Origin of the sequence: Methylobacterium oryzae (assembly GCF_036441375.1) — a bacterium.
Taxonomy (GTDB): domain Bacteria; phylum Pseudomonadota; class Alphaproteobacteria; order Rhizobiales; family Beijerinckiaceae; genus Methylobacterium; species Methylobacterium oryzae_A.
This window is the reverse complement of sequence record NZ_MLCA01000012.1, coordinates 1-57382: the sequence shown is the minus strand read 5'-3', so window position 1 is coordinate 57382 and position 57382 is coordinate 1. Positions and strand designations below refer to the sequence as shown.

Below are 57382 nucleotides of genomic sequence, written 5' to 3'. Positions count from 1 at the left end.
GCGGGTCGCCTCCCGGCCGAAGGCCGCGATGGCGCGGGGATGGGCCACGAAGAAGGCGGGCTTCTTCCAGACCAGGGTCAGCAGCTCGTCGAGGTCGTCCGGGGTGGGCGGGCCGCCGCGGGTCGGGATGCGCTGGCGCGGGCCGACCTCGTGGAGCAGGCCGAACTGCGCGTTGTTCAGGAGCTCCCACTCCTCGCGCTCCTTCACGGCGTCGACCGTGAGGCGGATCTGCTCGCGGAGCTGGTCGATCTCGTTGGAGTAGAGATCGGTGACGCGGGTATGGGTGTTGAGGATCGTCTGGATGGTCGAGAGGTGGTACTCGCGCGGATCGACCTCGTAATCCACGAAGGTCGTGGGCAGGCGCGGCTCGCCGGTATGGACCGCCAGGAGCTCGATGCCCTGCTCGCCGTACGAGTTGGTGTGCCCTTTGAGGCGGTCGCGCTCCTCGCGGTACTGGGCGATCTTGGCGCGGATCTCCTCGTTCTCGACCGCGGCGGCGTCGAGGGTCAGGAGGGTCACGGCCGACAGGGCCTTCACGGCCGGGGCCGGGGCGCTCTCGCCGGCGAGGCCGGCGTCGCCGAAATAGTCGCCCTTCGTGGCGAGCCCCTGGCGCAGGCGGCCCTTGTAGGGGCCCGACAGGGTCAGCTCGACGGTGCCGTCGGCCACCACCGTGAGGCTGCGGCCCGCGGACCCCTCCTCGTGGATCACCGCGCCGGCCTTGTGCCGGCTCTCGGTGAACTTGGCCGCCAGCGCCGCCAGCTCGGCATCGCCCAGCCGGCTGAACAGCGGCACGGCCCGCAGGGAGGCGGGGCGAACCGCCCGGCCCTTGCCGTCACCCTTGTCGTCGGTAACGACATCGATCCGACCCGGGCGGGCCAGCACGACGGCGCGGCGGTTGACGCGGTAGACCCCGCCCGCCACGTCCACGAAGGGCAGGAGCCGGAGCAGCCAGCGCGGCGTGTTCGCCGCGTTCTGGACCGAGGTGACGGTCGCCGTCGCAAGATTGCGTGCCGCCGTGGCGCTCACGCTCAGACCCGGTCCGCTCATGGTTCGTCCTCACTCCATCCAGGATTGCAGGCGCGCCGCATCGATCCGCGCGGCGGCGGCGCGCCCCGCAGGCCGTGCGGGGCGGGCGCAAGTCGTTCCGATCAGAACCTGACGACGATCACGGTCCGGCCGACCTTTACGTCGATCAAATCAGGTCGTTTCCAGCAGACAGACGGCCATCGTCGACCGATTGTCCGGCCTCACGCCGTCGTCGATGCGGCCAAGTCTTGATAAAGCTTGATTCGTCCGAGGGTCAACGAAAGGATGTCCCCATTTTTCACCGATCCATGGAAATGGATCCTCTGGCATACACGTTGCCCAGCATAGGATCGCCCTCGGATCGGAAGATCAGAGAACGTAATTCTACAGATCCGCGCCTGGCAGCGGCGGACGGACGACTTTGTTGTCAGAAAAAATCTTTCGCGCGTCTCAGATGCCGTCCCCGTAGCCGAAGGACTGGTCCATGCTGAGCGCCGGCTCCTCGTCGACGGGCAGGCGCGAGACGACCCGGGCCGGCACGCCCGCCACGGTCGTGTGGGGCGGCACGTCCTGCAGCACCACCGCGGCGGCCGCGACCTTGGCGCCCGCCCCGACGCGGATGTTGCCCAGCACCTTGGCGCCGACGCTGAGCAGCACCCCGCGCTCGATCTTGGGGTGCCGGTCGCCGCTCTCCTTGCCGTTGCCGCCGAGCGTCACCGACTGGAGGATCGAGACGTCGTCGGCGATCACCGTGGTCTCGCCGATCACCACGCCGGTGGCGTGGTCGATGAACACCCCCGAGCCGATCCGGGCCGCCGGGTGGATGTCGCAGCCGAACACCTCGGAGATCCGGCTCTGGACGTGCAGCGCCAGGGTCGCCCGGCCCCGGTGCCAGAGCCAGTGGCCGACCCGGTAGGCCTCGAGCGCCGCCAGCCCCTTGTAGAACAGGAACGGGTCGAGGTAGCGGCGGCAGGTCGGGTCGCGCTCGCGGATCGCCACGAGGTCGCGCACCGCGTGGGCGCCGGCCTGCGGGTCGGTCTCGAAGGCCGAGAGGCAGAGGTCGCGCATCGACAGGCGGGCGAGGTCGCCGTCCCCGAGACGGTGGGCGAGGCGGTAGGCGAGGGCCTGGGCCAGCGAGCGCTGGTCGAGGATCGTCGCCTGGATGATCCCGGCATAGAGCGGCTCCTCGATCAGGGCCGCCTCGGCCTCGGCGCGCAGGGCCGCCCAGACCTCGGACTCCCCCGTGCTGCGGCTCGTGACGCGCAGGGGCGGCTGGACCAGGGCCATCGTGGCACCCGCGGCGGGCAGAGGGGCGTGATGCATCGGTCGCCGCCGATCACGCCACGGGGCGGAACAGGTCGGGCAGGTAGCGCTCCAGGGTGTCGTGCCCCTGGAACTTCACGTCCACGGTCGCCGGGGCGTCGCCCGCGCGGTGGACGCCCACCACCCGGCCCCGGGCGTGCCGCCAGATCCCCAGGATCTCGGCGAGGTCGGGCCGCGCGAACACGACCGCGTCGCCCTGCATCATCGTGGCTGAGCCCATGGTGTCGTTTCCCCCTGGATCGGCCGGTGGCGGCCTGATTCTGCCGCCGGCACCGGGGCCCGCGCCGCCGGCGAGAAGTCTTTTCCGGATGCCCCGGTCCGGCAGAGAAGGTTTCGACCGCGCTGGCCCGAAACCGGAGCATCGTCTTCGCTAAGTGCCTGTTGTAGAACGATATTTAAGCATCGCCGCGCCGTTGGCAAGCCCGGTCTTCGGCCCGTCCCGGGCGCGGCCAGCCCCCGGCCGGCACGCGTCATCGAGCGCGGCCGCGACGCCGGCGCGGCCCCGTGCTTCTGCTCCGCGCCGCGCCTTCGACGAACAACCTGCGCTGCAAGTCCTCGCCAATTTGGCAGCACATTCTCGCGCCCGGCCTCTACATTGACAGTGTCGACCCACAGTCGTGGCCCAGTCGACAGGCAGTCGACACAGAGCCGTACGGAGGTTTGCCGTGATCGCCAGCAAGGAACGGATCGCCCGGATGACTGCGCCGTGTCTGCCGTGTTGCCGCGTCCAGGAGGAGGCGAGCGCACGACATCAGACACGCGAGGCGATTACCGATGCGGACCTATGACACGACCCGGAACACCCGTCCCGACCTGAGCCCCGAACCGGCCGCCGCCCTCGGCCGAGCCCTGTCCCGGAGCGTCCGCTCCCATCCCTCCCACGAACGCGCCGCCCTCGCGAGCGCCCTCGACGACGGCCTGATGCCCGACGAGGTCGCCCGGATCCTCGCCGGCCGCCGAGTGGCCGAGGCCTTCCCGATCCGCTGGGGCGAGAGCCCGGAAGCCTACGCGTCCCGGGCCGTGTCCGAGATGTTCGTCGCCTACCTCCAGTAGGCGCGCCGCTGCCGGCCGCGCCGGCCTCTCCGACCACGAACGATGGAAACCTGCCATGTCGGTCTTCCCCCGCGGGTGGAGGCGCCGGACGGGGACGGCCGCCTGCGCGCTCGCCCTGGCGCTCGGTGCCGCCGGCCCGGCCGCGGCCGGACACCCGCCGAAGGGCCGCGGCGCGGNGCGGCCCGGACGGCGGGCAGCAGCGCCCGGCCGTACTGGAGCGCGTCCTCCAGCGGGTCGAAGCCGCGGATCAGGAAGGTCCGCACGCCCAGGTCGTGATAGTCGAGCAGGGCGTCGGCGACCTGCTCGGGGGTGCCGACCAGGGCGGTCGAGTTGCCCGCCGCGCCGGTCTCGGCCGCGATGGCGGTGAACAGGCGCTTGTCGTGGCGCGGCCCCGCGGCCGCCGCCGCGAGGAGCCGCCGGGAGCCCTCGTTCTGCGGCGTCGCCGCCGGGCCGATGCCCCTGGCCGCCCGGACGGCCCGGGTCCGGGCCAGGATGTCCTCGGCGCGCTCCCAGGCCCGCGCCTCGGTCTCGGCCAGGATCGGCCGGACCGACAGGCTGAAGCGCGGCGCCCGCCCGTGGGCCGCGGCCGCCGCCCGCACCCGGCCGATCAGCTCGGCGACCTGCGCGTGGGTCTCGCCCCAGAGGGCGTAGGTGTCGGCGTGGCGGCCGGCCACCGCCAGCGCCGCCGGCGAGGCGCCGCCGAAATAGACCGGGATCGCGTTGACCGGCTTCACCTCGGAGAAGCCGCGCTCCACCCGGTAGTGATCGCCCGCGTAGTCGAACGGCTCCGCGGCGGTCCAGCTCTGCCGGACGATGTCGAGGAACTCCCGGGTGCGGGCGTAGCGCGCGTCCTTGGTGAGGTGGTCGCCGTCCTGGGCGAGTTCCCGGTCGTCGCCGCCGCTGATCACGTGGATCGCGACCCGGCCGCCGGTGAGCTGGTCGAGGGTCGCGAATTGCCGCGCCGCCACGGTGGGCGCCGTGAATCCGGTGCGGTGGGCGATCATCAGTCCCAGCCGCTCGGTCACGGCGGCGACCTGCCCGGCGAGCAGGAGGGCGTCCGGCGTGGTCGCGTGGAAGGCCACCAGCACCCGGTCGAACCCGCCCCATTCGTGCGCCTGCGCCAGGAGCTTCAGGTAGTCGCGGTCGATGGACGGCCCCGCCGCCGGGTGGATCTCGGAGGTGTGCCGGGGGGCGACGAAGCCGATGAACTCGACGGCATCGGGGGGAAGCAGGCTCATGGTGCGATCTCCGGGTCGAGGGCGGATTCAGGCGCCGAGGGCGGCCCTGCCGGCGGCGACGCGGACGGCGTCCCCTTGCGGCCAGTGGATGCGCGCGCACAGGACGTCGCGCAGGTGCCGCTCCAGCGGGTTCGCCCGGGACAGGCCGGCGTTGCCGGACAGCTCCGCGGCGCGCTGGACCGCCGCGACGGCGTTCTCCGTGGCGGTGAGCTTCACGAAGCCGGACTCGCGCGGCGGCGGGGGATGTCCCGCATCGACCTCGGCGGCGAGCCCGGCGACGAGGCGCGCATTGACGGCGAGCAGCCGCTCGTTCTCGCCGACCGCCTCGTGGAAGCGCGGCAGGCTCGCCAGCGGCGCCCCGAGGCTGCCGGGCCGGCGCGCCCGCAGGAAGCCGGTGAACCAGTCCTGCGCCGCCCGGGCCACGCCGTCGTAGAGGGCGGCGAGCAGGGTGCAGCTCCAAGCCTGCTGCCAGGGATCGGGCCCCGACCAGCCGCCCGGCGGCCGCAGGTCGACGGCGTGGTCCCCGGGGATCGGCACGTCCGTGAAGTGGACGTCGTGGCTGCCGGAGGCGCGCAGGCCGAGATGGTCCCAGGTCTCCGCGATGCGGATGCCCGGCGCGTCGAACGGCACCAGGACGGTGCCGGTGCGCGGCTCCGCCTCGTCGGTGCGGACGAAGACGAGGCCGTAGGCGAGCCCCGGCGCCCCGGTCGCATAGATCTTGTGCCCGGAGATCCGCCAACCCGCGCCGTCGCGGCGGGCCACCGTGGCCGGCAGGCCGCCCCGCGAGGGCGTCCCGAGTTCGGGCTCGACCCGCAGGGCGTTGATCAGCGCCCCGCGCGCCACCGCCGCCGCGCCGACCGCGTCGGCGGAGACCCGCACCGCCGCCGCCGAGACGCCGCGGCACGGTGAGGGCCAGGAGCCCGGCCTCCCGGAGCGCCGCGAGGGAGTCGTGCGGGAAGGTCCCCGCGCGGTCGTGGTCGGCCGCGCAGGCGGCGAGCCGTCTGGCGAGGCTGCGGACGATGTCGGGGGGCGGGACGGCGACGGTCATGGGGTGTTCGGCGACGTGATCGGCGGGCGGCCGCGCGGCGCCATCCCGGGAGCCGCGATGGTCCGCCGGGACCCGGGTCGCGTCAACGGAATGCCGTTCCGAATATTCATGGATCGGCAGGAGGATGTTGCCGCGTCGTCGGACGGCGAAGAAGAACGTGTTTCCGCCCGCCGAGGACCGGAATCGATCGTTCTCCCGGTCGTCATTCGGGGTCCTGCCATCGAGAGACAGACGAACGACGCCCCTCGCTGATGAGTCGAGGCCTCTGAGCGCCGCGCGACGGCGCCGATCCGTGAATGATCTTACCCTATCGCGCTAAAATAGAGGAAACGCTTTGGTTGACTCGGTCCAGCAGCGATCGAATACTCGGCACCCTGATCCCTCGACGGATCATTCCCGAAGACGAGGACGCCAGATCCGCCCGGTCGCGCCACCGGTGCGGTGACGCGCGCCGTTCCCGCCGCGCGGTCGCGCGGCCCGGAGACCTGAGATGACCGAAGCGCCCTCCCGACCGGGCAGCCCCTCCTCCGATCCATCGCCTTCCCGGCGGCGCCTGCTGCAGGTCGGCGCCGCGGCCGCCGCCCTGCCGCTCGGCCTCGGCATGGGCACCGGCCGCGCCTGGGCACCCGGACCGGGGGCGCCGTTCGACCCCGGCCCGCTCTGCCGACCTGCCGCCGCGGAGGCGCCCGCGGGCCCGCTCCGGACGGTCAAGCTGGCCTGGAACGCCACGGCCATCTGCACGGCGGCCGCGCCGCTCGCCAAGGAGCAGGGGATCTTCGCCCGGCACGGCCTCGACGTGGAGTTCGTCAATTTCGGCGGCTCGACCGAGGCCCTGCTGGAGGCGATCGCCACGGGCAAGGCCGATGCCGGGATCGGCATGGCCCTGCGCTGGCTCAAGCCCCTGGAACAGGGCTTCGACGTGAAGATCACCGCGGGGCTGCACGGCGGCTGCCTGCGGCTGCTCAGCGCCAAATCCTCCGGCATCGCCGACATCGCCGGGCTGAAGGGCAAGACGATCGCGATCAGCGACCAGGCGAGCCCGGCCAAGAACTTCTTCGGCCTGCTGCTCGCCAAGGCGGGGATCGACCCGGAGAGCGGGGTCGAGTGGCGGCAGTACCCGGCCGACCTGCTCAACCTCGCGGTGGAGAAGGGCGAGGCGCAGGCGCTGGCCGATTCCGACCCGCGGACCTGGATCTGGCTGAAGGACCCGCGCTTCACCGAGGTCGCCACCAACCTGTCGGGCGAGTTCGCCACCCGCACCTGCTGCGTCGTGGCCGCCCGCGGCAGCCTGATCCGGAACGACCGCGCGGTGGCGCGCGCGCTGACCCGGGCGATCCTGGAGGGCGGCCACGCCGTCCACCGGGATCCCGAGGCCGCGGCCCGGGCCTTCTCCGGCTACGGCGGCAAGGGCTCGATCGCGGACCTCGCCGCGATGCTGCGCAGCCAGCAGCACGGCGACAGCCCGGTCGGCGGCGATCTCAAGCAGCAGCTCGCGCTCTACGGGGACGAGCTGAAGCAGGTGAACGTCCTGCGGCGGTCCACCGACACGGCGAAGTTCGCCGAGCGGATCTACGCCGACGTGCTGAGCTGAGGCGCGCCATGTCCGGAAGCATCGCCGCCGGCGTCGCCCCGCGGGCCGCCGCCCCGTCCCGAAGGCTGCCGCGGCCGCCCTGGCGGATCGTCCTCGCGGGCGGCGCCTGGCTCGCCCTGGCCGGCGTGACCCTCGGCCTGCCCGAGGCGGACGACCTGCCCGAGACCGCGGCCCTCGGGTCCGGCGCGGCGTCACTCGGCCTCGCCCTCCTGACGCTCGCGCCCGTGGCGACCCGCCTCGGCCCTCTCGGGTCGCGGCTACGGTACTGGAGCCCCTGGCTCGCGGCGCTGGCCCTGGCGCTGATCGCCTGGGAGGCGGTCACGGCGAAGCTCGCCCTGCTGCCGATGCCGTTCTTTCCCTCGCCCCAGGCGATCCTGGAGGTCTTCCTCGACGACTGGCCGAAGCTCGGCGGCAGCATCCTCAACTCCCTGATCCTCCTCTCCGGCGGCTACGCCATCGGGGCGGCGACCGGCTTCGTCCTGGGCGTCGCCATCGGCACCTTCCGGGCGGTGGGCTACTGGGCCCACCCGGTGCTGCGCTTCGTCGGGCCGCTGCCGGCCACGGCGTGGCTGCCCCTCGCCTTCTTCGTCTTCCCGTCCTCGTGGTCGGCCAGCACCTTCCTGGTGGCGCTGGCGACCGGCTTCCCGGTCACGGTGCTGACTTGGTCGGGGGTGGCGGGCGTCAACAAGGCCTATTTCGACGTGGCGCGGACGCTCGGCGCCTCGCGCGGCTTCCTGATCCTGCGCGTGGCGATCCCGGCGGCGCTGCCGCACGTCTTCGTCGGGCTGTTCATGGGGCTCGGCGGCTCCTTCGCGGTGCTGGTCGTGGCCGAGATGCTCGGCGTGAAGTCCGGCCTCGGCTGGTACCTCCAGTGGGCGCAGGGCTGGGCCGCCTACGCCAACATGTACGCGGCGCTGATCGTGATGGCGCTGATGTGCTCCTCCCTGATCACGCTGCTGTTCCGCCTGCGCGACCGCCTGCTCGCGTGGCAGAAGGGGCTGGTGCAATGGTAGCCGCCGCGACCCTCGAACGCCCCGCCGCCCAGAGCGCCGGGGCCCGCCTGGCGGTCGAGGCCGTCAGCCACGCCTTCGCGATCCGCGGGGCGCCCCTGCCGGTCCTCGACCGGGTGAGCCTCGACGTGGCGCCCGGCGGCTTCGTGGCGCTGCTCGGCCCCTCGGGCTGCGGCAAGTCCACCCTGCTGCGGCTCGTCGCCGGCCTCGAGCCGCCCGACCAGGGCGCGATCCGGGTCGACGGCGACCTGGTGGAGGGCCCGGATCCGTCCCGGCTCCTCGTCTTCCAGGACCCGACGCTCTATCCGTGGCGGACCGTGCGCGGCAACGTCGCCCTGGGGCTGGAGGCGCGCGGCGTCGGGCGGTCGCGGGCGGCCCTCGTCGACCAGGCGCTGGGGCTCGTCGGCCTGACCGGCTTCGCCGACGTCTATCCGCACCAGCTCTCCGGCGGCATGGCGCAGCGGGCGGCCCTCGCCCGGGCGCTCGTCAACGCGCCGCGGCTGCTGCTCCTCGACGAGCCGCTGGGCAAGCTCGACGCCCTGACGCGGCTCGCCATGCAGGCCGAGATCCTGCGGCTCTGGCAGGAGAAGCGCTTCACCGCGCTCCTCGTCACCCACGACGTCGAGGAGGCGCTGGTGCTGGCCGAGCGCGTGATCGTGCTCTCCGACCGCCCGGCCGCGATCCGGGCCGAGCTGCCCGTCGCTGCGCCCTATCCGCGCCACCGCGACGATGCCGAGATCGTGCGGCTGCGCCGGGAGATCCTGGGGATCCTCGGCCAGCCGACCTGACGGACCGCCGCCTCAGCCCCGGGCGATCGACGGGGTCGCCCCGACGGTCGCCGCCCGCGGCTGGTGCCGTCCGATCCAGAAGACCAGGGCGCAGCCGACGCCCGTGAGCGCACAGAGCGGCAGCAGGGCGACTGGGAAGCTGCCGGTCTGCTCGCGCAGCACCCCGATCAGCGAGGTAATCGCCCCGGTGCCGAGATGCGCCAGGGTGTTGATCGCCGCGATGCCGGCGGCCGTCTGGGCCGGCGGCAGCGTCTCCGTGGCGAGGGCGAAGAACGGGCCCTTGATCGCGTAGTTGCCGAGCAGGACCAGCGAGAGCAGGACCAGCGTCATCCAGAGCGAGCCCGTCAGGAGCGTCAGGGCGAAGCTCGCCGAGGTCAGCGCCAGCGGCAGGGCCGTGCTCCAGATCCGCTCGCCGCTGCGGTCCGCCCGCAGGCCCCAGACGATCATGAAGACCGAGGCGATGCCGAACGGAATCATGTTCAGCAGGCCGGTCTGCAGGTTGCTGAGGCCGAACCCCTTGAGGATCTGCGGCATCCACAGCGACAGCGTGTTGCTGGTGGCCGAGCTGCCCGCGTAGATCACGGCGAGCAGCCAAACTTGCCGGCTCGCGAGCACCGCCCAGACCGCCGCGAGGCCGTGGGCGTGGTGCGCGGCGCTCGCCTCGGCGGCGCGCCGCTCGGTCTCCAGCCGGTCCGTCAGCCAGCCGCGCTCCGCCGGGCTCAGGAAGGTCGCCTCGGCCGGCCGGCTCGGCAGCAGCGCGAGGGCGGCGACGCCGAGCAGGACGGCCGGGACCGCCTCCATAATCAGCAGCCACTGCCAGCCGCGCAGGGACGCGGCGCCGTCGAGGGTGAGCAGCGCCGCCGAGAGCGGCGAGCCGAAGAAGCTGGAGAGGGGGATCGCGACCATGAACATCGCCACGATCCGCGCCCGGTAGGCCTTGGGGAACCAGTAGGTCAGGTACAGGATCACGCCGGGGAAGAACCCGGCCTCGGCCGCGCCGAGCAGGAAGCGGGCGGTGGCGAAGCTCAGCGGACCGGTGACGAAGGCCGAGCCGATGCCGACGAGCCCCCAGGTGATCATGATCCGCGCGATCCAGATCCGCGCGCCGACGCGCTCCATGGCGAGGTTGCTCGGCACCTCGAACAGGACGTAGGCCACGAAGAACAGGCCGCCGCCCAGGCCGAAGGCCGCGGCGGAGAGGCCGAGATCGTGGTTCATGGTCAGCGCCGCGAAGCCGACATTCACCCGGTCGACGTAGGCGATGAAGTAGCAGAGCACGAGGAAGGGGATCAGGCGCAGGCCGACCTTCCGCATCGTTCGGCTCTCGAAGGCGGCCGCGTCCGCCGCGTGTGGCGTGGTCGGTGTTGCCATGGTCCTGTCCTCGCTGGAATTCGGGCGGGGCCGCCTCGGCCTAGCGGTCGAAGCGGAAGAGTTCGGCGGGCGTCTCGGCCAGGACGATCCGGCGCTCGGCCGGGTCCGGCACCCAGGCGTCGAGGTCGCGCCGGGCCTCGGCCGGGCTGGCCTGGGTCTCGAACTGCGTGTGCGGCCAGTCGCTGCCCCAGAGCAGGCGCCGCGCCCCGAAGGCGCCGCGCAGGCGCTCGGCGGCCTGCAGCGCCGTCTGCCGGCCGGCCTCGCCGCTGCCGATGCGGTAGGCGCCCGAGAGCTTGACCCAGACGCGGCCGCCGCGGCCGAAGCCGAGCAGGTCGGCGAAGCCCGGATCGGCGATGCCGAGGGCGGGGTCGATCCGGCCGAAATGGTCGACCACCACGGGGACGCCCGCCGCGACCAGCGGCGGCAGCAGCCGCGCGAGGCGCCGCGCCTCGGCCTGGACCTCGATCTGCCAGCCGAGATCCGCCACGCGCGCGAGGTGGGCGCGCCAGACCGGGCCGGCGAAGTCCGGGTCCGGCCGGCCGATCAGGTTGAGGCGCAGGCCGACGACGCCCTGCCCGGCGAGGTCGCGCAGGGTCGCGGTCTCGGCCTCCGGGGGCAGCACGGCGATGCCGCGCAGCCGCTCCGGCGCGGAGCGCAGGGCCGAGACCATGTAGCCGTTGTCGGTGCCGAGGAAGCTCGGCTGGATCAGCACGCCGCGGGCCATGCCGTTCCGGTCCAGCATGGCGCGGTAATCGGCGATGCTGGCGTCGTAGTCGGGGGCGTAGCGCCGGTCGCCCGTGAGGGTCAGGGCCCGGGTGAAGACGTGGGCGTGGGTATCGACTGCCGCCACGCCGTCTTCGGCGGCGGAGCCAGTCCCGGCCGCGCCGCGGGCGGGGAGTGCGAGCGTGACGCCGCCCGCGAGCAGGGTGCGGCAGAACAGGCGCCGGTTCATCGGGTTCATCTCACGGTCCGGGGGATCAGCGCGCCGCCGGACTGCCGATCCGGCAGGAGCGCGACGGCGAGGAGGACGAGCCCGTAGGCGCCGAGGGCCGACAGGCCGATCGCCGGGCCGAGGCCGCAGATCTCGCTGAGCAGGCCGACGCCGAGGGGCAGCAGGCCGGAGGCGAGGCGGCCGGCATTGTAGCAGAAGCCCATCCCGGTCCCGCGCAGGCCGTCCGGGAAGAGCTCGCTGAACAGCGCCGCGAGGCTCGCGGGGATGCCGGCCGTGCAGAAGCCGAGGGGCGCCCCGAGGAGGAGCAGGCCCGCGTCGCCGACCGGCAGCAGCAGGTAGAGGACGACCAGGGCCATACATCCGGCGGCGTAGAGCGCCACCGTCCGGCGGCGCCCGAGCCGGTCCACCAGCCCGCCGGCGACGAGGCAGCCCAGGCCGAAGGCCGCGATGATGATGGCGAGGTAGAGCCCGGTGCCCAGGACCGAGGCGCCGCGCTCGACGCTCAGGTAGGTGGGCAGCCACGTGAACAGGGCGTGGAAGCCCCCGTGGGCGCCCAGGCCGAGCAGCGTCCCGATCACCGTGATCCGGCGCAGGCCGGGCGCGAAGATCGCCAGTCCTCCGGCGGGCGGCCGGGCCGGGCCGTTCACCGGCCGGGCCGGCTCGGGCACGGAGCGGCGGAGATAGAGGAGGAGGAGCGCGGGCGCGAGGCCGCAGGCGAACAGGACCCGCCACGCGGTCCGCGGATCCAGGACCGAGAAGGTCGCGGTGGACAGGAGCACGGCCGCGCCCCAGCCGAGCGCCCAGCCGCCCTGGACTGCGCCCAGCGCCTTGCCGCGGTGCTCGGGCCGGATCACCTCCGCCATCAGCACGGCGCCGGCCGCCCACTCGGCGCCGAAACCGATCCCCTGCAGCGCCTTCAAGGTCAGCAGTTGGGCAAAGTTCTGCGCGAAGGCCGCCAGAAAGGTCGCGACCGCGAACCACAGTACGGTGATCTGAAGCGCCCGGACGCGGCCCAGCCGATCCGCCGCGAGCCCCCCGAGCCAACCACCGAGCGCCGCCGCGACGAGCGTGACCGCGCCGATCAGGCCGGCCTCCGAGCGGCTGAGCCCGAAGCTCGCGACCAGCGCGGGGATGGCGAGGCTGAACATCTGCACGTCCAGGGCGTCGAGCGACCACCCGCCCAGACAGGCCCAGAAGGTGCGACGCTCGGCCGGACCGACCTCTCGGTACCAGCGGAACACAGGCTTTCCTCCGTCCCCCGAAGAGGACTAGTCATTTATATGAATAAATGAGCACGCCACTGTCGGTCCGTCAAGGCACCGGCTCCTCAGCGGATGTCGACGTGATACCGGAAGTCCTTGGCCGCGCCGCGCGTCACGCGCCACTCGATCGGGCGGGCATCGAAGCCGAAGGCGAGGCGCTCGATGACGACGACCGGGTCTCCGTCGGCGATCGCGAGGCGTTCGGCATCGGTCGCGTCGGCGATGCCGACGGTCAGGGTCTCCTCGGCGCGGGCGACGATCTCGCCGCAGAGGCGTTCGTAGGCGGGGTAGAGGAGGTCGCCGATCTCCGCCAGCGGGGCCTCGAGGATCGGTGCGAACCGCGCGGCAGGCAGCCAGATCGCCTCGGACAGGATCGGGTGGCCCTGCAGGTGGCGTGTCCGGATCAGGCGGATCGCGTCGCCGCGCACGTCCAGGCCGAGGGCTTGGCGGGCGGCCGCGGGCGCCGGACGAGCCTCGCGCGACAGGATCCGCCCCTCCGGCACCGCCTGGGTGCCGTCCGGCCCCAGATGCCGGAAGAACCGGAACAGGGAGCGGTCGAATCGCGGCCGTCGCACGAAGGTGCCGCGGCCCTGCTGTCGCTCCACGAGGCCGTCGGCGACCAGAACGTCGATCGCCTTGCGCACGGTGCCGATGGCGACGCGATGGGTCGCCGCCAGTTCCGCCTCCGTGGGGATCGGCTCGCCCGACCGCCAGACGTTGCGGGCGATCTGGAAGGCGATCTCGTCGCGCAGGCGCTGGTAGAGCGGCAAACGGAGATCGGGCTGCGGCGCAGACGTGGCGGTCATGTGTATGACTGTATGACCATCGCCGCCGGCCGCCAATGGTCTTCGTCGCGTGGGCCGGGGGCCGCCGACGCGGCTCACGCCGCCGCGCGCCAAGGATCGGGGAAGTTGTCTTCCTGTGCTGCTGGGCGACGGCGGCGCTGGGATCGTCGATCGCCAGATCCGGGCGCGTCACGGCCGAATCCTCCGGTCGTGCCGCCACACTCCGGATCACAACGACGTCATCGGCTCGATTGCGGGACATCCGGTCACAGCCTCGGGTGAGACTTCGAGGCACTCCGAACTTGATCCCGCGGGGGGCTGCCTCATTTCGTCATCAGCTTCGAACGCGACGGGATTCCCCGAGGGTTCGGACCACTGCACCGTGCCGTCCCCGTCGCCCTGCATGCGCGAGGCCGTCGACGGCGGCGCAACGTCAAGGGGGACCACCGGTTGAGCGAGACGATCGACAAGACGGACACGACGTCGTTTCACATGGAAGGCAAGTGTCCGTTCGGCGGCGACCGGATCGGCGGCGCCCTCGGCAACCGGCCGACTCTGGAGAACTGGTATCCCCACCGCCTGCGCGTGGAGGTGCTCCACCAGAACGGGCCGGCGGCCGACCCCCTCGGCCCGGATTTCGACTACGCGGCCGAGTTCGCCAAGATCGACTTCGAGGCCCTCAAGCGCGACATCAAGCAGTTCCTGACCTCGTCGGTGGACTGGTGGCCGTCCGACTACGGCAATTACGGCCCGCAGATGATCCGCATGGCCTGGCACTCGGCCGGCACCTATCGGATCGCCGACGGGCGCGGCGGCGCCGGCACCGGCCTGCAGCGCTTCGCCCCGATCTCGAGCTGGTGGGACAACGGCAACACCGACAAGTCGCGCCGCCTCCTGCAGCCGATCAAGCACAAGTACGGCAACGCCCTGTCGTGGGCCGACCTGATGGTCCTGACCGGCAACTGCGCCCTCGAGATCATGGGCCTGCCGACCTACGGCTTCGCCGCCGGACGCCTCGACGCCTGGGAGGCGGACAACGCCACCTACTGGGGCCCGGAGGTGGTGGAGATGGGATCGGTCTCAAGCTTCGACGACATGGTGAACCGCGACAAGCGCTGGCGCGGCAAGAACGGCGACGCCGATTACGACCTGGAGAACCCGCTGGCCGCCTCCCACCAGGCGCTGATCTACGTGAACCCGGAGGGCCCCTACGCCAGCGGCGATCCCCTGGCCTCCGCGCGCGACATCCGGATCACCTTCACCCGCATGGCGATGAACAACGAGGAGACGGTGGCGCTGATCGCGGGCGGCCACGCCTTCGGCAAGAGCCACGGCATGGTCCCGGCGAAGGAGATCGGGCCGCCGCCCGAGATGGCGCCGATGGAGGCGATGGGCCTGGGCTGGCACAACCCGAAGGGCACGGGTGCCGGCAAGGACACGATGACCAACGGCATCGAGGGCAGTTGGACCCCCGATCCCACGCAGTGGGACAACGCCTACCTGGAGAATCTCTTCAAGTTCGAGTGGGAGCAGACCAAGAGCCCGGCCGGCGCTCTCCAGTGGACGCCGAAGGATCCGGACGCGCCGAGGACTCCGGACGCCCATGTCGCCGGCCAGATGCACCCGCTGATGATGATGACGTCCGACATCGCCCTGAAGGTCGACCCGGACTACCGCAAGGTCTGCGAGAAGTTCCTCAACGACTTCGACGCCTTCACCCACGCCTTCTCCAAGGCCTGGTACAAGCTCACTCACCGCGACATGGGCCCGAAGCACCGCTACCTCGGCCCGGAGGTGGTGATCGAGGACGGGCTGCTGTGGCAGGACCCGCTGCCCGAGCGCGACTACGGGCTCGTCGGCGCGGCCGAGATCGCCGCGCTGAAGCAGGCGATCGCCGCGACCGGCCTGTCGGTCTCGGATCTGGCCTTCACGGCCTTCTCGGCGGCCTCGACCTACCGCGACAGCGACAAGCGCGGCGGGGCCAACGGCGGCCGCCTCGCGCTCGCGCCGCAGAAGGACTGGGCCGTCAACCGGCGGGCCACACCCGTGGTCGAGGCCCTGCGCGGCGTGATGGCGACCTTCAACGGCGGGCGCAGCGACGGGAAGAAGATCTCGCTGGCGGACCTGATCGTGCTGGGCGGCTGCGTCGCCGTCGAGAAGGCGGCCCGCGACGCCGGGGTCGAGACGCCGGTCCCGTTCACGCCGGGCCGGGTGGACACGACGCAGGCGCTCACGGACGTCGAGATGTTCGAGTGGCTGAGGCCGGTGGTGGACGGGTTCCGAAACTACGTCGACGACGGCTTCGGGCAGATGACGCGCAGCGTCTCGCCGGAGGAGATGTTCCTCGACAAGGCGAACCTGCTGACGCTGACGGCCCCGGAATGGACCGTCCTGACCGGCGGCCTGCGCGCGCTCAACGCCAATCACGACGGGTCGAACCGGGGCGTCCTGACCGATCGGGTCGGGGTGCTGACGACCGACTTCTTCCGCAACCTGACCGACGTCGACCTGGTCTGGGAGAAGGCGGATTCGGACGGGATGACCTTCGCGCTCAAGGACCGCGCGAGCGGGCAGACGAAGTTCGAGGCGACCCGCAGCGACCTCGTCTTCGGCTCGAACGCGCAGCTCCGGTCGATCGCCGACGCCTACGCGGGCAGCGACGGCCAGCGGCGCTTCGTGGCGGACTTCGTCAAGGCCTGGGACAAGATCATGATGCTCGACCGCTTCGACGTGAAGGGTCACCGACGCTACGGGCCGATGGCGGCCTGAAACCCGAGATCGAAACCGCCCGCGCCGGAGGCGCGGGCGGCCTCTCAGGGTGCCCGCCGTGTCACGGCCTGAGGCTGTGCGCCGCCAGCGCGGCCCAGTAGGCGGCGCCGACCGGGAGGGCCTCGTCGTTGAAGTCGTAGCCGGGATTGTGGAGCGGCAGGCTCTTGCGCGTCCCGTCGGTCCCGATCCAGGCGTAGGCGCCGGGGCAGGCCTCGAGCATGTAGGCGAAGTCCTCCGACGCCATGGAGGGTCCGACCTCGCCGCGGCGCGCGGTGATGTCCGTGACGGTCCCGGCCGCCTCCAGGGCGGTGCCGACGGCGTCGGCGGTGTTGACGGTGGCGGGGTATCCGAACCGGTAGTCCACCTCCGCGCGGGCGCCGTGCGTGCCGGCCGTTCCGCCCGCGATCGCCTCGACGAGTTCCGCGACCCGCTTGCGCACGGTCTCGTCCAGGCAGCGGACCGTGCCGCGGATGACCGCGCGCTCGGGAATGACGTTGTAGGCGTCGCCGCCGTGGATCTGCGTGACGCTGAGGACGACCGGGTCGGTGGGGGCGATCCGGCGGCTCACGATGGTCTGAAGGGCGAGGACGATCTCGGAGGCGACCACCAGCGTGTCGGTGCCGCGCTCCGGCATGGCCGCGTGGGTGCCGAACCCGGCGACCGCGATCTCGAACGTGTCGAGGGAGGCCATGATGGCGCCGACCCGGGTCGCGAAGGTCCCCAGCGGCAGGCCGGGCCAATTATGCAGGCCGTAGACGGAATTGCACGGGAACAGGCGGAACAGGCCGTCCTCGACCATGGCGCGCCCGCCGCCTTCGCACTCCTCCGCCGGCTGGAAGATGAAGTGCACTGTCCCCGAGAGGTCGGTGCGCGACGCGAGGTGGCGCGCCGCGCCGAGCAGCATCGCCACGTGGCCGTCGTGGCCGCAGGCATGCATCACGCCGGGCGTCCGGGAGGCGTAACTGGCGCCCGTCGCCTCCTGGATGGGCAGGGCGTCCATGTCGGCGCGCAGGCCGACGGTCGGGCCGTCGCCCCGGCTCAGGGTCCCGACCACGCCGGTGCGCCCGAGCCCGGTCTTCACCGCCAGGCCGCAGGCGGCCAGTTCCCGGGCGACGAGATCCGCCGTGCGGACCTCCTGGAAGGCCAGCTCGGGATGGGCGTGCAGGTCGCGCCGCCACGCGACCATCCGCTCCACGGTCTCCGCCTCGATACGCATGCGATCTCTCTCAAATGCCGGAGGCCGCCGGAGCGCCTCGATCCCCCGTTCGGACCCTACGCCGATCGGCGCGGCGGTTCACCCCAGCGGCGCGTGCATGAAGAACTGCGCGATGAGAACCGCGCCGAGGAACGTCCCGGCATTGGCCATGAACGAGACCACGACGATCCGCCAGCCGAGGCGGCGGAACGCCGGCACGTCCTTGGCGACCGATAGCCCCGCGAAGGTCAGGATCGGCGTGGCCAGGGCCAGGAAGTTGAGCTTGCCGGTCAGGGCGGCGATCTCGGCGGCGTAGGGCGTGCCGGGATAGGTCAGGGCCATGCCGATGATCGAGACCCAGAGGACGGCGGGCAGGCGCCGGCCGAGGAGCAGGTACAGGCCCCAGCCGGCCAGGACGGTGCCGATGATGATCGCCATCCCGGCCACGACGCTCGCGACGGGGACGACACCGTAGGTCAGCCAGTTGCCGATCAGCCCGTAGGCGCCGATCAGGATCCACGCGAGCACGGTCTCGCCGAGGCCGATCCGCACCTCCTGATGGGCCGGCGCGGCGCCTCGCGGCTCGGCGGCTGCCGGACGGGCGGCATCCGGCCGGTTGCGGCCGAGGATCGGCTCCAGCTTGCCGTAGGCCCAGATCGTGAAGGGCAGCGACAGGAACAGGGTGAAGTACGTGCCGATCGTCGTGGTGACGAGGTTGCTGGCCGCCGCGAAGGTGGCGACGTCCTTGGCGATTTCGGGCGTCTGCTGCGCGGCGATCGCCCCCGAGGCGGCGGCCATCATGCTGCCGGAGCCGACACCGGCGCCCATCGCCAGGGCCAGCGGGTTGAAGATCTTCAGGCTGGCGATCAGCCCGGCCAGCAGGGCGATGAACACCGCGCCGAACACCGTGCCGGTCAGGTACTCGGCCAGCACGCCGCGCCCCTCCGGCGAGTCCATGCCGTAGCGCTCGCCGATGATGGCGAGGCTCGGCTCGCGGCCGACCGAGAAGGTCGCGCCGATCGCCTCGCGCTTGATGCCGAGCAGGAGCGCCACCGGCAGGCCGAACACCATCGTGCCGAAGAAGTGGCCGAATTCCTGGAAGGCCAGGGCCCAGCCCGAGGCCAGGATCTTCGGCAGCGACCCGCCGACCAGCAGGCCGAGCTTGGCGATGAAGATCAGGAGCGCCGGCTGCAGGTAGGCGCCGGCCGCGCTCTGCAGGGCGCCCGACAGCCGCAGCGGCGCGGGCAAGTGCGGGCTCATCAGCCCCAGCGCGCCGCCGAGGAGCAGGGCCCAGAGCAGCGGAAGCAGCACGATCTTGCCCGAACCCACCGGGATGCTGACGTTGCCGATCGCCTCCGCGATGACGACGATGACGAGGGCGAGCAGGAACAGCGTCAGCTTCCCGCCGCCCGAGACGGCGGGCGCGACCGGTCTCGCCTCCGCCGCATAGAGTTCGCCCGCCATCGTCATTCTCCCCTGCCCTGCTCGGGCCTGCCTGTTGCTCCGCCTGCCGGTCTTGATCGCCGGTCTTGTCGCTTGATCCTGTCGAACGGTCCGCCCGGCGTCGGGCTCAGCCCACGTAGCCGAAGGTGACGGCCGGCTCGGCGGCGGTCTCGACCCAGACGCTCTTGGTCTGGGTGTAGGCCATCAGCGCCTCGCGGCCCGAGGAGCGGCCGAAGCCCGAGCGGCCGAAGCCGCCGAACGGCGAGGCCACGTTGATGGTCTTGTAGCCGTTGACCCAGACGGTGCCGGCCCGCAGAGCCGCCGCGACCCGGTGGCCGCGCCCGCCGTCGCCGGTCCAGACCGCGCCGGCGAGGCCGTAGGGCGTGCCGTTGGCCAGCGCGATCGCCTCGTCCTCGCCGTCGAACGGCAGGACCGCCAGGACCGGGCCGAACACCTCCTCCCGGGCGATCGCCGCGTCCGGCGCGACGCCGTCCACGATGGTCGGGCCGTAGTAGAAGCCGCCCGTGTCGCGTAAGGCGGCGGGGCAGGCCCCGCCGGTCGCGATCGTGGCGCCCGCCCCCGCGGCGGCCTCGACCATGTCGGCGATCTTGTCCCGCTGGCGCCGGTTGTTGATCGGGCCGATCTGCGTCTCCGGGTCGGTCGGCGCGCCCACGGGGATGCGCGCGGCGGCGCGGGACAGGCGCTCGACGAAGGACGCGTGGATCGAGCGGTGCACGAGGAGCCGGGAGCCGGCCACGCAGCTCTGGCCGGCGCCGCCGAAGATCGCGGCCTGCGCGCCGATCAGCGCCCGGTCGAGGTCGGCGTCGGCGAACACGATGTTGGCCGACTTGCCGCCGAGCTCCAGCACGCTCGGCACGATGGCGCGGGCCGCCGCGGCGGCGATCTGCGCGCCCGCCTCGGCCGAGCCGACGAACACGACGAGCCGCGTCTCGGGATGGGCCACCGCGGCGGCGCCGGTGGTCGGGCCGGCGCCCGCCAGCACCGAGACGAGGCCGCGGGGCATCCCCTTGGCGCGGTCGCAGAGCAGGCCCAGCGCCAGCGAGGTTAGCGGCGTCAGCTCGGAGGGCTTCAGCACCACGGCGTTGCCGGCGCAGATCGCCGGCGCGATCTGCCAGCCCGCGGTGAAGATCGGCGCGTTCCAGGGCGTGATCTGCACCACGGTGCCGAAGGGCTCGTGGCTTGTGTAGTTCAGGTGCGAGGTCGGGACCGGGATGACGTCGCCGTGCAGCTTGTCGCACCAGCCGGCGTAGTACTCGAACATCTCGGCGACCTTGGCGACCTCGCCGCGGGTGTCGCGGATCGGCTTGCCGGCCGAGAGGGTCTCCAGCTCGGCGAGCGCGCCAGCATGCTGCCGGACCAGGGCGGCGACCGCCCACATCGCGCGGCCGCGGGCGGCGGCGCTCATCCCCCACCACGCGCGCTGGGCGTCGCGGGCCGCCGCCATGGCGGCCTCGACGACCGACGGGCCGGCATCGGCGAAGGTCGCGAGCACGCCGCCGTCGGCGGGGTTGGTGAGATCGAGGGCGGCGCCGGTCCCGGCGAGGATCTCGCCGGCCACGACGCTGCCGATGCGGCCACCCGGCAGCAGGTCGGCCAGGAGGGCGGCGACCCGGTCGGCGGCGGGCGAGTGCGGCGTGCCGGACATCAGTGGGCTCCCTTGGGATCGCGGTAATCGGCCATGCGGGTGAAGTCGGCCGTGTCGGGGATGGCGGGTTGCGTCGCCTGCCAGATCCGCTTCACCTCGGCGGAGAGCGGCAGGTCGATCCCGCATTCGGCGGCGAGTTCGAGGGCGAGGCGCACGTCCTTGCGCATCAGGCCGGCCGAGAAGCCGCTGTCGAAGGTGCCGGACTGGACCCAGCGCGGGACCATGACCTCGCTGATCGCGCTGCGGCCGGTGGCGGTGTTCACGACCTTGACGGCCTCCTCGGCCGAGAGGCCGGCCGCCTCGGAGAGGCGCAGGGCCTCGCCGGTGGTCACGAGATGGGCCGCCACAAGCAGGTTGTTGACGAGCTTGACGATGTTGCCGGCGCCCGACGGCCCGACATGCGGCGCGCGGGCCGACATGGCCTCCAGGACCGGCCGGGCCAGCTCGTAATCCGCCGCGGCGCCGCCGATCATCATGGTCAGGGTGCCCTCGGCGGCGCCGGACGGGCCGCCGCTCACCGGGGCGTCGAGGAGCGCGTGACCGGCCACGGCGAGGCGCTCGGCGAGGCGCCGGGTCGTGCCGGGATCCGAGGTCGAGGTATCGATCACCACGACCTTCCGGTCGGTCCGGGACAGGAGGCCGCCCGCCGCGGTGACGACCGCCTCCACGTCCCGCGCCAGCGGCAGAGAGAAGACCAGGGCGTCGGCCCGGCCGAGCACGTCGTTGAGGGCGTCGAGGACGGTGACGCCGGCCGCCTCGGCGGCGGGGCGCCGGGCCGGACTGAGGTCGTAGCCCAGGACCGCGAAGCCCTTGCGGGCCAGGGTCGCGGCCATGCCCAGACCCATGTTGCCGAGCCCGACGACGCCTACCGTTGCGATGGTCATGCCGATCCGTCCTCACGAAGCGGCACGATAGTTCCGGCAAACGAGCGTTGCGACAACAACCGATTTCTGCACGAAGCGTGCGGAAATTCCGCACGCTCGCGTCACGCTGGCGGCGGCCGGAACGCCACCATGTGGTCGGCCAGCCAGCCGAGCAGCCGCGCCGCGCCCTCCGGCAGGCGCCGCCCCGCGCGGACGACGAGGTGGGCGCTCGCCTCCGACAGGATGGCGTCGCGCAGGGGAACCGCCGCGAGGAAACCGTCGCGCAGCTCGGCCGCGATCACGAAGCGGGGCAGGAACGCGACGCCCATGGCGGCCATCACGAAGCGGCGGTGCAGCTCGAAGGACGCCGTCTCCAGCCGCGGCACCAGCCGGAATCCGCCGTCAGCCTCGACGCGGCCGATCAGCTGCCGGACCCCGTGGTCGGGGGGCAGGAGGGCGGCGGGTTCGGTGGCGAAGCTGCGCAGCGGGACGGGGGCCGCCCCGTCGGCGAGGGGATGCCCCATCGGCAGGACGGCGAGCAGCGGCTGCCGGGCGGAGACGATCCCGCGGACGTCCGGGTGCGCGGGCGGGTTGTAGACGAGGCCGATATCCGCGTCCCCCCGGGCGATCGCCGCCAGGATCCCGTCGGTCGTGCCGATCTCGACCTGATAGGCGATGCCGGGGTGGTCGTGGGCGAAGCCGGCCAGCGCATTGTCGAGGAGGTCGATCAGGAAGCCGGCGCCGCAGCGCAGGCCGATCGTGCCCCGCTGCACCCCGCGCAGGCGCTTCAGCTGGTCCTCCAGCAGGGCCGCCTCGTCGGCTTGCCGCTGCGCGTGCTCGGCGACGAGGCGGCCGGCCTCGGTGGGGACCACGCCCCGGGGCAGGCGCTCGAGCAGGGTCTCGCCGACCTGCGCCTCCAGCTCGATGATCTGCCGGCTCACCGCCGAGGCGGCGACGTTCAGGACATCGGCGGCCGCCCGGACCGAGCCCGCGCGCACGACGGCCAGCAGGTAGCGCAGCGCGCGGTCGTTCACGGCGGCGGGTCCCCGGCGGCCGCGCCGCGCCGGTCGNCCGCGCCACGACCAGCACGGGCTCCTGGCGCTCCACGATCACCTGCGGCACGCCGCCGGCCGCGAAGGCGATCAGGTCGGCCCGCGCGCCGGGCGCCACCGCGCCCGGACCGAGGCCCAGCACCCGAGCCGGGACGGCGGTGATCGGCGCCAGCAACGCCGCGAGGTCCGCGTCGGTGCGCAGGTCGAACCGGTAGGCGGCGAGCTGGGCGCGGGCGATCATGCCGGTGACCGTGGCGGGGTTCCAGCAGTCGCGGACGTTGTCGGTGCCGAGGCAGACCGGGACGCCGAGGTCCCGCAGCCGCGGGATCGGCGGGCATCGGCGCCCGCCCGGCACGCTGCTGAGGATCGCGACGCCGGCCCGGTTCAGGGCCTCGGCGATCCGGCCGAGCTCCAGGTCGTCGGCCTCCGCGAGGGCGAAGGCGTGGCTGATCGTGACCTGCCCGCCGAGCCCCGACGCCTCCGTGCGGGCCGCGATCGCCGCGATCGTATCGAGGCCGGCCGCGCCGCCGTCGTGGAGATGGATGTCGATGCCCCGCCCGTGCCGCTCGGCCAGGGCGAAGACGACGTCCAGGTGACCGTCGCGGTCGCCGTCGATGCCGACGGGGTCGAGGCCGCCGACGAGGTCGGCCCCCATCCGCAGGGCCTCTCCCAGGTCGGCCGCGACCGGCGGGCAGCCCAGGATCCCGCTCTGCGGGAAGGCGACGATCTGGATCTGCAGCCGGTCGGACCAGCGGGCCCGGAGGTCGAGGATCTGGGCGAGGTGGTCGAGCCGCGTGACGTCGTCGATATCGACATGGGTCCGCAGGCTCGTCGTGCCACCGCGGAGCACGCGTTCGAGCAGCGCCTCGGCGCCCTGCTCGGCGAGCGGGATCCGCGTGGCCCGGCGGAACGCCTTCTCGTCGTCGATGATCGCGCGGACGGACCCCGCCGCCGCGTGCGGGCGCCACGGCAGGCCGAGCAGGCACTTGTCGAGATGGATGTGCCCGTCCGTCAGGCCCGGCAGCACCAGGGCGCCGCCGAGATCGATCGTGCGGCCGGCGGGCGGCAGCGGCGCGCCGGGATCCCGCAGCGCCGCCACGCGGTCGCCCAGGATGTCGATCGTCGCCCGGCGGCCGTCGGCGAGCGCGGCGTCGCTGAGGCGCAGGTCGCAGGGGGCGTCCGCGCGCGGTTCGGTGATCGACGTCATGGCGGGGCTCCCTTCAGAGCGGCCGGCCGGCGGCCACGACGGTCCGGATGGCGAAGCTCGATTGCAGCCGGGCGACCCCCGGCAGGCGCGACAGGACATCCTTGTGCAGCCGCTCGTAATCGGCCGCGTCGATCACCTTGAGCTTCACGAGGTAATCGGCCGTCCCGGTCATCAGATAGCAATCCTGCACCTCGGGACAGCGCCGGACGGCCGCCTCGAACCGGTTGAGATAATCCTCAGTCTGGCGGTCGAGGGTGAACTGGGTGAGGACCACGAGACCCGGCCCGTCGACCGCGCCGCCGATCAGCGCCGTGTAGCCCCGGATGATCCCGGATTCCTCGAGGAGCCGCACGCGCCGATGGCAGGCCGAGGCGGACAGGCCGACCGCCGCGGCGAGATCCGCGTTGCTGATCCGGCCGTCGCCGCGCAGGGCCTGGATGATGCGGCGGTCGATCTCGTCCACGCGCGACTCGCAGGATCGTCGAACTGGCCGCAGAAACTTGCACGGCCAAGCTTGAAACTCAATCTGCTTCGACAATTCGCACGCTCGTTCGACGATCCTTCGTGTAGCCTTTCGGCATCGCATCCGAGCGCCGTTCCGGGGGCCGCCATGAGCATGATCGATCGCGATCTCAGGCCCGATCCGGGCCCGGCCGGGACGGCCTCCGCACTTCTCACGATCGACCTCGCGGCCATCGCCGAGAATTACCGCCTGCTCGCCGCCCGGGCGGGGACCGCGACCTGCGCGGCCGTCGTCAAGGCGGACGCCTACGGGCTGGGCGCCGACCGGGTCGCGCCGGTCCTGGCCGCCGCCGGCTGCCGGCACTTCTTCGTCGCCCAGGTCGGCGAGGGCGTGGCCCTCCGGTCCATCCTCGGCCCCGGGGCGGCGATCGCCGTGCTCAACGGCGCCGCCCCGGGCAGCGAGGCGGCCTGCGCGGACCACGACCTCGTGCCCGTGCTCAACGACCGATCCCAGCGCGACGGCTGGCAGGGCCTGGCCCGGCGGCGCGCGCGGCGCCTGCCCGCGATCCTCCAGGTCGACACCGGCATGGCCCGCTTCGGCTTCGCGCCGGACGAGGTCGGCGCGCTCCTCGACCGGCCGGACGCCCTCGCGGGCCTCGACCTGCGGCTGGTGATGAGCCACCTCGCCTGCGCGGGCGAGCCGGACAGCCCGGTCAACGCGGCGCAGCTGTCCGTCTTCCAGGCCGTCCGCCAGCGCCTGCCCGCGGTGCCGGCGAGCCTCGCGGCCTCGTCCGGGATCTTCCTCGATCCGGGCTTCCACTTCGACATGGTGCGCCCCGGCGCCGCCCTCTACGGGATCGCCCCGCAGGAGGGCGCGGAGAACCCGATGCGGCCGGTGATCGGCCTGCGGGCCCGGGTGATGCAGACGCGCAGCGTCCCGGCGGGGACGCCGGTCGGCTACGGGCACGCGGCGACCGTCGCCCGGGACAGCCGCCTCGCCACGGTCGCGATCGGCTACGCCGACGGGTTCTTCCGCAGCACGGCGGGCGGCGCGGCGTGGTTCGGCGGCGCCCGGCTGCCCGTGGTCGGGCGCGTCTCGATGGACAGCCTCGTCCTCGACGTCACCGACGTGGCGCCCGGCACCCTCGGGCCGGGGGCGCTCGTCGACATCGTCGGGCCGGAGCGCGACGTCGACGCCGTCGCCGCGGCGGCCGGCACGATCGGCTACGAGGTCCTGACCAGCCTCGGTCACCGCTTCCACCGCGTCTATCTCGGAGCCTGAGGCCCGCCATGCACGTCCTCATCCTCGGCGGCGGCGTCGTCGGCGTCACCTCGGCCTACTACCTCGCGCGGGCCGGCCATCAGGTCACCGTGCTGGAGCGCCAGCCGGGCGCCGGCCTGGAGACCAGCTTCGCCAATGCCGGTCAGGTCTCGCCGGGCTACTCGGCCCCCTGGGCGGCGCCCGGGATCCCCGTGAAGGCGCTCAAGTGGCTGATGATGCGGCACCGGCCGCTGGTGCTCTGGCCGCGCCTGGAGCCCCGCCTCTACGCATGGCTGACGCGCATGCTCGCGAACTGCACCGAGGAGGCCTACCAGCGGAACAAGGGCCGCATGGTCCGGCTCGCCGAGTACAGCCGCGACGCGCTGCGCGACCTGCGCACCGAGACCGGCATCGCCTACGACCACCGGGAGAAGGGCACGCTCCAGCTCTTCCGGACGCGGAAGCAGCTCGACCACGTCGGCGACGACACCCGCGTCCTCGACGCCTACGGCGTGCCCTACACGGTGCTGGACCCGGCCGGCTGCATCGCGGCCGAGCCGGCGCTCGCCGCCGTGCGCGACGTGTTCGTCGGCGGGCTGCGGCTGCCGGGCGACGAGACCGGCGACGCGCACCTGTTCACCCAGCGCCTCGCGGCGCTCTGCGCGGGCCTCGGCGTGACCTTCCGCTACGGGACGGCGATCGCGCGCCTGCATGACGCCGGGGACCGGGTGACGGCGGTCGAGACCGGCGACGGTGCGCTCCTGCGGGCGGATGCCTACGTGGCGGCGTTGGGCAGCTACACGCCGGCCCTGCTGCGCCCCCTCGGGATCGCCCTGCCGGTCTACCCGGTGAAGGGCTATTCCCTGACGCTGCCGATCACCGACGCGGAGGCCGCGCCGGTCTCGACGGTGATGGACGAGACCTACAAGGTCGCGATCACCCGGCTCGGCGACCGCATCCGCGTCGGCGGCACCGCCGAGCTCGCCGGCTTCAGCAGCGCCCTGCGCGGGCCGCGCCGCGAGACCCTCGCGCGCTCGGTGCAGGACCTGTTCCCGGCCGGCGGCGATCTCGGCAAAGCCTCGTTCTGGACCGGCCTGCGGCCGATGACGCCGGACGGCACCCCGATCGTCGGGGGCACGCGGGTCGGGAACCTGTTCACCAACACCGGTCACGGCACGCTGGGCTGGACGATGGCCTGCGGATCGGGCCGCCTGCTCGCCGACCTCGTGTCCGGACGGGCGCCGGAGATCGCGAGCGACGATCTGGCCCTCGACCGCTACGCTGCGTGAGCCGGCCCGCCGGGGTGGCTCGGCTCGCGAGCCGCGCGATCATGGAACCGCCGGCGCGCTGCGCAGCGCGTGCCGTGGCGCACCAGCACAACTCTGCCCGGTATCGCACCGAACGCGATCCGACCGTGCGTTGAGCAAGACTCCGGGAATCGTGGCGAGTCGCCGTCACCACCCGGCACAATCATTCATTATTCACCGAGATACGACCACCGGTTGATTACATGACGTTCATGACGTGCGGATTCGCATAATCGTCGGATGACTTCCGACAGGCCCAGGCAACCCTTCGCACCGAGTCGAGTTTAGGATCTGAACGAACCATCCGGGTGCGCAGATGAGTTTCATCGTCGTACAGGGCCAGGACGATCACGAGCAGGCCGATGCCGTTCTTCGGGGCGTCGCCGACGGGCTGGCCCGCCTGTTCCGCGTGCCCGAGCATCCGCCCGGTGTTCAGCACCTGCTGGATTCCGGGACGCAGGAACAGGGTCCCCACCCTGAACAGATCACGCAGCGCAGCGCGCGGCGCGGCGGAAGCAAGAAGCTTCCTCGAGGCCGGTCGGTGAAGACGGGTACCGGCCGGACGCGGCGCGCAGCGGACCAGCCGTCCAGCCGCACGCGAGGGCGCCGGGCGGTGGCCGAGGCGCAGCCCGGGCAACGCGACCAGTCCTGAACCCGGCCCCGGCGCCCGCCCCGGCCTCAGCGCGCCGCGGGCAGGCCGAAGCGCCGGATCTCCAGGTGCATCTGCTCCAGCGGCAGGATCTTGGCGGCCGCACCGCGGTCGATCGCCTCCTTGGGCATCCCGAACACGACGCAGCTCGCCTCGTCCTGGGCGACCGTCTGCGCCCCGGCGCGGCGCATCTCCAGCAGGCCGTTGGCGCCGTCGTCGCCCATGCCGGTCAGCAGGATGCCGAGCGCGTTCGCGGCCGCGGCCCGGGCGGCCGACCGGAACAGGACGTCGACCGACGGGCGGTGGCGCGCGACGAGGGGACCGTCCTTCACCGATACCGCGTAGCTGCCGCCCCGGCGCTCAACCATGAGGTGCCGCCCGCCCGGGGCGATCAGGGCGCGGCCGCGCACCACGGGATCGCCGTCCTCCGCCTCCTTGACGGCGATCGCGCAGAGGCCGTTCAGCCGCTTGGCGAACGCCGCCGTGAAGTGCTCCGGCATGTGCTGCACGATGACGAGACCGGGGGACTCGGCGGGCAGCACCTCGAGCACGTCGCGCAGCGCCTCCGTGCCGCCCGTCGACGCGCCGATGCAGACGATCCGGTCGGTCCCGGCCACGACGCGCCCGGGCACGGGCGGCGGCAGGACGACGTCGGCCGAGAGCTTCGCCTCCACCAGCGGCCGGGACGGCCGGCTCCCGCGCAGCTTGGCCCGGGCGGCGGCCCGGACCGCGTCGCAGACCCGGACCGTGGATTCGAGCAGGAACTGGCGGGTGTCGACGCGCGGTTTCGGCAGCACGTCGACGGCGCCCGCCTCCAGCACCTCGAACAGGATCCGGGACCCGGCCTCGGTCAGGGTCGAGCAGACGATCACCGGGAGCGGCTTCTGCGCCATGATCTTCCGCAGGAAGGTCAGGCCGTCCATGCGGGGCATCTCGAGATCGAGGATGATGACGTCGGGGATCTCCTCCTGGATCCGGCGGGCGGCGATGAACGGATCGGCGGCCGTTCCCAGGATCTCGATGTCGGGCGCCGTCTCCAGGATGCCGCACAGGGTCTGGCGGACGGAGGCCGAGTCGTCGACGACGAGGACGCGGATCGGTCGGGACGCGCTCACCGGCTGGATTCCCTCATCTTGCTGAAGACGGTCGAGGAGACCTGATTGAGGCCCGCCACCCCGACGCCGGCCATGGATTCGGAATGGCCGACGATCAGGTAGCCGCCGGGACGCAGATGCGCGGCCAAGCGCCCGACCACCGCCTTCTGGGTCGGCTTGTCGAAGTAGATCAGCACGTTGCGGCAGAAGATGAGGTCGACGTCCCGGTCGATCGGGTACGCCTCGTCCATCAGGTTGAGCTGCTGGAACCGCACCCGGGCGCGCAGCTCGGGCACGATCCGCCCCTCGCGCCGGCCCCGGTCGCGGGCGACCATCACGTAGCGCCGCCGCAGGTCCGGCGGCACCGCGGCCAGCATGTCCTCCGGGTAGATCGCCGTGCGGGCGCGCTCCAGCACCTCCGAGGAGATGTCCGTGCCGAGGATGGCGTAACGGAACCGGTCGGCGGCCATGTCCTGCAGGACCATCGCCAGCGTGTAGGCCTCGGCCCCCGTCGAGGCCGCCGCGCTCCAGACCTTGAGCAGCGGCCGGTCGCCGCGCGCCGCCAGCCGCGGCACGATCGTCTCGCGCAGCAGATCGAAATGCGCGGGCTCGCGGAAGAAGTCGGTCTTGTTCGTCGTCACGCAGTCGACGAGGTGCGGGAACTCGTCCGCGAGGTGGCCGCCCTCGAACAGGTGGCGGCCGTAGGCCTCCAGGGTCGGGAGCTCGAGGGCGCGCATGCGCTTGCGCAGCCGGCCCTCGACCATGGTGCGCTTGGCCGGCGGGAGCTGGATGCCGACATGCTGCTGGATGAGGTCGGCGACCGAGCGGAAGTGCCGGTCGCTCAGGTGACCCGGATCGGCCTCCATGATGCCGGCTCCGTCAGGCGGCCTCGGGCGCGGCGCCCAGCGCCGGCCCGTCGCCGTCCATCAGCGCGACGAGGTCGAACACCACCACGAACGCCTCGCCCCGGCGGCCGATGCCCGCGATGTAGCGCGCGTTCCAGCGCCCGCCGACCGCGGGCGCTGCCTCCATCTCGGCCCGGTCCAGCTCCGTCACCTCGATCACCCGGTCGGCCACCAACCCCACCCGCAGCGCCCGGCCCGGCATCGGAACGTTGAGCAGGATGATCCGGGTGGCCGGCGTGCGCGCGACCGGCGGCAGGCCGAGCTTGGTCCGCAGGTCGACCACCGGGTAGCTCTGCCCGCGCACGTCGATCATCCCCAGCAGGAAGGCCGGCGCCTGCGGCAGCGCCGCCGGCACCTGGTAGTCGAGGATCTCGTGGACGTGCTCGACGTCGATCCCGAAGGTCTCGGCCCCGAGGCCGAGGGTCAGGTACTGCCACACACTGGACATGCGCGATCTCCGGCTGGATTGCGGCTCGGCCCGGCGGCGGCGGCGGCCCGGCGGCTGCGGGATTCCGCGCGGCGACAGGCGCCGCGCGGATCCGGGTTTCGGGCGGCGGGTCAGGCGACGCGGGTGAAGGCGGCGTCCTGCGCGTCGCCCTCGCCCATGTCGAGGGCGAAGCCGCCGCCCCCGGCCGGNTGGCCGCGGCGGCCGCGTGCCTCGCGGCCGCCGCCGTGCGGCAGGCCGTGCGCGTGCCGCCGTTGAAGGACCTCGCCGTCGCGATCGCCGACCTGCCCGCCGGCTTCGACGGCTACACGATCCTGCACCTGACGGACCTGCATATCAGCCGCCTGTTCCCGGCCGCCTGGGCACGGGCCGTCGTCGCGCGCGCCAACGACCTCGAGGTCGACCTGATCGTCGTGACGGGCGATTTCATCGACGGTTCGCTGGAGGCCCGGCGGACCGACGTCGCGCCGCTGCGGGCCCTGCGCGCCCGCGACGGTGTCTGGGCCGTGCCCGGCAACCACGAGTACTTCTTCGATCACGACGCCTGGATGCGCCATCTAACGGGGTTGGGGATCCGCATCCTCGCCAATGCCCACACGATCCTGAGGCGCGATGGTGATGCGCTGCTGCTGGCCGGCGTCACCGATCGGTCCGCGCCCGCCACGGGACACCCGGGCCCCGACCTCGACGCGGCCCTGGCGGGCGCGCCTCCGGGCGCGCCGATCGTTCTGCTGGACCACCAGCCGGCGAACGCCGCGCGGGCCGCGGCGCGCGGCGTGGCACTCCAGCTCTCCGGCCACACCCATGGCGGCATGATCCGCGGCCTGGACCGGCTGGTGGCGCGCGGCAATGCCGGGTTCGTCTCGGGCGCGTACCGGGTTGGGACCATGCGGCTCTACATCGGCAACGGTACCGGGCTCTGGCCCGGCTTCGCCCTCCGCCTCGGGCGTCCGTCCGAGCTGACGCGGATCACCCTGCGGACGGGCACCTGACGCGGCGCGATCGCGCCGCCCGCGGCGGTCGCCTGCCCCCGGTCGAGCCGAGGCACGACCCATCCCGCGGGTCCGGTGATCGTGCCCGACACCCGCGGCGCTGGGGCGGGGCAGGCGCGGCCGCCCAGGATCCGGCCTCCGCCATCAGCGCCACCACCCCGGTGAAGGCGCGCTCCGGGCGCTCGCCCGGTCTCGGGTCCGGATCGTCCGGCGAACCGATCACGGCGTGCACGAAGGCTGCCTTGCCCGACCGCGCCGCGCGCAGCGTTCCAGCTTCGAGGGTCAGAGACAGCGGCTCCGGCGTTCTCGGGGCCGCCCTGTCCGCCGGAGCTCAGGATCCACCCGCGCGAGTCTGGCATGAACGCGCGACGGTCCAGGATCGTGTGCGGCGTCCTGCAGATCCCCGACAAGCCGGGATCGCTCCGCAAATCATCGGGATATCTCAGTTGCCTGCCCGAATATACGCACGGAATGGATTACCCTATCCAGCATCAGCGTGTCCGACCGAGAGCCCGGTCATCAGCTTGCGATATCGAGACCCTAAGATTTATCATGAAAGACCCGTTATCGCCCACAATATTTCACGAAGATTGGTGGCTCAAGGCCGCAACGAACAATAATTACGACGAGGTCCTCATTCACGTTAACGGCAAGACTGTCGGCCGCCTGCCGTTCATCGTCACCAATATTCGTGGGCGTAGAACGATGTGCCAGATGCCGAACCTAACGCACTTCCTAGGCCCGGGGATGGACGACGGCAACGGACTCGATTGCAACAGAGCGCTCAAACGGGACCTGATCGTCCGGGAGCTCGTCGAAAAATTGCCGAAGACGTCCGGTTTTTATCAGAAAATGCATCGCGGTATCAAGGATGTGATCACGTTCCAACAGGTCGGCTTTCAATCATCGGTAGAATTCACGTATGAACTGCACCCAAAATCCTTGGAAGCCTTGTGGAACGGCCTGCGAGACAAGACCCGGAACGTGATCCGCAGAGCCTCCGAACAGCTCTCGGTATCAGAGAACGTCGATCCGGAGGAATTCATCAATTTTTACGATCGAAATCTGGTCGATCGAGATGCGGTCAACAGCTATGACGTCAGATGCTCGATCAATCTCTGCAAGGAAGCCGTCGGTCGAGATCGAGGCCGCGTGCTCGCGATCAGAAACAAACTCGGGATGCTCGACGCTGCGATTTTCTATATATGGGATCACGAATCCGCATACTACTTCATGTCTGCGAGAAGCCGAGAGGCGCATAATGGTGCCATTGCCTATCTCGTGTGGCGCGCCATCTTGGACGCGACGTCGAGGAACATCATCTTCGACTTTGACGGGCTGGGGACAAAGGGTAGTAATTTGTTCTACATCGGCTTCGGCGGGCAGGTCGCCCCTCGATATACTGTTCATCGCGCGGAACCGATGCATGCCGCAATCGCGTTGATCGGCAGATTCGTGAGAGATGGCGCCGTGTTGAGAAATCGAAGAAATCGTTGACGGGAGGAGATCGTTTCTCGAACGCAACTCTCCAGCGGGCAGGCTTGGCCGTCCCGCGCGAACGGCAACGTCACGGGCGCTCGGACCGTCGCTCCCTCGTTCCGTCTACTTCTCGCGAAACGCGCGTCGCGCCTGATCGGCGAGCGGCTTCGCGAGGGACGACAAGACGGTCCGGTCAGCCGCGCGGATGAGCGCCTCGACCGGCAGGCCGGGCAAATGGACATGTGGCCCGTGGGGACACCGCGCCGCGCAGCGCGATCGACCGCGAAGTCCAGATATCGCTCGGGCAGGAGCTCGGCCTAGCGCCAGGCCGACGTCGCCGTCCCGCCGTCGGGAGCTCGAGGGCGCGCACGCGCTTGCGCGGCCGGCGCTCGACCATGGTGCGCTTGGCTGGCGGGAGCTGGATGCCAACATGCTGCTGGATGAGGTCGGCGACCGAGCGGAAATGCCGGTCGCTGAGGTGACCCGGATCGGCCTCCATGATGCCGGCTCCGTCAGGCTGCCTCGGGCGCGGCGCCCAGCGCCGGCCCGTCGCCGTCCATCAGCGCGACGAGGTCGAACACCACCACGAACGCCTCGCCCCGGCGGCCGATGCCCGCGATGTAGCGCGCGTTCCAGCGCCCGCCGACCGCGGGCGCTGCCTCCATCTCGGCCCGGTCGAGTTCCGTCACCTCGATCACCCGGTCGGCCACGAACCCCACCCGCAGCGCGCGCCCCGGCATCGGAACGTTGAGCAGGATGATCCGGGTCGCCGGCGTGCGCGCGACCGGCGGCAGGCCGAGCTTGGTCCGCAGGTCGACCACCGGGTAGCTCTGCCCGCGCACGTCGATCATCCCCAGCAGGAAGGCCGGCGCCTGCGGCAGCGCCGCCGGCACCCGGTAGTCGAGGATCTCGTGGACGTGCTCGACGTCGATCCCGAAGGTCTCGGCCCCGAGGCCGAGGGTCAGGTACTGCCACACACTGGACATGCGCGATCTCCGGCTGGATTGCGGCTCGGCCCGGCGGCCCGGCGGCGGCCCGGCGGCTGCGGGATCCGCGCGGCGACAGGCGCTGCGCGGATCCGGGTTTCGGGCAGCGCGTCAGGCGACGCGGGTGAAGGCGGCGTCCTGCGCGTCGCCCTCGCCCATGTCGAGGGCGAAGCCGCCGCCCCGGGACGCGCTCGGGGCCGTGCCCATCCGCGCCGCCGTCGCGCGCAGGCGCGTCACCGCCTGATCGACGCCGGCCAGGGGGASGCCYGCCAGGGCCGCGMCCGGCGCGGCCGCCTCGCCGATGCGGAAGTAGGCGATCGTCGCCTGCAGCTTCTCGGCCTGGGTGGCCAGCTCCTCGGAGGTCGCCGAGACCTGCTCGGAGGCGCTGGCGTTCTGCTGGGTCACCTTGTCGAGCTGCTGGATCGCCTGGTTGATCTGGCCCGAGCCGACATCCTGCTCGCGGCAGGCGGCGGTGATCTCCTCGACCAGGCCGGCGGTCTTCTTGATGTCGGGCACGAGCTTGCCGAGCATGTCGCCGGCCTGCTGGGCGGCCTTGACGGTGTCGGCCGAGAGCGTGCCGATCTCGGCCGCGGCCGCCTGGCTGCGCTCGGCCAGCTTGCGCACCTCGCTGGCCACCACCGCGAAGCCGCGCCCGTGCTCGCCCGCCCGGGCCGCCTCGACGGCGGCGTTGAGGGCCAGGAGGTCGGTCTGGCGGGCGATCTCCTGCACGATGGTGATCTTCTGGGCGATGGTCTGCATCGCCTCGACCGCGCGGCCGACCGCCACGCCGCTGGCCTCGGCGTCCTGGGCCGATTGCCGGGCGATCGTCTCGGTCTGGCTGGCGTTCTCGGCGTTCTGCTTCACGTTGGCGGCCATCTCCTCCATCGACGCCGACGCCTCCTCGGTCGAGGCCGCCTGCTCGGTCGAGCCCTGCGACAGCTGCTCGGCCGAGGCCGACAGCTCCTGTGACCCCGCCGACACGTTGCTCGCGGCCGCGCTCGCCTCGGCCACGACGGCGCGCAGCTTCGTCAGCATGGTCTGCAGGGCGAGGCCCATCGTGTCCTTGTCGGAGAGCGGCCTGGCCTCGACCGTGAGGTCGCCCCGCGCGATGGCGTTGGCGAGCGCGGCCGTCGCGTTCAGGTTCTCGGTCATGCGGCCCATGGCGCCGACGAGGTCGCCGAGCTCGTCGTTCGAGGTGACCTTCGCGGTCTGGCTGAGGTCGCCCAGGGCCACCGCGTCGGCGAGGGTCACGGCGCGGCCGAGCCCGCGGGAAATCGAGAGGGCGAGCCAGGTGGCGATGCCGAGGCCGAGGAGGAGCGCCGCCGCCGCCACGGTCAGCAGGATCGTCTGACCCTGGGCCGATTCCGCGGTGGCCTGGACCGCGGCCTCGTCCATGAAGCGCTTCTGCCGCTCCGCCAGGGCCTCGAACGCGTCGATCGCGGTCGTGCTCACCTTGGCGTAGTCACCCGAGGCCAGCTCGGCCGCCTTCACCGAGGTCCCGGTCTCCACGGCGGCCAGCGCGCGCTGGAACGAGGCCGCCCAGGTCGCGAACCGCTCGCGGACGCCCGTGATGGCGATGCCCGCCGCCTGGGCCGCCGGGGCGAGTTCCTCCAGGGACCGGTTGATCTCCTCGCGCGACTGCTTGGCGAGGCCGACGCGCTGCTGCAGCGCGTCGGCGCTCGTCGTCCCGGTCGCGGAGGTGAGCTGGCCCCAGGCCCGCTCCACCCGGCTCTTGAACACCGCGGCCGCTCGCGCGAGCCGGTCCGCGGCCGGGCTCTGGGCCTCGGCCGTCGTGACGATCAGCGCGTCGAGGTCCGTGCGCAGCGCGGCCAGCGCCGGGCGTCCCGCGGCATTGATCTCGGCCCAGGTCTTTCCGTTGGAGTTGTCGCGGGTCAGCTCCAGTGCCCGCGTCCCCAGCTCGGTCTGCTTCTCGAACTTGCCCATCAAGTCCTCGAACAGGCGCCGCCCCTCGTCGGACATGAGGAGCGGCTTCACCTTGGCCAGGGCCGCGTTGGCATCGGCCCGGTTGTTCGCCACGCGCTTGGCGAACTCCGCCATCTGCGCCTCGTCCGGGCTGAGCAGGGCGCCGCGGACGTTGAACCCGGCACGGATGGCGTTCGCCTTGCCCTCGAGGACCAGCTTCTGCACCTCGGCGCGGCTCAGGACGTACTTCATCGTGGTGTCGGCCGCGGTGAGCCGCTGGTAGCCGACGCCGCTGGCGGCCCCCAGAAGGACGAGGATCGCGCCGAAGCCGACCCCGAGCTTGGCCTTGATCGAGAAACGCATCGTACTCACCCCTACGCACACAACACTTCGAGAAGACTGCACCGGGACGTCAGCAGAGGATCTGCTCGAGTTCGGGGACGATGATGAACTCGTCCCCGGCCTTGACGATCGCGCGGATGTACTCCGGCCGCCACGTCGTCCCGACCGCCGGCACCGCCTCGCAGCTGGCCGGGTCGACCTCCGTCACCGCGAACACCTTGTCGGCCACCAGCGCCACCACGACCGGATCGCCCGCCACCGCCACCTCCAGGACCAGGAAGCGCGTGTCCGGGCTCTGCGCCGCCGCCGGCATCCCGAACCGCCCGCGGATGTCGGCCAGCGGCACGACGTTGCCGCGCACGTTCACGATCCGGTCGAGGTGCGCCCGCGCCCCCGCCACGCGCGTCGCCGGGATCGGGTCGATGATCTCGCGCACCATCCCGGCATCCAGCGCGAAGCTCTCCGTGCCGATCCGGAACATCACCACCTGCTGCCCGCCCCGCCGGCCCGCCCGCGCGACCGCCCCCGGGGAGCCGCCCGTCACATCGCCGCCCATCACGCCACCTCCTGGTACGCGCGCGGGGTCTCGCGCGGGATCTCGCGCCCCCGCTCGTCGCCGCCGCTCACGAGGCGGCCGACATCGACGATCAGCGCCGCCGTGCCGTCGCCCAGGATCGTCGCCCCCGAGAACGTCGCCACGTCCGCGTGCAGCTTCGACAGCGACTTGATCACCGTCTGGTGGTTGCCGATGATCTGGTCCGCAACCAGCCCCACCCGCGCCTCGCCCGCCGACACCACGATCACCTTCTGGTGCTCCTCCGGCTCGCCCTCGGCCCCGAACAGGCTGCGCAGCCGCAGGAACGGCACCAGAGCGCCGCGGATGTTCAGGAAGTCCCGCCCGCGCCCGCCGCGCGCGCTCTCGGGCAGCGCSACGCACTCCTCCACCGCCGCAAGCGGGATCACGTAGCGCCCCGCCCCCACCCGGATCAGCAGACCCTCGATGATCGCCAGYGTCAGCGGCAGGCGCAGCGCCACGCAGGTCCCGCCCCCCGGCGCGGTGGTGATGTCGATCGTGCCGCGCAGGCTCTCGATCGTCTTCTTGACCACGTCCATCCCGACCCCGCGCCCCGACAGCGCCGAGATCGTCGGCGCGGTCGAGAAGCCCGGCGCGAACAGGAACTGGTAGATCTGCGGGTCGGTSAGCACCGCGCCGGGCGCGCACAGGCCSCGCTCCTCGGCCTTGGCGCGGATGCGCGCCGCGTCGAGCCCGGCGCCGTCGTCGCGCACGCTCACCAGCACCTGGGCGCCGGCATGCTCGGCCGTCAGSGTGATCCGCCCGGTGGCGGGCTTGGCGGCGGCCGCGCGGYGCKCGGGCGCCTCGATGCCGTGGTCGATGGCGTTGCGGATCAGGTGSACGAGCGGGTCGGCCAGGCGCTCGATCACGGTCTTGTCGAGCTCGGTCTCCTCGCCGCCGGTGACGAACTCGACCGGCTTGCCCAGGTCGCGCGAGAGGTCGTGGACGAGGCGGCGGAAGCGGCCGAACAGCGCGCCGATGGCGACCATGCGGATGCTCATGGTGGTGTCGCGCAGSCGCGCCGAGAGGCGCTCGATCTCCTCGGCGACGGTCTTGAGGCCGGGATCGGCGTGCAGGCCGGCGAGCTGGCCGAGGCGGGCCTGGGCGATGACGAGTTCGCCGACCCGGTCCATCAGCTCGTCGAGCCGCTCSGCCTCGACCCGCACGCTGCTGGCCGGCCGGTCCTCCCCCCGCCGCGCCGCCGGCGCCCGCAGCTCGGGCGGGCCGGAGGACGGGATGGCGGACGGGGCGGCGGGCGCAGGCGCAGCNCGGAGGGGCGGCGGCGCGGCCGGGCTCGCGGGCGGCATCGCGGGCGGCATCGCGGGCGGCGGCGCCGAGGAGCTGCTCGAGCTCGGCCAGGATGGCCTCGCCGATGATCGGGGCGCTGGCCTCGGGCTCCTCGATCAGGCCGCGGATGTAGTCCTTGGCCGAGAGGGAGACGTCGACGAGGTCGCGGCCGACCGGGACCTCGCCGCGGCGGACGCGGTCGAAGGCGGTCTCGAAGTCGTGGGTGAAGGCGGCGACCTGCTCGAAGCCGAACATGGCGCCCGAGCCCTTGATCGTGTGCAGGGCGCGGAAGGCGGTGTCGATCAGAGCCCGGTCCTCCGGACGGTCGCCGAGGTCGAGCAACGTCGTCTCCAGGCAGGCGAGCAGCTCGGCGGCCTCGGCGCGGAACACCTCCGCCGGATCCAGAACAGTCATGGGACGATCGGACCCCCGAACACGGAACGCAGTGACTGGAAGAACGGCCCGGTCCCGAGCGCGAACGGATGGTTCAAGTCCGGACGCGGGCCATGTCCCTCGCGATCAGGCCGTCGGAAGGAGTGTCGCGCGGCGCGCCATCCTCGCGGCGGCGCGGAACGACGACCCACCGTCGCCTGATTTCCTAAGTTGTATAAAATCCGAGCAGAAATTTTCAGTTAACGACCAGATCTGGGCCGGAACCGCACAGTATATCTGCCCAGAACAGGCGGAGCATGATTGTCGGATACAGCGACCATGTGAGACGCGGATCACAGGATCTCGGGCACCGCCCCCGCACCCGTCCGGCACAGCGCGTCGAGGCGCGTCCCCGGAGGATACGCGCCGCCGCCGTCCCGGGCGCCCGGGCCGGAGATTGTCACGGGACAGGAGCGCCGGCCGCGGCGGATCCAGCGCCGAAGGCCCGACCGGGCGCCAACCCCGGCCGGGCCCCGGACGGGCCGTCTTACGGATCGCGCCGGTGCGGCGCGCTCGCCCTCAGAACAGGTCGATGCCGTCCAGATCGTCGACGGCCGCGGCGCCGGCGGCCGGAAGCTGGGAGGACGGGACGCCCCCGAGCAGGCGCTCCGTCAGGCGCGCCCGGACCTCACCCAGCGTGCAGCCGGCGATCGCCGCCTCGATCCAGGCCGGGTCGGCCGGGGCCTCCGGCGCCGCGACGCGGTCCGCACTGTCGGCGGAGAGCCGGCCGAGTTCCGCTCCGGCCGAGCGCAGCAGGCCCTCGACGTTCTGGATGCGCTGCTTGGCCCGGTCCTGAAACTGCATCGCCACGATCGCCGCCGACACGTCCTGGGTGATGGCCTGCGTGGTCTCGACGGTCTGCTGCAGGATGCCCGCGACCTGCGCGTTCTGCTCGACCAGCGCCCGCATCACCATGCGGACGCGCGTCTCGGCGGTCCGGCTCTCCTCGGACATGTCGATCGCCGCGATGTCGCCCAGCAGCGCGTGGCTGCTGCGCAGGCCGGCCGCCATGGTGCCGATCTGCTGCTTGATCACGTCCGACAGGGCGTTGATGGTCGTGGCGAGGCCGCGCACCTCGTCGGCGACCACCGCGAAGGCCGCGCCGCTGGCACCGGCCCGGGCCGCCTCGATCTTGGCGTTCAGGGCGAGCAGGTTGGTCTGGCGGTTGATCCTCTCGATCTGGGCCACGCTGCCCTCGACCGACGACAGGCCCTCGAGCACCCCCGCCAGCCCCTGCGCGAGGGTCGTCCCGCGGGACGACATCAGGGTGATCCGCTCGATCAGCGCGGTGAGCGTCTCGCCGAGGCCGGCGGCGACCTCGCCGAGCTGCAGGGTCCTGTCGTCGATCTGCACGGTCTGGACAGAGGCGACGAGCCCCCGGACGATCTCCGACTGCTCGCAGGTCGAGGCGGCGATGTTCTGAAAGCGGTTGGACAGGCCGTGGACATTGGCCTCCACGTCGGCGGAGACGATCCCGAGCTCGGCGATGAGGGCATCGAGCAGCGTCCGCTGCTGCGCCGAGAGGCCGAGCCAGGCCTGGAGCAGGTCGGCCGCGGACGCGGCGGGCGCCGGCTCGGCCGCCACGGTGCCATGCGGTGCCTCGGCCTCGGCGAGGGGGACGGCCGCCTCCGGGAGCGACGTCGCCAGGATCGCGGCGCCGGGGCCCGCGCCCGATCCGCGACGGTCTTCGAGCCGGCGGAACCGGGCCGGAACCTGCCTGAGAATGTCGTGGGCGACTTGGAAGGACATCGGCGGGCAGATCTCTCGGCGTCGACCGACGCGCGGGTCAAGCGGCAATCCGAGGGTCGGTGCCCGCCCAAGGCTAAGGATCGCCGTTAAAGAAAGCGTTATCGCCCGACCGAAGGCTGCAACTGGAGACACAGATCAAAGTATTAGCTATGGAAGACTGTTCAATGCACGACCGCCCCCCGCCTTGTGCTGGACCCTCTGCCGCGTCAGCCGCCCTCGATTGATCGGACCTTCAGGAAGAATTTACCCGCCGCGGTGTTGACTCGGACGCAGCGGCGCGCCGCCCCGCAATGCTAGTGTCGAGGTTACGAACCCGCATGTCCGAGGCCCATGTCCTGACGCTCGGTTCCGACTGCACTATCCGGACCGTCCGGTCGCTGCAGGACACGCTGTCGGCGGCCCTCGCCGGCGCGGCGCGCCTCACCCTCGACTGCGCGGCGGTCGAGCGCGCGGACATCACCTTCGTGCAGATCGTGCTCGCGGCCGACAAGGCGGCGCAGCGTCAAGCCGCCGGGATCGCGCTGGTCAATGTCCCCCCGGCGGTGGAGAGCGCGTTCCAGCGCGCCGCGATCGCACTTCCCAGCGCGCCGCTCCTCTAGGCGCAAGAACGGAATACGTGTCATGGCCACTGTCCTCGCCGTCGACGACTCGCCCAGCATCCGGCAGATGATCAAAGTGGTGCTCGGCCCGGCCGGTCACACGGTGATCGAGGCCGGCGACGGCGCCGAAGGCCTGGCGAAGGCCAGGAGCGAGAGCGTGAATCTCGTCATCACCGATCTCAACATGCCGGTGATGAACGGGCTGGAGATGATCAAGCAGCTGCGGACGCTGCCGAGCTGCACGGGCGTGCCGATCCTCTTCCTGAGCACGGAGTCCGACGAGGGCATCAAGCAGCAGGCGAAGGCGGCCGGGGCGACCGGCTGGATCACCAAGCCGTTCAAGCCCGAGCAGCTGCTCGCCGTGGTGGGCAAGCTCGTCCGCGCCTGAGGCCGCGCGGCCGGGACGGCCAGTCCCCGCGCGGCACAGCGCGGCAGGCCTGCGGAACGCGGTGCAATCGGCTATGGACCGTGGATCGACCGGCCGGGACGCTTCCGGCCGCGGGGTCTTCCAGTTCGCGGGCCTTCCATGCTGAACACCGGTTCGAACGCGCCGACTGAGGACGGCAAGAGCCTGGAACGGGCGCTCGGCCACCAAGTCCGCGCCCTGCGCCGCGAGCGGGAACTCTCGGTCGCGGATCTCAGCGCGGCGGCCGGCATCTCGCCCGGCATGGTCTCGAAGATCGAGAACGGGCAGATCTCCCCGTCGCTCGCCACGGTCAACGCGGTGGCGAAGGCGCTCAACGTGCCGATCACCACCCTCTTCGCCGCCTTCGAGGAGAGCCGCGACTGCTCCTACGTGAGGAAGGGCACCGGGGTCGTCATCGAGCGGCGCGGCACGAAGGTCGGGCACATCTACGAGCTGCTCGGCGCCGGCATCCGCGGCGAGACCGTGCTCGAGCCCTACCTCATCACCCTGGAAGAGGATGCCGAGGTCTATACCGGCTTCCGCCACGCGGGCGTCGAGTTCATCTACATGCTCAGCGGCGAGGTGAGCTACCGCCATGCCGGGCAGGATTACCACCTCAGGCCGGGCGACGCGCTCCTGTTCGACGCCGAGGCGCTGCACGGGCCGCAGACGCTGATCAAGCGGCCGATGACCTACCTGTCGATCATCGCCTATCCCCGGCAGTGACGGCGGCGCGCGGCGCGCCCGTCTGCCCGGCCTCGCCGCAGCCAGTGGTGAATTTCTCATCAGGAAAATTTAGTGATCCTTAGTTGACGAACCCGGGGCGCCGTGCGAGCCGTATGCCGGCAGGCGGCACGGAGTTCGCAGCGGCATGTGCGGGATCGTCGGACTATTTCTGAAGACTCCGAGCCTGGAACCGCAGCTCGGCGCGCTGCTCTCCACAATGTTGGAGACGATGACCGATCGCGGGCCCGACAGCGCGGGCTTCGCGGTCTACGGCGATACCGCCGCGGGTGTGAAGCTCACCTTGCGCGGCCCGGATGCGGGCGCACTCAGGACAGTCGTGGCGCGGCTCGAGGCCGCGACCGGCCGCTCCTACGCGGCGGCCGCGCGGGACACCCACACGGTGTTGACCGTGGAGGCTGCCGCGACGGAGGCGGTCCGCGCCTGGCTCGCCGACAACGCGCCGGACGTCGACGTCGTCTCCGCGGGCCGGCGGATGGAGATCTACAAGGAGGTGGGCCTGCCCGCCGCGGTGGCGGACCGCTTCGACCTCGCCGGCATGGCGGGCAGCCACGGCATCGGCCACACCCGCATGGCGACCGAGAGCGCCGTGACCACGAACGGCGCCCATCCCTTCTCGACGGGGCTCGACGAGTGCCTCGTCCATAACGGCTCCCTGTCGAACCACAACGACCTGCGCCGGCGGCTGCGCCGGGAGGGGATGCACTTCGCCACCAGCAACGACACCGAGGTCGCCGCCGGCTACCTGAGCTGGCGGATGCGCGCCGGCGCCTCCCTCGAACAGGCCCTGCGGGCGAGCCTGACCGATCTCGACGGGTTCTTCACCTTCGTGGTCGGCACCCGGACGGGCTTCGCGGTCCTGCGCGACCCGATCGCCTGCAAGCCCGCCGTCATGGCCGAGACGGACGCCTACGTGGCCTTCGGCTCCGAGTACCGCGCCCTCGTCGGCCTGCCCCGCATCGAGAGCGCCCGGGTCTTCGAGCCGGAGCCCGCCAAGGTCTACGCCTGGGAGCGCCACTGATGCCGACCGTCGACCTGCGCGCCGAGCCGCTGCGCGCCCTGAACCGCGCCCTCCACGCCCTGCGCCCCGACACGAACGAGACCCGCTGGACGGTCGTGAACCCGGACGGCCGGCACGCCATCGCGGCGGGCCTCGACGCCCCGATCCATGTCGAGATCGAGGGCAACGCCGGCTATTACTGCGCCGGCATGAACAAGCAGGCCACCGTCGTGATCGGCGGCAATGCCGGGGTCGGCGTCGCCGAGAACATGATGTCGGGCGTCGTGCACGTGCGCGGCGACGCCAGCCAGTCGGCCGGCGCCACCGCCCAGGGCGGGCTGCTCCTGATCGACGGCAATGCCGGGGCGCGCTGCGGCATCTCGATGAAGGGGGTCGACATCCTCGTGAAGGGGTCGATCGGCCACATGTCGGCCTTCATGGCCCAGGCCGGGACCCTGACGGTGCTGGGCGATGCCGGCGAGGCGCTGGGCGACTCGCTCTACGAGGCCCGGCTCTACGTCCGCGGCGCGGTGACCAGCCTGGGCGCCGACTGCGTCGAGAAGCCGATGGGCGACGCGCACCGGGAGCAGCTCTTCGCCAAGCTCAAGGAGGCGGGGCTCGCGGGCGAGATCGATCCGGGCGAGTTCCGCCGCTACGGGTCCGCGCGCAGCCTCTACCATTTCCACGTCGACAACGCCGGAGCCTACTGATGGCCGAGACGCCCCCGCGCACGGTGCCGCGCACCTCGGCGACCTTCACCCCCGAGGTCATGGCGGAGATCCGCCGGGCGGCGGCGACCGGCATCTACGACATCCGCGGCGCCGGCGCGAAGCGCGCGCTCCCGCATCTCGACGACCTGCTGTTCCTCGGCGCCTCGATCAGCCGCTACCCGCTGGAGGGCTACCGCGAGCGGTGCGGCACCGAGGTGGTGCTCGGCGACCGCTTCGCCTCAAAGCCGATCCGCCTGAAGACCCCGGTGACCATCGCCGGCATGAGCTTCGGCTCCCTCTCGGCGAACGCCAAGGAGGCCCTCGGGCGCGGCGCGAGCCTCGCCGGGACCTCGACCACCACGGGCGACGGCGGCATGACGCCGGAGGAGCGCGGCCACTCGCAGACCCTGGTCTACCAGTACCTGCCCTCCCGCTACGGCATGAACCCGGACGACCTGCGCCGGGCCGACGCCATCGAGGTGGTGATCGGCCAGGGCGCCAAGCCCGGCGGCGGCGGCATGCTGCTCGGGCAGAAGATCACCGAGCGGGTCGCCGGGATGCGCTGCCTGCCCCCGGGCATCGACCAGCGCTCGGCCTGCCGCCACCCCGATTGGACCGGGCCGGACGACCTCGCGATCAAGCTCGAGGAGCTGCGCGAGATCACCGACTGGGAGAAGCCGATCTACGTGAAGGTCGGCGCGAGCCGCCCCTACTACGACACCGCGCTCGCCGCGAAGTCCGGCGCGGACGTCGTCGTGCTCGACGGCATGCAGGGCGGCACCGCCGCGACGCAGGACGTGTTCATCGAGCATGTCGGCATCCCGACCCTGGCGGCGATCCGGCCCGCCGTGCAGGCCCTCCAGGATCTCGGCCTGCACCGGAAGGTCCAGCTCGTGGTCTCCGGCGGCATCCGCTCAGGCGCCGACGTGGCGAAGGTGCTGGCGCTGGGCGCCGACGCAGTGGCGATCGGCACCGCGGCGCTGATCGCGCTCGGCGACAACGATCCCCGCTGGGAGGCCGAGTACGCGGCGCTCGGTACCACGGCGGGCGCCTACGACGACTGGCACGAGGGCAAGGACCCGGCGGGCATCACCACGCAGGATCCGGAGCTCGCCCGGCGCCTCGACCCCGTGCTGGGCGGCCGGCGCCTCGCCAACTTCCTCGCCGTCATGACCCTGGAGGCGCAGACCATCGCCCGCGCCTGCGGCAAGAGCCACCTCCACAACCTGGAGCCCGAGGACCTCGTCGCCCTGACGATCGAGGCCGCGGCCATGGCACAGGTCCCCCTCGCCGGGACCGACTGGATCCCCGGCAAGGCCGGGCTCTGAGCGCAGCGCCGTGACAGCCGCGCCGTGACAGCCGCGCTCTGACGACCGCGCTCCGCCAGACAGGGGCCGCCGACGGGCGACCCCTCCCCGTTCCGGCCCTCGTCGGCCCTAGTGAGGGTGCATGCGATGTCGCTCGATCTCGAGACCGCCGCCAAGGAGCGCGGCATCAAGTATTTCCTCGTGTCGTACACCGACCTGTTCGGGACCCAGCGCGCCAAGCTCGTCCCCGCCGCGGCGATCGCCAGCACCTGCCGGAGCGGCGCGGGGTTCGCGGGCTTCGCCACCTGGCTCGACATGAGCCCGGCCGATTCCGACCTCCTGGCGATCCCCGACGCGGGCGCGCTGATCCAGCTGCCCTGGCGCCCCGAAGTCGGTTGGCTGCCGGCCGATCTCGTCATGGACGAACGCCCCGTGGAGCAGGCGCCCCGCAACCTGCTCAAGCGCCTGATCGCGGAGGCGGCGGATCTCGGCCTCCAGATGAAGACCGGGGTCGAGTGCGAGTTCTTCCTGATCACCGCCGACGGCGCCGAGCCGGCCGACATGTCCGACCGGCAGATGAAGCCCTGCTACGACCAGTCCGCGCTGATGCGGCGCTACGACGTGATCAGCGAGATCTGCGACGCGATGCTCGCCCTCGGCTGGAATCCCTACCAGAACGACCATGAGGACGCGAACGGCCAGTTCGAGATGAACTGGGACTACGCCGACGCCCTCGTCACCGCCGACCGGCACGCCTTCTTCAAGTACATGACCCGCTCGATCGCCGAGAAGCACGGCCTGCGGGCGACCTTCATGCCCAAGCCGTTCGCGGACCTGACCGGCTCGGGCTGCCATGCCCACGTCTCCCTGTGGCGGGAGGGGCGGAACGTCTTCGCCGACCCGTCGGACGCGACCGGCTTGTCCCGGGTGGGCTACCACTTCATCGGCGGCCTGATCCACTCGGCCGACGCGCTGGCGGCGATCACCAACCCCTGCGTCAATTCCTACAAGCGGATCAACGCGCCCCGGACCAATTCGGGGGCGACCTGGGCGCCCAACACGGTGACCTATTCGGGCAACAACCGCACCCACATGATCCGCATCCCCGGTCCGGGGCGGTTCGAGTTCCGCCTCGCCGACGGGGCCGTCAACCCGTACCTGCTCCAGGCGGCGATCCTGGCGGCCGGCCTCGACGGGATCCGCAACCACCGGGATCCGGGCCCGCGCCTCGACATCAACATGTACACCGACGGCCACACGGTCGAGGGGCTGAAGCGGCTGCCCCTCAACATGCTGGACGCCCTGCGCGCCCTGTCGGGCAGCGCGATCCTGGGCGAGGCCCTGGGCCCCTTCGTGCAGAGCTATCTCAAGCTGAAGAACGAGGAGTGGAACGCCTACTGCCAGCACCTCACCCAGTGGGAGCGCGACACCACCCTGGATTGCTGACGCCGCGCGGAAGGGAGCACACCGCGACCGGCCGGCTCGTTTCAGGTGGTAGGCCAACCCCGCGATCAGCGCCTTCTTCTCAACGATGAGGGTGCGCCGCGGATCAACGCCGAACTTGCCGTGCCAGTGCCGGAACCCGGCGAAGACCTCGCCCCGGTGGAACGCGCGTCCCGTCGGCTCCCCCGGTGACGGTCAGAGCCGGCGTCAAAACAGCGTCCAGAACACGAGGATCATGAGCGCGTAGGCGGTGATCAGCAGCGCCGCGCCCTGCAGATGGACCCGGGTCCGCCGCGCCGGATCCGGCGTCAGCCACCAGCCCAGCCGCTTGGCCGTCCAGGGCACCATCTGCGCGGTGAGCAGCACGCTGAACACGTTGCCGATGAACAGGGCGACCGGGAAACCCACCTTCAGCACCCCGGAGAGGATCGGCGTTCCGACCAGGACACCCCACAGGAACACGGTCGGGTAGAGCGTCAGCACGACGATCATGTTCATCTTCCACGCCGCGGGCGCCGCCCCCCCGGGCGGCGCGACGTTGCGGAACCACTGCTCGAAGCCGCTCTGCACCGTCCGCGTGTGGAATTCCGCGGTCATCGGCACCGCCTCGGCGACCAGGGCCTGCCGCTCGGGCGAGTCCATCCAGGTGCGCAGGTTCGCCTCGCTGTCGAAGCGCAGGATCGCGACGTAGTCCTCCTGCACCCCCGGCACGGCCGGCTCGAACCGGTAGCCCTGCATGCCGGGCGCCCTCGACTGCGCGGCCGCGATCTTCTGCTCCCACCTCAGGTAAGCGGCCTCCATGCCGGGCTTCACGCGGGTGCTGATCACCGCGCTGACCGGCGAGGTCCGGGCAGCGCCGGCGTCGTCCTTGACGATGTGGACGTCGTCCCGGCCGACGAGCATCGGCGTGGCGCCCTGGATCCGGGCCTGCCGCTCGGGGGAGGCCATCCAGGTCTTGGCCTGCTCCAGGCTGTGGAACCGCTGAACGATCACCCAATCCACCTGCAGCGGCGGGCGCGGCGGGATCAGCTGCTGCTCGATGAAGCCGGGAAAGGCCGCGACGACCGCACTGGTCTCGGTCTGCCAACGGGCGAAGGCGTCCGCGCTCTCCGGCCGGATGGTCGTCTGCGTCACGATGCTGACGGACGTTGCGGTACCGCTCATGAACCCACGCGCTTCCGTTGCACGGCTGCCAGCACTCGCGCTCGCCTGCGGAGCGGCGGACGGCCCCCGGCCCCGCGCCCGGTCACCGCCCGGCGGGTCCGGGAAGGCGCGGGAGCGAGGCCGCCGCGCCATCCCGTGCCGGTGCCAACAGGCTCCGCTGCCGGCGGACCGGGATCTCGGTCCGTCGGCCATGAGACCGAGGCGGCGACAGACTCGCAGGCGCCTGCCGCCTCCGCGAAACACGAGGAAAAACAACCGAACATTGATCTTGCACGCGGCGCCCGCCACTCGACCAGCAGCGCCGCCCTGCAAGCCGGCATCAGCAGGCGAACTACGATCTAAGTCAAGACCTCGTCGCGGAACGCGCGCATATCGATTGTAAACACAATACGATCTCTACAGGTCTCGCCTTTTTCATCGGGACCGCGTCACGATATTTATCTTACCCGCGCGGAGTTCGGAACGCCGGACTTTTCCAGTCGCCGCCCGGCCCGGGTCCGGCCGAGCTGGGACGGAGCGACAACGAAAAAGGCGAGGCCGAGACGATCGTCTCCGGGTGCGGGCAGCCGAGAGCCCGCCAGTCCCGGCGGCGCGCCGTAAGGCAGCCTTAACACTAACCGATCACACACGGGGGCTGTCGTAGAGCCTCTGGGGTGCGTGCGTGTCGCGATGAATGCCGTGTCAGGACCGCCCGCCGGGCTCAGCACGTCCCTGACGCAGCGCGTTCTCGACGGCAGCACCCCGCACTCCGAACCGGCGACCGGCGTCGCGGCGGGCGAGGCGGACCGGGCGTCGTCGAGCAGCGCGGCGACGGCCCCGTCGGCGCCGGCTCTCGACCCGGCCCGGATCCGGGATCGCATCGACGCCCTCATCGACAAGCAGATCACCGCCGGCCGGATCACCGGCGATCAGGGCGGCGTGCTGCGCCAGTTGCTCACCGCGCCCGAATCCGGAGCGGCCGCCGGCCCGGCGGACGCGGCCGCGCCATCCTCCCGTCCCGCATCCGCCGGAACGCCCGACGCGTCCGGAGACCCGGCGGCGTCCGGCGACGCGCGCCTGAGCCCCAGCGAGACGCTCGCCTCCTTCATCCAGCAGATGCAGCGGGCGCAGAGCCGGACCATCGGCTACGGCAGCGACGGCGCCCGCAACACCGATCTCGCGAGTTCCCGGCTGCTCGACTTCAACACCTGAGCCCGGCGCTACCAGGATTGCGCGATCCGCGAGACCCGCCGCACGGCGACGCCGTAATCCTCCGCATCCGCGTCGACCTGCACGTGGACCCCGCGCGCGCTGGTCGTGACGACGCGGGCGCGCACCGTCCCGAGGATCGCCGCATCGATCACCAGCACCGTTCCGGGCGCGGCCACGAACGCGTCGGGCATCGCCATGAGCAGGCCGCCCGCGCTGACGTCGAGGATCGCCGCCCGATAGCTGCGCGCAGCGTCCCGGACCCGGGCCGTGAGCGTGACCGGATAGCGGGGCGCCGCGCGGCGGTCGCCGCCCTCACGCATGTCGCCCTCGAGGGCAGGACAATTCCATCTCGACTATAGACACTCAGACAAGCCAAATAGAGACAAATACATTCTCGATTAAGGTAAAGAGCCGGTTAACCTTCTGAGACGACACTGCGCCCGCGCGTACAGTTCCGCGCCCGCCCGTGTCGGAGCCGATGAACGCAGACCCAGCCCTTGCCCAGCCCGCCCGCCCCGGCGCCCCCGGTCCGGAGACCGAAGCCCTGCGCCAGATCGTCGACGCCGCGGCCGGGCTGATCCTGCGCCTCGACGGCGAGGGCCGGGTGACCTTCGCGTCCGCCGGCGGCCTGTCGATCCTCGGCACGGTCGCCGCCGCCCTGCTCGGGCAGCCGCTGCGCGACGCGCTCCACCCGGAGGATGCGGGCGTCCTCGCGGACGCAGCGGGCGCGGGCCGGTCCGATACGACGGTCGTCCGGATGCGCGGCGGGGAAGCGGGCTGGGTCGCGACGGTGCTGGTCGTGCGCGCGATCGCGGGCACGACGGATCGCGTCGTGACAATCCGCGCGGCCTCGGAGCCTGAACAGACCTACGCGAACCTGCGCACGAGCCGCGACCATTACCGGGCCCTCGTCGACACACTGCCCCAGCTCGTCTGGATGGAGCGGGCCGATACGGGCGAGACGATCTACGTCAACCAGGCCTTCGAGGCCTATTGCGGGCCGATCCCCACCACCCGAGCGGCCCGCACGGACCGGTTCCACCCCGACGACGCCGACCGGATCGCCGGGGCCTACGCGAAGGCCCGCGTGCAGGGTCGGTCCAGCGAGATCCAGGGCCGCGTCGCCGATCGGGCCGGCCGCTTCCGCTGGCACCAGTTCGTGGTGCGGCCCCTGCACATGGGGCGCGACCTGATCGGCTGGCTCGGATCCGCCCTCGACATCGACGAGATCGTCAACGCCCGGGAAGCCCTGGTGGAGAAGGGCGAACTCCTGCGCCTGGCCCAGGAGGCGGCGGGCGCCGGCCTGTTCGACCTCGACCTCGCGAGCCGCGACCTGATCCTGTCGCCCGAGAGCGCGCGCCGCCTCGGCTTCTCGGGGGACCGTCCGGCGGTGGTGAACGTCGCCGAGTGGATGCGGCGCGTCGTGCCCGCGGATCGCGCCGCGACCCTGCGGGCGGTGCGGACGGCGGAGGCCGAGCGCAGGACCTTCGACGTCGCGTTCCGGGTGCCGGACGCGGGCGGCGGGTGCCGATGGATCCAGGCGATCGGGCGCCCGCAGCGCGACCGGGACGGCGTCGCGGTGCGGATCGTCGGCCTGACCCTCGACATCACCGCCCGAAAGGACGGCGAGCGCGCGCTGATCGAGGCCAAGGCGGCGGCCGAGGCGGCCCGGGCCGAGGCCGAGCGCGCCGACGCGGCCAAGACCGAGTTCCTCTCGGCGATGAGCCACGAGATCCGCACGCCGCTCAACGCGGTGATCGGCTTCGCGGGCCTGCTGGCCGAATCCGGCCGGCTCGACGGTGATCTCCGGCGCTACGCGGAACTCGCCGCGACCGCGGGGGCGAACCTCCGGACCGTCGTCGACGACATTCTGGATTTCTCGTCCGTCGAGGCCGGGGCGATCAACCTCGACCCGGAGCCCGTCGCTCTGCGCCCGCTCGTCGATGCCTGCCTCGGCATCGTCGAGGCGCCGGCCCGCGCCAAGGGGCTCGATCTGGTCGCCCAGATCGACGCCGCGGTGCCGGACCGGGTCGTGTGCGACGCCGGGCGGCTGCGGCAGATCCTGCTGAACCTCCTGAACAACGCCGTGAAGTTCACGCCGCAGGGCCGGGTCACCGTCGACCTGTGCCTCGACCAGGCCGGGCCGCGCGGCGACACGATCCGGTTCAGCGTGACCGATACCGGGATCGGGATCGCGCCGGAACGCCAGGAGCGGCTCTTCCGGCGCTTCTCGCAGGCCGACAGCTCGATCCGCCGCGAGTACGGCGGCACGGGCCTGGGCCTGGCGATCAGCCGCCGGCTGGTCGAGCTGATGGGCGGCGCGATGGGTCTCGTCTCCGCGGCGGGACGCGGCTCGACCTTCTGGTTCGCGCTCACCCTGCCGCGGGCGCCGGCCGCCGCGGCCGCCGTCCGGTCCGCCCCGGCGCGGCCCGGACGCACCGGGCGCATCCTCCTCGTGGAGGATGTGGAGATCAACCGCGAGCTGGCCTGCACCGTGCTCAGGGCCGCCGGTCACGTCGTCGACGTCGCGGCCGACGGTATCGGCGCGGTCCGCGCCGTGGAGGCGGCCCCCTACGACCTCGTGCTGATGGACGTGCAGATGCCGCGCCTCGACGGCATGATGGCGACGCGGCTGATCCGCTGCCTGCCGGGCCCCGCCGCGCGGGTGACCGTCGTGGCGATGAGCGCCAACGTCCTGCCGGACCAGGTGCAGGCGTTCCGGGCAGCCGGGATGGACGACCATTTCGGCAAGCCGTTCGAGCCCCAGGAACTCTGCGCCGCCGTGGCGCGGTGGCTCGGCGATTCCGCCGGCGCGGGCCCGGAGGCGGAGCCGACCCTCGACCGCGCCCGCTACGCGGACAACATGGCGCTGATCGCCCCGGACACGCTGGCGCGGCTCCTCGGGCAGTTCCAGACCCGGGCCGCCGAGGCGTTCGCGGCCGCGGATCCCGGATCCGCCGGCACGGCGGCCGGGCGCGCGACGCTGCGCGCCGAGGCGCACGCGCTCGCGGCCGCGAGCGGGCTCCTCGGCTTCATGCCGCTNTCCGCGGCCGCGGATCCCGGATCCGCCGGCACGGCGGCCGGGCGCGCGACGCTGCGCGCCGAGGCGCACGCGCTCGCGGCCGCGAGCTGGCTCCTCGGCTTCATGCCGCTCAGCCGGGCCTGCGCGGCCCTGGAACAGGCGGGCGACGACGTGACCTTCGACGCCCACCTCGCCCGCGCCCGTGACCTCGCGGTCGCGGCCGTCGCGGAAACCCGGGCGCTGCTCTCCGGCGGCCCCGCGCCCCTCCGGACCGCCTCGGGGGCACGGTGATGACGACGCCCCGACCGGGCGCGGCCGCCGAGGGCCGCGTCGCGATCCTGGCCGACGACGACGAGTTCTTCCGCCTCGCTATGGCCTCGCTGCTGTCCCGGCAGCTCGGCTTCGCGCGGGTGATCGAGACGGCGAGCCTGGACGAGGCGCTGGCCGCTCTCTCGGGGACGCCCCAGACCGCCCTGGCGCTGTTCGACCTGCAGATGCCCGGCATGGCCGGCGCCGGCTCCGTGGCGGCGGTGCGGGAGTGCTACCCGGCGGTCAAGGCCGCGATCGTCTCGGCCTCCACCGCCCGCGCCGACGTGCTGACGGCGCTGGCCGCCGGCAGCCACGGCTACGTGCCCAAGACTCTCGGGACCGCGGAGGTGCTGCGCGCGGTGTCGGCGATCCTCGACGGCGCGATCTACGTGCCGCCCTTCATGGCGGACCCGCCGCCCAGCGCGGCCGCGCCGCCGGTCGGCGAGGTGTCGCTGACCCGCCGGCAGCGGGAGGTGCTCGAACGCATCGTGGCCGGGCGCTCCAACAAGGAGATCGCCCGGGAACTCGATCTCGGCGAGGGCACCGTGAAGGTGCACGTCGCCGCCCTGCTGCGCACCCTCGGCGTCGCCAACCGGGCGGCCGCGGCGGCCGCCGGCCCGCGGATCCTCGCCGCCGGACTAGGCCGGACGACCTAGTCACGGCCTCTCCGTCCACAGCCTGTGGGCATCGCCGCGCCGCGGACGAATGCCTGCGGGTGCTGCGCGGTCCCGGCGAGATCTTGCGATGTCTACTGGATTCACTGCGAGGAGACCGCCTAATAGCGGCCTAGTCCTTCTTTGCTCTGTATTGTCCGCAACCCGGAAAGGGCCGGTTAGGGATAGAGGCCGGATTCTGTCGGTGTCCTGCAAGTCACGTAGCGTATCGACATGCATCGCAGCCTCATCGGGTGCGCCGCGGCCCTGGCCGCGGCGGGATGCCCCGCGGCCCGGGCCGCCGACTGGTACACCGGCGTCGAGACACCGGCCGGCCCGGATGCCTGGATCGTCGCCGTCGACACCTCGGCCGCGATCGCGTCGCAGGGGTCGCAGTTCGCCAGCGCCACCGTGACGGCCGCTCCCGCGGGCGACCTGCTCACCAGCGGCGTCCGCCTCCGGGTCGACGGGCTGATCGGATCGTACCGCGCCGAGAGCCCCGGCGCCCCCCGCGCGGTCGGCCAGCAGGCCGACCTCGCCGCGATGGCCGGCTACGCCCTCGTCGGCCCGGACAGCGTGCTCAGCGGCTACGTGGGCCTGGCCGTGCGCCGCGACGAGGTCGCGCAATCCGGGCTGACCGAGACGGTGGCCCGCACGGGCGTCGGCCTGAAGACGGCGCTCGACTACTACGCCCGGCCGACCGCCTTCACGATGTTCCACGCCACCGGCACCTACAGCACCGCGTTCAATGCCTATTACGGCCGTGTCCGCTTCGGCGTCGCGGCGCTGGCGGGCGGCTATGTCGGGCCGGAATTCGCCGCTCTCGGGGACGATTACTACCGGCAGTGGCGGGTCGGCGGGCATCTGAGCGGCATGCAGTTCGGCGCGGTGCAGCTCGGCCTCTCGGCCGGCTACGTCCACGACCACGTGCGCAAGGGCGGCCTCTACACCGCCCTCGACATGCGGACGGGCTTCTGATGGCCCGCGCGACGCTTCCCGACGGCCCGGCGCCCGCCCAGGCCGACCCGGCCGCCTCGGCGGCGCGCCCGCGCCTCCTGATGGGCCTGCTGTGGGCGACCTGGGCGCTCTGCGCCGCGCTCGCCGTCGGCTTCCTGACGCAGCCGGTGGGCCTGACCGCCCAGGGCGTGCTCTGCGCCGCCGCCGGGGCCGGCATGGTCGCGCTCTGGCTGCTGTTCCCCCGCCGGGGCCTCGCCCGGATGGCGTTCCTGGCGCTCGGCACGGCCGTGGTCATCCGCTACGTCTACTGGCGGGTGACCGGCACGCTGCCGACCCTCGACGATCCCGTCAGCTTCGGGCTCGGCGTCGTGCTGGCGCTCGCGGAACTCTACTGCGTGCTGATCCTCACGGTCAGCCTGATCGTCAACGTCGCGCCGCTGGCCCGCGGCGCCGCGCCGGCGCTGCCCGAGGCGGAGCTTCCCACCGTCGACATCTTCATCCCGTCCTACAACGAATCCGCCGAGATCCTGGGCCTCACGCTGGCGGCGGCGCGCAACCTCGACTACCCGGCCGGCCGGGCCACCGTCTGGCTGCTGGACGACGGCGGCACGGACCAGAAATGCGCCGACCCGGATCCCGCCAGGGCCGGTGCGGCGCGGGCCCGCCGCGCCGATCTGCAGGCGCTCTGCGCGGCGCTGGGCGTCCGCTACCTGACCCGGGCGCGCAACGCGCACGCCAAGGCCGGCAACCTCAACAACGGCCTGACCCAAGCCCGCGCCGACCTCGTGCTGGTGCTCGACGCCGACCACGCGCCGTTCCGGCCGTTCCTGCGGGAGACCGTGGGCCTGTTCGCCCGGGACCCGAAGCTGTTCCTGGTGCAGACCCCGCACGTCTTCATTAACCCGGACCCGATCGAGCGGAACCTGCGGACCTTCACCCGGATGCCGTCCGAGAACGAGATGTTCTACGGCGTCACGCAGGCCGGCCTCGACAAGTGGAACGGCTCGTTCTTCTGCGGCTCGGCGGCGCTGCTGCGGCGGAGCGCCCTCGACGCGGTCGGCGGGTTCTCGGGCGTCACCATCACGGAGGATTGCGAGACCGCCTTCGAGCTGCACGCCCGGGGCTGGACCAGCGCCTACGTCGACCGGCCGCTGATCGCCGGCCTCCAGCCCGAGACCTTCGCCGACTTCATCGGCCAGCGGGCGCGCTGGTGCCAGGGCATGTTCCAGATCATGCTCCTGAAGAATCCGCTGTTCAAGCGCGGCCTGAGGCCGATCCAGAGGCTCTGCTACCTGTCGAGCATGACCTTCTGGTTCTTCCCGCTGCCGCGCCTGATCTTCATGCTCGCGCCGCTGCTGCACATCTTCTTCGACGTCAAGATCTTCGTCTCCTCGATCGACGAGGCGCTGGTCTACACGGCGACCTACGTGGTCGCCAACATGATGATGCAGAACTACCTCTACGGCCACGTGCGCTGGCCGTGGGTCTCCGAACTCTACGAGTACGTGCAGGGGGTCTACCTCGCCCGCTCCATCGTCTCGGTGGTGCTGTCGCCCCGCAAGCCGAGCTTCACCGTCACCAACAAGGGGCTCGGGCTCGACCGCGACCACCTGTCGGGCCTGGCGTGGCCGTTCTTCGCGATCTTCGGGGCGCTGGCGGCGGGCTGCGCGACGGCCGCGTGGCGCTACCTCTACGAGCCGGGCGTCACCAGCCTGATGCTCGTCGTCGGGCTCTGGTGCCTGTTCAACCTCGTCATCGCGGGCGCGGCGCTCGGCGTGGTGGCCGAGCGCCGCCAGACCGAGCGCAGCCACAGCCTGCCGGTGAACCGGCGCGCCGTCGCGTCGGTCGGCGGCGCGGTGTTCGAGGTGGTGGTGGAGCGCGCCTCCGCCGAGGGCTGCCGCCTGCGCCGCTGCGACGGGGCGACCTGGCCGACCGCCGCCGAGGCCGGGAGCCCGGGCCGGATCGTCCTCGCCGAGGGGTCCGGCGCGGTTCTCGCCTTCCGCCCGCGCGCCGGCCTGTCGGGCGACACCTGGGAGGTCGCGTGGGACGTCGCCTCCGCGGGAGCCGACGCGCCGCTGTTCCGCGGGCTGGCCGAGCTGATGTACGGCGACCTCTCCGCCCTGCAGGCGTTCCTGTCGGGCCGGCGCCGTTCGAAGGACCTGCTCTCCGGAAGCCTCCGCTTCCTGGCCTGGGGCTTCACCGAGCCGGTTCGGGCCGTCACCTACGCGCTCCGGGACCGCGGCGGCGCGCCCGCGACCGCTCCGGAGATCCCGGCCGCGATCGCCCCTGCGCCGTTGGAGATCCGGCAGGCGGCGTCGATTCGAGTGCCCGTCGCCGACGTGTTCGTCGTCGAGCAGGCTGCCGCGGCATTCGTCCCGGCGGGACCGGCTGCCGTCTCGGTCGCTGCTCCGGTCGCCGCCCCGGTTGCCACCCCGACAACCGCCGAGCCGGGGCCGGCCAAGCCCGTGCCCGTGCCCGCGCCGGCCCCGCTCCAGGCGGCCGAGCCGGACGTCTCCGTCGCGATCCCCCTCACGGAAGCGGCCTGGCGGCAGGCGGTCGCCAGGCTCGCCGCGGCCGAGGCCCCCGCCGCAGCATCCGGCCCNGGCGGACGCCGCCGCCCTCCTGGCCCAGGGCGTGACCGGGCCCGCCCCGGACGACCTGGTGACCCTGGTGACGGCGCCGACCGCGGCGGACCTGCGCGAGGCGGTGGCCTGCCTCGTCCATCCGCGCGTCTGGACGCGGCCCGCGGGGCGCCTCGCCGCGCTCTCGTCGGTCGACGGCGGCGTGGCGGTCGAGGCGGCGGCCGAGCCCCGCTACGTGGCGACCCTGGCACCGGCCCCGGGCAACCTCCGCCGCGTCGCGGCGGGCTGGCTCTCCCTCCACGCCGGCCTCTTCGGCCTCGCCGGCCTGCTCCTGGCCGGCGGCCTCGCCGGCTCGACCCACCTGCTCGTGCGCAACCTCGGCCGGAGACCGGAATGAGCGTCCTCCTGAGCGTCCTCCTGCGCGGCCTCGCCGGCCTCTGCGTCCTGGCCCTCCTGGCCGCGCATCTGGTCGCGCATCCGGCGCGCGCCGCGGCGGCCTCCGCCCCGCCCCTCGCCGGGACCCTCCGGAACGCCGAGGCGTGGCGGGCCTACAAGGCCCGGTTCGTCAGCGAGCAGGGCCGCGTGGTCGACACCGCCAACGGCGGCATCAGCCACAGCGAGGGCCAGGGCTACGGGATGCTGCTCGCCGTGGCGGCGGGCGACCGCGAGACCTTCGAGCGGATCTGGACCTGGACCCGGGCGAACCTGATGGTCCGCGACGACCAGCTGATCGCGTGGCGGTGGGATCCGGACAAGCGGCCCGCGGTGGCCGACATGAACGACGCCTCGGACGGCGACCTGCTCGTCGCCTGGGCGCTCACCGAGGCCGCCGAGGCGTGGCACGAGCCCGCGCACCAGGTCGCCGGCCGCCGGATCGCCGTCGAGCTCGGGCGCAAGCTGCTCCTGCCGCGCGCGCCGCAGGGTCCGCTGATCCTGCCCGCGATGGCGGGGTTCTCGGCCGAGGAGCGGACGGACGGCCCGGTGGTGAACCTCTCCTACTGGGTCTTCCCGGCCCTCGACCGGGTCGGGCTGCTCGCGCCCGAATTCGACTGGCGGGCGCTCGCGCGCAGCGGGCGCCGGCTGATCGCGGCCGCCCGGTTCGGGGCGCAGCGGCTGCCGGTGGAGTGGATCTCGCTGTCCGGGGCCGCGCCCCGCCCCGCCGACGGGTTCCCGGCGGAGTTCGGCTACAACGCGCTGCGCATCCCGCTCTACCTCGCCATGGCGGGCGTCACCGAGCCGGACCTCTACGCACCGTTCCTCGGCCTGTGGCAGAAGCCCGAGGCGGGGCTCGCCCTGGTCGAGACCGGGACCGGACGGGTCTCGGCGCGGCTGACCGAGACCGGCTACGCCGCCATCCCGGCGCTGGCCGCCTGCGCGAGCCGCGGCACGCCGTTCCCGGCGGCCCTGACGCGCGTCCGCGCCGAGAGCGAGAACTACTACCCCGTCACCCTGCAGCTGCTCGCCCTGGCGGCCCTGAACGCGCGGTACCCGGCATGCGCACCGCGCTGATCCTCGCTGCCCTGCTGGCCGCCGCACCGGCGGCACTTGCACCGGCCGCCGCCGCCGAGTCCGGCGCCAGGCCGGACGAGACCGCCCTGCGCTACTACGCGAGCCAGCACCAGCGCGCGCGGGTGGAGGCCGAGACGGAGCGGCTGCGGCGGCACCATCCCGGCTGGCAGCCGCCGGCCGACCTCTGGACCGCGCGCGCCGGCGGCGAGGACGAGGACGGCCTCTGGGATCTGCTCGGCGCCGGTCGCGACGCGGAT

43 protein-coding genes and 8 pseudogenes (1 of these 51 cut by a window edge) are annotated in these 57382 nt (G+C 72.5%); 24 read left to right on the top strand and 27 right to left on the bottom strand.

The genetic code is table 11. The annotated features are described in order from the left end of the window. The 3 genes from MOTC310_RS23500 to MOTC310_RS23490 all read right to left on the bottom strand — a co-directional run. Positions 1-1047, bottom strand: partial view of a family 2B encapsulin nanocompartment shell protein gene (locus MOTC310_RS23500; protein ID WP_331303486.1) — the 5' portion only. 357 nt of this gene lie to the left of the window's left edge; 1047 of the gene's 1404 nt are visible here — the first part of the coding sequence; it begins with the start codon at positions 1045-1047; its stop codon lies off the left edge, out of view. Between the two features lie 429 nt (positions 1048-1476). Beyond that, a complete protein-coding gene (gene cysE, locus MOTC310_RS23495) occupies positions 1477-2349 on the bottom strand; it encodes a serine O-acetyltransferase (protein WP_331303485.1) in 873 nt (290 codons plus the stop codon). Between the two features lie 13 nt (positions 2350-2362). Next, positions 2363-2569, bottom strand: a complete 207-nt coding sequence (locus MOTC310_RS23490) for a hypothetical protein (protein ID WP_331291613.1) — start codon at positions 2567-2569, stop codon at positions 2363-2365. Positions 2570-3123: 554 nt separating this feature from the next. On the opposite strand from MOTC310_RS23490, the gene MOTC310_RS23485 reads away from it, so the two are divergent. After that, entirely contained in the window at positions 3124-3402 is a 279-nt protein-coding gene (locus MOTC310_RS23485; protein ID WP_331303483.1) for a hypothetical protein, read from the top strand. 155 nt (positions 3403-3557) lie between these two features. On the opposite strand, the pseudogene MOTC310_RS23480 reads toward MOTC310_RS23485, so the two are convergent. Next, positions 3558-4640: pseudogene (locus MOTC310_RS23480) on the bottom strand (LLM class flavin-dependent oxidoreductase); the annotation flags it as partial. 27 nt (positions 4641-4667) lie between these two features. Then, positions 4668-5688: pseudogene (locus tag MOTC310_RS23475) on the bottom strand (acyl-CoA dehydrogenase). A gap of 490 nt (positions 5689-6178) precedes the next feature. Between MOTC310_RS23475 and MOTC310_RS23470 the strand changes: the two are divergent. Genes MOTC310_RS23470 through MOTC310_RS23460 form a run of 3 tightly spaced genes read left to right on the top strand, consistent with a single transcriptional unit; the run spans position 6179 to position 9077 of the window. Beyond that, complete coding sequence (locus tag MOTC310_RS23470; RefSeq protein WP_331303481.1) at positions 6179-7279, top strand: ABC transporter substrate-binding protein; 1101 nt, start codon at positions 6179-6181, stop codon at positions 7277-7279. An 8-nt stretch (positions 7280-7287) separates the two neighbouring features. Then, entirely contained in the window at positions 7288-8292 is a 1005-nt protein-coding gene (locus MOTC310_RS23465) for an ABC transporter permease (protein WP_331303480.1), read from the top strand. Beyond that, positions 8286-9077 carry an ABC transporter ATP-binding protein gene (locus MOTC310_RS23460; RefSeq protein ID WP_331303479.1) on the top strand — a complete coding sequence of 264 codons (792 nt, stop codon included), beginning with the start codon at positions 8286-8288 and terminating at the stop codon, positions 9075-9077. The genes MOTC310_RS23465 and MOTC310_RS23460 overlap by 7 nt, the downstream gene beginning before the upstream one ends. A 12-nt stretch (positions 9078-9089) precedes the next feature. Here MOTC310_RS23460 and MOTC310_RS23455 read toward each other — a convergent pair whose 3' ends face one another. The 4 genes from MOTC310_RS23455 to MOTC310_RS23440 form a co-directional block, all read right to left on the bottom strand. Beyond that, positions 9090-10448, bottom strand: coding sequence for an MFS transporter (locus tag MOTC310_RS23455; protein WP_331303478.1), 1359 nt, complete (start codon positions 10446-10448; stop codon positions 9090-9092). A gap of 40 nt (positions 10449-10488) precedes the next feature. Beyond that, positions 10489-11400 carry an amidohydrolase family protein gene (locus MOTC310_RS23450; protein WP_331303488.1) on the bottom strand — a complete coding sequence of 304 codons (912 nt, stop codon included), beginning with the start codon at positions 11398-11400 and terminating at the stop codon, positions 10489-10491. Between the two features lie 5 nt (positions 11401-11405). After that, on the bottom strand, positions 11406-12641 hold the full coding sequence (locus MOTC310_RS23445; RefSeq protein ID WP_331303477.1) for an MFS transporter: 1236 nt from the start codon (positions 12639-12641) through the stop codon (positions 11406-11408). Between the two features lie 86 nt (positions 12642-12727). Further along, on the bottom strand, positions 12728-13468 hold the full coding sequence (locus MOTC310_RS23440) for a GntR family transcriptional regulator (RefSeq protein ID WP_331303476.1): 741 nt from the start codon (positions 13466-13468) through the stop codon (positions 12728-12730). Positions 13469-13897: 429 nt separating this feature from the next. On the opposite strand from MOTC310_RS23440, the gene katG reads away from it, so the two are divergent. Beyond that, positions 13898-16216 (top strand): catalase/peroxidase HPI, encoded by a 2319-nt coding sequence (gene katG, locus MOTC310_RS23435; RefSeq protein ID WP_331303475.1) that lies wholly within the window; start codon positions 13898-13900, stop codon positions 16214-16216. 61 nt (positions 16217-16277) lie between these two features. Here the strand turns inward: katG and MOTC310_RS23430 are convergent, their stop codons facing one another. The 7 genes and pseudogenes from MOTC310_RS23430 to MOTC310_RS23400 form a co-directional block, all read right to left on the bottom strand. Beyond that, positions 16278-17432 carry a M20 aminoacylase family protein gene (locus MOTC310_RS23430; RefSeq protein WP_331303474.1) on the bottom strand — a complete coding sequence of 385 codons (1155 nt, stop codon included), beginning with the start codon at positions 17430-17432 and terminating at the stop codon, positions 16278-16280. 78 nt (positions 17433-17510) lie between these two features. Then, positions 17511-18875, bottom strand: coding sequence for a DUF3100 domain-containing protein (locus MOTC310_RS23425; protein ID WP_331303473.1), 1365 nt, complete (start codon positions 18873-18875; stop codon positions 17511-17513). Between the two features lie 106 nt (positions 18876-18981). Beyond that, positions 18982-20520, bottom strand: coding sequence for an aldehyde dehydrogenase family protein (locus tag MOTC310_RS23420; protein ID WP_331303472.1), 1539 nt, complete (start codon positions 20518-20520; stop codon positions 18982-18984). Beyond that, positions 20520-21404 carry an NAD(P)-dependent oxidoreductase gene (locus MOTC310_RS23415; protein WP_331303471.1) on the bottom strand — a complete coding sequence of 295 codons (885 nt, stop codon included), beginning with the start codon at positions 21402-21404 and terminating at the stop codon, positions 20520-20522. Before MOTC310_RS23415 ends, MOTC310_RS23420 begins: the two co-directional genes overlap by 1 nt. Before the next feature lie 101 nt (positions 21405-21505). Next, on the bottom strand, positions 21506-22417 hold the full coding sequence (locus tag MOTC310_RS23410) for a LysR family transcriptional regulator (RefSeq protein WP_331303470.1): 912 nt from the start codon (positions 22415-22417) through the stop codon (positions 21506-21508). A gap of 139 nt (positions 22418-22556) precedes the next feature. Beyond that, positions 22557-23642, bottom strand: a pseudogene (locus tag MOTC310_RS23405) (amidohydrolase family protein); the annotation flags it as partial. 13 nt (positions 23643-23655) lie between these two features. Next, positions 23656-24105, bottom strand: coding sequence for an Lrp/AsnC family transcriptional regulator (locus MOTC310_RS23400; RefSeq protein ID WP_043074809.1), 450 nt, complete (start codon positions 24103-24105; stop codon positions 23656-23658). Between MOTC310_RS23400 and alr the strand changes: the two genes are divergently transcribed. From alr to MOTC310_RS23385, 3 genes are all read left to right on the top strand, one after another. Then, on the top strand, positions 24001-25386 hold the full coding sequence (gene alr, locus MOTC310_RS23395) for an alanine racemase (protein WP_419539947.1): 1386 nt from the start codon (positions 24001-24003) through the stop codon (positions 25384-25386). The two genes, MOTC310_RS23400 and alr, sit on opposite strands and share 105 nt — an antisense overlap. Positions 25387-25394: 8 nt before the next feature. Further along, entirely contained in the window at positions 25395-26654 is a 1260-nt protein-coding gene (locus MOTC310_RS23390; RefSeq protein WP_331303468.1) for a D-amino acid dehydrogenase, read from the top strand. A gap of 334 nt (positions 26655-26988) precedes the next feature. Further along, entirely contained in the window at positions 26989-27324 is a 336-nt protein-coding gene (locus MOTC310_RS23385) for a hypothetical protein (RefSeq protein ID WP_331303467.1), read from the top strand. Positions 27325-27350: 26 nt separating this feature from the next. Here the strand turns inward: MOTC310_RS23385 and MOTC310_RS23380 are convergent, their stop codons facing one another. From MOTC310_RS23380 to MOTC310_RS23370, 3 genes are read right to left on the bottom strand one after another with little or no spacing between them, the layout of a single operon-like run. Beyond that, positions 27351-28436 carry a protein-glutamate methylesterase/protein-glutamine glutaminase gene (locus MOTC310_RS23380; RefSeq protein ID WP_331303466.1) on the bottom strand — a complete coding sequence of 362 codons (1086 nt, stop codon included), beginning with the start codon at positions 28434-28436 and terminating at the stop codon, positions 27351-27353. Further along, positions 28433-29281 (bottom strand): CheR family methyltransferase, encoded by an 849-nt coding sequence (locus MOTC310_RS23375; protein WP_331303465.1) that lies wholly within the window; start codon positions 29279-29281, stop codon positions 28433-28435. Before MOTC310_RS23375 ends, MOTC310_RS23380 begins: the two co-directional genes overlap by 4 nt. Positions 29282-29294: 13 nt before the next feature. Beyond that, positions 29295-29768, bottom strand: a complete 474-nt coding sequence (locus MOTC310_RS23370) for a chemotaxis protein CheW (protein ID WP_331303464.1) — start codon at positions 29766-29768, stop codon at positions 29295-29297. 191 nt (positions 29769-29959) lie between these two features. Between MOTC310_RS23370 and MOTC310_RS23365 the strand changes: the two are divergent. Next, positions 29960-30757, top strand: a pseudogene (locus MOTC310_RS23365) (metallophosphoesterase); the annotation flags it as partial. Positions 30758-31309: 552 nt separating this feature from the next. Continuing rightward, entirely contained in the window at positions 31310-32254 is a 945-nt protein-coding gene (locus MOTC310_RS23360) for a hypothetical protein (protein WP_331294868.1), read from the top strand. Positions 32255-32594: 340 nt separating this feature from the next. Here MOTC310_RS23360 and MOTC310_RS23355 read toward each other — a convergent pair. The 6 genes and pseudogenes from MOTC310_RS23355 to MOTC310_RS23330 form a co-directional block, all read right to left on the bottom strand. After that, positions 32595-32735: pseudogene (locus MOTC310_RS23355) on the bottom strand (chemotaxis protein CheR); the annotation flags it as partial. 13 nt (positions 32736-32748) lie between these two features. After that, positions 32749-33222 (bottom strand): chemotaxis protein CheW, encoded by a 474-nt coding sequence (locus tag MOTC310_RS23350; protein ID WP_331303463.1) that lies wholly within the window; start codon positions 33220-33222, stop codon positions 32749-32751. A 111-nt stretch (positions 33223-33333) separates the two neighbouring features. Continuing rightward, positions 33334-35508, bottom strand: a complete 2175-nt coding sequence (locus tag MOTC310_RS23345) for a HAMP domain-containing methyl-accepting chemotaxis protein (protein WP_331303462.1) — start codon at positions 35506-35508, stop codon at positions 33334-33336. A 49-nt stretch (positions 35509-35557) separates the two neighbouring features. Continuing rightward, the gene (locus MOTC310_RS23340) at positions 35558-36043 is read right to left on the bottom strand and encodes a chemotaxis protein CheW (RefSeq protein ID WP_331303461.1); all 486 of its coding nucleotides are present in this window, start codon (positions 36041-36043) and stop codon (positions 35558-35560) included. After that, positions 36043-37762, bottom strand: a pseudogene (locus MOTC310_RS23335) (chemotaxis protein CheA). The gene MOTC310_RS23340 and the pseudogene MOTC310_RS23335 overlap by 1 nt, the downstream one beginning before the upstream one ends. A 537-nt stretch (positions 37763-38299) precedes the next feature. Further along, a complete protein-coding gene (locus MOTC310_RS23330; protein ID WP_331303460.1) occupies positions 38300-39529 on the bottom strand; it encodes a methyl-accepting chemotaxis protein in 1230 nt (409 codons plus the stop codon). A gap of 317 nt (positions 39530-39846) precedes the next feature. Between MOTC310_RS23330 and MOTC310_RS23325 the strand changes: the two genes are divergently transcribed. The 7 genes from MOTC310_RS23325 (at position 39847) to glnT (ending at position 45741) form a co-directional block, all read left to right on the top strand. After that, positions 39847-40128, top strand: a complete 282-nt coding sequence (locus MOTC310_RS23325) for an STAS domain-containing protein (protein ID WP_331292929.1) — start codon at positions 39847-39849, stop codon at positions 40126-40128. Positions 40129-40150: 22 nt separating this feature from the next. Next, positions 40151-40516, top strand: a complete 366-nt coding sequence (locus MOTC310_RS23320; RefSeq protein ID WP_024828568.1) for a response regulator — start codon at positions 40151-40153, stop codon at positions 40514-40516. A 138-nt stretch (positions 40517-40654) separates the two neighbouring features. Further along, positions 40655-41260, top strand: coding sequence for a helix-turn-helix domain-containing protein (locus MOTC310_RS23315; protein WP_331292928.1), 606 nt, complete (start codon positions 40655-40657; stop codon positions 41258-41260). Positions 41261-41405: 145 nt separating this feature from the next. Beyond that, positions 41406-42299: a class II glutamine amidotransferase gene (locus MOTC310_RS23310; RefSeq protein ID WP_331292927.1), complete on the top strand. Its 894-nt coding sequence runs from the start codon at positions 41406-41408 to the stop codon at positions 42297-42299. Continuing rightward, complete coding sequence (locus MOTC310_RS23305; RefSeq protein WP_331303459.1) at positions 42299-42988, top strand: GltB/FmdC/FwdC-like GXGXG domain-containing protein; 690 nt, start codon at positions 42299-42301, stop codon at positions 42986-42988. Before MOTC310_RS23310 ends, MOTC310_RS23305 begins: the two co-directional genes overlap by 1 nt. Further along, positions 42988-44316 (top strand): FMN-binding glutamate synthase family protein, encoded by a 1329-nt coding sequence (locus tag MOTC310_RS23300; RefSeq protein WP_149309190.1) that lies wholly within the window; start codon positions 42988-42990, stop codon positions 44314-44316. The genes MOTC310_RS23305 and MOTC310_RS23300 overlap by 1 nt, the downstream gene beginning before the upstream one ends. Before the next feature lie 126 nt (positions 44317-44442). After that, entirely contained in the window at positions 44443-45741 is a 1299-nt protein-coding gene (gene glnT / locus MOTC310_RS23295) for a type III glutamate--ammonia ligase (protein ID WP_331303458.1), read from the top strand. Positions 45742-45945: 204 nt separating this feature from the next. Here glnT and MOTC310_RS23290 read toward each other — a convergent pair whose 3' ends face one another. Further along, entirely contained in the window at positions 45946-46902 is a 957-nt protein-coding gene (locus MOTC310_RS23290; protein ID WP_331303457.1) for an antibiotic biosynthesis monooxygenase, read from the bottom strand. A gap of 678 nt (positions 46903-47580) precedes the next feature. On the opposite strand from MOTC310_RS23290, the gene MOTC310_RS23285 reads away from it, so the two are divergent. Then, positions 47581-48093, top strand: a complete 513-nt coding sequence (locus MOTC310_RS23285; RefSeq protein WP_331303456.1) for a hypothetical protein — start codon at positions 47581-47583, stop codon at positions 48091-48093. 8 nt (positions 48094-48101) lie between these two features. On the opposite strand, the gene MOTC310_RS23280 is transcribed toward MOTC310_RS23285, so the two are convergent. Beyond that, on the bottom strand, positions 48102-48413 hold the full coding sequence (locus MOTC310_RS23280; protein ID WP_331292921.1) for a PilZ domain-containing protein: 312 nt from the start codon (positions 48411-48413) through the stop codon (positions 48102-48104). 158 nt (positions 48414-48571) lie between these two features. Here MOTC310_RS23280 and MOTC310_RS23275 point away from each other — a divergent pair, with 158 nt between their 5' ends. The 6 genes and pseudogenes from MOTC310_RS23275 to MOTC310_RS23250 form a co-directional block, all read left to right on the top strand. Beyond that, complete coding sequence (locus MOTC310_RS23275) at positions 48572-51406, top strand: ATP-binding protein (protein ID WP_331303455.1); 2835 nt, start codon at positions 48572-48574, stop codon at positions 51404-51406. Continuing rightward, positions 51406-52080 (top strand): response regulator transcription factor, encoded by a 675-nt coding sequence (locus tag MOTC310_RS23270; RefSeq protein WP_331292919.1) that lies wholly within the window; start codon positions 51406-51408, stop codon positions 52078-52080. Before MOTC310_RS23275 ends, MOTC310_RS23270 begins: the two co-directional genes overlap by 1 nt. Positions 52081-52311: 231 nt before the next feature. Continuing rightward, a complete protein-coding gene (gene bcsS / locus MOTC310_RS23265) occupies positions 52312-53055 on the top strand; it encodes a cellulose biosynthesis protein BcsS (RefSeq protein ID WP_331303454.1) in 744 nt (247 codons plus the stop codon). Between the two features lie 80 nt (positions 53056-53135). Beyond that, a pseudogene (gene bcsA / locus MOTC310_RS23260) lies at positions 53136-55523 on the top strand (UDP-forming cellulose synthase catalytic subunit); the annotation flags it as partial. Positions 55524-56009: 486 nt separating this feature from the next. Next, a complete protein-coding gene (locus MOTC310_RS23255; protein WP_331303487.1) occupies positions 56010-57125 on the top strand; it encodes a family 8 glycosyl hydrolase in 1116 nt (371 codons plus the stop codon). Then, positions 57110-57382, top strand: a pseudogene (locus MOTC310_RS23250) (hypothetical protein); the annotation flags it as partial. The gene MOTC310_RS23255 and the pseudogene MOTC310_RS23250, both read left to right, overlap by 16 nt.

Bases quoted from the DNA above. Each gene is read 5' to 3' on its own strand.
- MOTC310_RS23290 (WP_331303457.1), bottom strand. From the start codon at position 46,902: ATGAGCGGTACCGCAACGTCCGTCAGCATCGTGACGCAGACGACCATC.
- MOTC310_RS23460 (WP_331303479.1), top strand. From the start codon at position 8,286: ATGGTAGCCGCCGCGACCCTCGAACGCCCCGCCGCCCAGAGCGCCGGG.
- MOTC310_RS23320 (WP_024828568.1), top strand. From the start codon at position 40,151: ATGGCCACTGTCCTCGCCGTCGACGACTCGCCCAGCATCCGGCAGATG.
- glnT (WP_331303458.1), top strand. From the start codon at position 44,443: ATGTCGCTCGATCTCGAGACCGCCGCCAAGGAGCGCGGCATCAAGTAT.
- MOTC310_RS23310 (WP_331292927.1), top strand. From the start codon at position 41,406: ATGTGCGGGATCGTCGGACTATTTCTGAAGACTCCGAGCCTGGAACCG.
- MOTC310_RS23465 (WP_331303480.1), top strand. From the start codon at position 7,288: ATGTCCGGAAGCATCGCCGCCGGCGTCGCCCCGCGGGCCGCCGCCCCG.
- MOTC310_RS23360 (WP_331294868.1), top strand. From the start codon at position 31,310: ATGAAAGACCCGTTATCGCCCACAATATTTCACGAAGATTGGTGGCTC.
- MOTC310_RS23470 (WP_331303481.1), top strand. From the start codon at position 6,179: ATGACCGAAGCGCCCTCCCGACCGGGCAGCCCCTCCTCCGATCCATCG.
- MOTC310_RS23315 (WP_331292928.1), top strand. From the start codon at position 40,655: ATGCTGAACACCGGTTCGAACGCGCCGACTGAGGACGGCAAGAGCCTG.
- cysE (WP_331303485.1), bottom strand. From the start codon at position 2,349: ATGCATCACGCCCCTCTGCCCGCCGCGGGTGCCACGATGGCCCTGGTC.
- MOTC310_RS23490 (WP_331291613.1), bottom strand. From the start codon at position 2,569: ATGGGCTCAGCCACGATGATGCAGGGCGACGCGGTCGTGTTCGCGCGG.
- MOTC310_RS23415 (WP_331303471.1), bottom strand. From the start codon at position 21,404: ATGACCATCGCAACGGTAGGCGTCGTCGGGCTCGGCAACATGGGTCTG.
- MOTC310_RS23440 (WP_331303476.1), bottom strand. From the start codon at position 13,468: ATGACCGCCACGTCTGCGCCGCAGCCCGATCTCCGTTTGCCGCTCTAC.
- MOTC310_RS23370 (WP_331303464.1), bottom strand. From the start codon at position 29,768: ATGTCCAGTGTGTGGCAGTACCTGACCCTCGGCCTCGGGGCCGAGACC.
- MOTC310_RS23305 (WP_331303459.1), top strand. From the start codon at position 42,299: ATGCCGACCGTCGACCTGCGCGCCGAGCCGCTGCGCGCCCTGAACCGC.
- MOTC310_RS23425 (WP_331303473.1), bottom strand. From the start codon at position 18,875: ATGGCGGGCGAACTCTATGCGGCGGAGGCGAGACCGGTCGCGCCCGCC.
- MOTC310_RS23330 (WP_331303460.1), bottom strand. From the start codon at position 39,529: ATGTCCTTCCAAGTCGCCCACGACATTCTCAGGCAGGTTCCGGCCCGG.
- MOTC310_RS23420 (WP_331303472.1), bottom strand. From the start codon at position 20,520: ATGTCCGGCACGCCGCACTCGCCCGCCGCCGACCGGGTCGCCGCCCTC.
- MOTC310_RS23300 (WP_149309190.1), top strand. From the start codon at position 42,988: ATGGCCGAGACGCCCCCGCGCACGGTGCCGCGCACCTCGGCGACCTTC.
- MOTC310_RS23280 (WP_331292921.1), bottom strand. From the start codon at position 48,413: ATGCGTGAGGGCGGCGACCGCCGCGCGGCGCCCCGCTATCCGGTCACG.
- MOTC310_RS23390 (WP_331303468.1), top strand. From the start codon at position 25,395: ATGCACGTCCTCATCCTCGGCGGCGGCGTCGTCGGCGTCACCTCGGCC.
- MOTC310_RS23375 (WP_331303465.1), bottom strand. From the start codon at position 29,281: ATGGAGGCCGATCCGGGTCACCTGAGCGACCGGCACTTCCGCTCGGTC.
- alr (WP_419539947.1), top strand. From the start codon at position 24,001: ATGGCAGGCCGAGGCGGACAGGCCGACCGCCGCGGCGAGATCCGCGTT.
- MOTC310_RS23270 (WP_331292919.1), top strand. From the start codon at position 51,406: ATGACGACGCCCCGACCGGGCGCGGCCGCCGAGGGCCGCGTCGCGATC.
- MOTC310_RS23450 (WP_331303488.1), bottom strand. From the start codon at position 11,400: ATGAACCGGCGCCTGTTCTGCCGCACCCTGCTCGCGGGCGGCGTCACG.
- MOTC310_RS23340 (WP_331303461.1), bottom strand. From the start codon at position 36,043: ATGGGCGGCGATGTGACGGGCGGCTCCCCGGGGGCGGTCGCGCGGGCG.
- MOTC310_RS23255 (WP_331303487.1), top strand. From the start codon at position 56,010: ATGAGCGTCCTCCTGAGCGTCCTCCTGCGCGGCCTCGCCGGCCTCTGC.
- MOTC310_RS23430 (WP_331303474.1), bottom strand. From the start codon at position 17,432: ATGCGTATCGAGGCGGAGACCGTGGAGCGGATGGTCGCGTGGCGGCGC.
- bcsS (WP_331303454.1), top strand. From the start codon at position 52,312: ATGCATCGCAGCCTCATCGGGTGCGCCGCGGCCCTGGCCGCGGCGGGA.
- MOTC310_RS23350 (WP_331303463.1), bottom strand. From the start codon at position 33,222: ATGTCCAGTGTGTGGCAGTACCTGACCCTCGGCCTCGGGGCCGAGACC.
- MOTC310_RS23385 (WP_331303467.1), top strand. From the start codon at position 26,989: ATGAGTTTCATCGTCGTACAGGGCCAGGACGATCACGAGCAGGCCGAT.
- MOTC310_RS23485 (WP_331303483.1), top strand. From the start codon at position 3,124: ATGCGGACCTATGACACGACCCGGAACACCCGTCCCGACCTGAGCCCC.
- MOTC310_RS23455 (WP_331303478.1), bottom strand. From the start codon at position 10,448: ATGGCAACACCGACCACGCCACACGCGGCGGACGCGGCCGCCTTCGAG.
- MOTC310_RS23325 (WP_331292929.1), top strand. From the start codon at position 39,847: ATGTCCGAGGCCCATGTCCTGACGCTCGGTTCCGACTGCACTATCCGG.